We start from the raw sequence: 54,449 nt of genomic DNA, 5'->3' as shown, positions 1-54,449 counted from the left end.
GGCTCGAGGTCGACGACGTCTCGCCGTCGGTCTGGCTGGTCGTCGCCGACGGGCCCGTCGCGCGGGAGCGGATCGACCCGCTGGTCCGGGCGGTGGCACCCCACCTGGTCGTCAGCGGCGGGGCTGCGGGCCGCCGGATCGGGCCGTTCGTGGAGCCGGGACGCACCGCCTGCCTGCGTTGCGTCGACGCCCACGAGGCCGAGACCGATCCTCGCCGGCCGTTCCTGGTGGAGCAGGCGGCGCTGGAGGCGATGGCGGACAGGCTCTCCGAGCCGGTCGACCCGGTGCTCGACCGGCTCGCGCTGGCATGGGCGGTGCGCGACGTGTGCCGCTACGTCGAGGGCGACGAGCCGAGCACGTGGTCGGCCACCGTCGACCTCGGGCCCACCGACCCGCCGCACCTGGTGCGGTGGCTGCGCCACCCGCACTGCGGCTGCGCGTGGGACCTGCTGTTCGACCTGCCGTGACCGTGGCTACCACCACTCGCTGTCGAGCTTGCCCTCCATCGCGCGGAGGTGCTCACGGGAGCAGGAGTCGCAGTAGCGCTTCGTGCGGCCGCGTGGTTCCGGAGGAACGCCCGAGGGACGAGGGCGCTTCTCGAAGGGCTCGACCGCCATGGTCCAGGTCAGCGGCGGGTCGTCACTCGGCGCGACGTTGCCGCAGAAGTCGCAGGTCACGGCCACGCGACCAACGCTAGCCCAGGAAATGGCGAAGGGGCCGGAGACGACGGGTTGCGTCGTACTCCGGCCCCTTCTTCTTTCAACACCCGCGATCAGGTGCTCGGAGGAGGCCCTCCGAGGTCTGCCTCTCCGATCAGAGAGCGCGAGCAAGGGCGAGGCGAGCCTGCTGCGCTGCGCGCTCAGCCTTGCGGCTGACGCGACGGGCGCGGGCCAACTTGGCCTCGCGCAGCTGCTGCGCCTCTCCCAGGCGCGCGTCCATATGCGCGCGTGCCAGGTCTTCGTGCATGAGGTTCATTTCATTGCTCCAGTTCAAGGTTTGGGTCATTGCGTTGGTTGGATTTCCGGTTCGGAGGTCGGGCGTCACGCTGCGGTGGCGTCCTTGCGGGGCCGGCCGCGGGGCCGCTTGCGGGGGATCACCGCTCCCTGCAGGAAGAGCTCACCGCCCCAGACACCCCAGGGCTCACGCCGCTCGAGTGCACCGACGAGGCACATCTGCTGGACCGGGCAGTCCTGGCACAGGGCCTTGGCGAACTCCACGTCGCTGGGGGTCTCGGCGAACCACAGCTCCGGGTCGTTGACCCGGCACGGCAGCCGGTCGGCCTCCAGGTCGGCGACGAGCTCTGCCTCGTCGTGCAGCTTGCTCAGCGTCGGCTCGAGAACACTGGTCGTCATCTTTCACCTCCTCGTTTCTGACCTGATCGCGTTGGTCGTTTCATCGGGATCGGGGTCTGCGGCTTCGTGGCCCAGAAGTCTTCTGAGAAACACGAAGGCCGCGGATCCCGGTTTCGGGTTCCGCGGCCTGGAGGCTGCCGAGCTGAGTCTGGTGAGATCAGATCGGTGGGCTCCAGGTCCTAGAACCCGGGACGTAGGCGGCTGCAAAGCCGACGTGTCCCATGCCGGTGGTCGTCGCGGTCACGCGGACGCGCTTCGCCCAGATGCTCTGGACGGCGGCGCCCTGCGCGGTGCCGAAACGCACGTCGCTCCGGACGTCGGACGTCCGGAGATCGGTGGCCGGGGTGGCGCACGTGAGCGCGAGCGCGAGCTGCGCAGAAATCGGCATGTGCGGCGCTGCGGCGATTCGCATCGTGATGTTCTCCATCGTGGCCACCTCCTCAGGTGCGTTGGGCGCGGGCTTTGTCAGGGCCCCTGTGCGCAGGTCGGTCAGTACGTGGGAGACACGCTAGCCGGAGCTCGATGTAAGGAGCAAACCATTTTATGACTATTTCTGGATTTTCTTCGAGAGCGGCTGGAAATCGTCGCTGGGCGGCCGGATCTCGCCGGTGGAGAGGGCTCGTCAGGGGCTGGCGATGAGCGCCAGCACCTCGTCGGCGTAGCGCTCGATCTTGCTCGGACCCACGCCGTTGATCGCCCGCAGCGCGCCCTCGTCGCCCGGCTTGTGCTCGGCGATCAGCTCGAGCGTCGCGTCGGTGAAGATGACGTACGCCGGCACCTCGTCGTCGCGGGCGCGCTCGAGGCGCCACGCCTTCAGCCGGTCGAAGAGGCCCTCGTCGTAGTGCACCGGGTGGTCGGCGCACCTCCCCCGCTTCTTCTCCGCCGCCGTGCCGAGCGGCTGGCTGCACTCCCGGCAGCGGGCGACCTTGCTGCGGGCCCGACCGCCCTGCTTCGGCTGCGAGCCCTCGGGCAGCAGCGGCGTCAGGAACCGTGACGGCTGCCGGCGTGCGGCCTGGCCCGGGTTGCGCGCGGCCGCCCAGGTCACGGTGAGGTCGTGGCGGGCGCGGGTCATGCCGACGTAGAGCAGCCGCCGCTCCTCCTCGACCGTCTCGGCGCTGTCGGCGTAGGTGATCGGCATCGTGCCGTCCTGGACCCCGGCGCAGAACACGGCGTCCCACTCAAGGCCCTTCGCGGCGTGGAAGGTGGCGAGGGTGACCCCGTCTGCGGCCGGCGCGTGCTGCTCGGCGGCGCGACGGTCGAGGTCGGCGACGAACTCCGACAGGTCGGCGGTGGGGCGCTCGGCCTGGAACTCCTCGGCCTGGGTCACCAGCGCCTGCCACGACTCCCACCGGTCGCGCACCTGGCCGCGACCGGTGGGCGGCTCGGCGGTCCAGCCCATCCCGCCGAGCACGCCGCGCACGGCTTCGAGCCACGGCAGCTCGTCGGTCTCGCCCGAGCGGGCCGCCCCCCGCAGCCGGACGACGGCCTCGCGCACCTCGGCCCGCTCGAAGAAGCGGGCAGCGCCGCGCACGACGTAGGGAATGCCCCGGTCGCTCAGGGCGTCCTCGAAGTGCTCGGACTGGGCGTTGATCCGGAACAGCACGGCGATCTGCCCGGGCGTCGTGCCGCGGCGTAGCAGCGCGGCGATCTGGTCGGCCACGAACGCCGCCTCGGCGACCTCGTCGGGGTGGCCGACGAACCGCACCGCCGACCCGGCCTTCTGCTGCGAGCGCAGCTCGACCCCGGCGCCGCCGCTGCCGGTCGAGCCCGCGAGCAGGGTGTTGGCCGCGGCCACGACCTGCGGGGTCGACCGGTAGTTGCGGACCAGCTCGACCGAGGTCGTGCCGGGGTAGCGCTTCGGGAAGTCCAGGAGGTACGACGCGTCCGCGCCCGCGAAGGAGTAGATCGTCTGTGCGGGGTCGCCGACCACGCACAGCTCGTTGCGGCCGCCGAGCCACAGGTCGAGCAGCGCCGACTGGAGCGGCGAGACGTCCTGGAACTCGTCGACGACGAACCACTTGTACTGCCGCCGCACCTGCGCGGCGACCCGCTCGTCGGACGCGAGGACGCCCGCGGCGAACAGCAGCACGTCCTCCATGTCCATCCGGCCCTGCTCACGCTTGACGTCCTCGTAGGAGGCGAAGACCTTGCCCACGGTCTCGGGGGGCTGGTCGGAGACCGTGCGGGCGCGCTGCTGGGCGATGCGGGCGTAGTCGTCGAAGTGGACGTTGCTGACCTTGGCCCACTCGATCTCCGAGGCCAGGTCGCGCATCAGCGCCTTGTCGGCCCGCAGCCCGAGCCGGCGGGTCGCGACGGTCAGCATCCCGAGCTTCGACTCGGTGAGCGTCGGCAGCTCGGTGCCGTGGACGTGGGGCCAGAAGTAGCGCAGCTGTCGGAGCGCCGCGCTGTGGAAGGTGCGCGCCTGGACCCCCGGCGCGCCGAGCTGGCGGAGCCGCTGCCGCAGCTCACCCGCCGCTCGCGTGGTGAACGTGACCGCCAGCACCTCGCTCGGCGCGTAGACCCCGGTGTGCACGCCGTGGGCGATCCGGTGGGTGATCGCCCGGGTCTTGCCCGTGCCGGCACCGGCGAGCACCCGCACCGGTCCCCGCAGGGCCTCGGCCACCTGTCGCTGCTCGGGATCGAGCGCGTCCAGCAGTGCCTCGGCGTGTGACCCGTGGCTCGTCACGATCGGGAACAACTCCTTTCGACAGCGGTGTTGATGCGGGTCGAGAGCAGAACGTCTGGAAAGGTTCTTGACGTTCGAAGACCTTAGACCGCGGAGGCGACACTTCCCGATGACCTCGTTCACGATGTACACGACCCCCTGGTGCGGCTACTGCCGACGCCTCAAGGGCCAGCTCGACCGTGAGGGCATCGCCTACGAGGTCGTCGACATCGAGCAGCGGCCGGAGGCGGCCGCGATCGTCGAGTCCGCCAACAACGGCAACCAGACCGTGCCGACCCTGGTCTTCACCGACGGTACGGCGATCACCAACCCCTCGGTCGCCCAGGTCAAGGAGAAGCTGGCCAGCCTGGCCGCCTGACGCTCCTCACCACGAGCCGGGCAGCGGCCCGCCGTACCAGTGCTCGATGAGGGACCGGCTGATCGAGACCCCGCCGGGCAGCACGAGGGTGCCGGCCTCGGCCTCCTCGCGCATCTGGGCGCGGGTGAACCAGCGCGCCTCGTCGACGTCGTCGTCGTCGAGCCGGATCTCCTCGGTGACCGCACGGCCGAAGAACCCCAGCATCAGGCTGCTGGGCAGCGGCCACGGCTGGTTGCCGAAGTAGGTCACCTCCCCCACCACGACCCCGGTCTCCTCGGCGACCTCGCGCCGGACGGCGTCCTCGAGGGTCTCGCCCGGCTCGCAGAAGCCGGCCAGCGTCGAGAACCTGCCCTCCGGCCACTGCGACCCGCGCCCGAGCAGGCAGCGCTCGTCGTCGCTCCCCGGCTCCCCCGCCGCGATCAGCATGATCACGGCCGGGTCGGTGCGAGGGAACTGCGGCTTCCCGCACTGCTCGCAGACCAGCTCGTGGCCGGCCGCGCGCGGCATCAGGTGGCCACCGCACCGCGGGCAGTGGCGAGTGGCCCAGTGCCACTCCGCCAGGCCCAGCGCGTGGAAGACCAGCGGCGCCTTGTCGGCCTGGTCGCCGCTCAGGAACGGGAGCAGCCCGCGCAGCGGGAACCACGCCTCCGGCTCCTCCTTGGCGAGCGCGCCGTCGACGATGACCGCCCACCAGGTGGCGTCGCCGCGGTCGCCGAGCAGCACGCGTACGCCGTCCGGCGCCTCCGCCGTGGGCAGCCACTCGAGCGCGCCGTCGCGCGGGCGGACCCGGGTCCCGGAGACCACCAGCACCCGACTCCCGGGATCGGCCCACCGGCCGTCGATCCAGGCCTCGTCGGTGCGGTGCAGCCCGAGCCGGTCGTGCGGGTCGCGGGCGAGGGCGAGGTGCGCGAAGTCCACAGGCCGAGCCTAGGACGTGGCCGCCCGCGTCGGTCCGGGGCTCACCATCGCCTCGAGCTCGGCGCGGTCGGCCAGCCCCGCAGGCTCGACCAGGTCTCCCGACCGGACGTAGTAGAACGCGGCGCGCACCTGCTCGACCGGCACGCCGCGCAGCTCGGCCCAGGCGAGGCGGTAGAGCGCGAGCTGGAGCGGGTCGGCGGTCTGGCGGGCGTTGGTCTTCCAGTCGACGACGAGGTAGTGGTCGGGGCCGGCGTCGGTGTCGTCGTAGATCGCGTCGATCCGGCCGCGGACCACCTGGCCGGCGAGGACCAGCGCGAAGGGCGCCTCGACCTGGTGGGGCGGTCGCGTGGCGAACGGGCCCGCCTCGAAGGCCGCGATGACCTGCTTGAGGTCGTCGTCGTCCTCGATGCCGGCGTCGCCCCGGCCCGGCAGTTCGTCGGGGTCGAACAGCTCCTGCTGACCGAACCGAAGCTCGACCCACGCGTGGAACCGGGTGCCGAACCGGGCGGCCGCCGACGGCTGGCGCGGCATCGGCCGGGCGCGGTCGGCGGCGAATCCTTCCGGGTCGTCGCGCAGCCGCGCCAGCGCGGTGGCGGAGATGCTGGCCGGCATCGGGACCTGGGTCTCGGGAGAGCGGTCGCGCGCGGCCTCCTCGAGCAACCGGGCGATCTCCTCGTCCCACTGCTGGACCCGCTCGAACAGCAGCACGTCGTCGAGCATCGGGTCCTCGGCGGTCCGGACCAGCTCGGCAGCGGCCAGCCGGCGGTCGACCTCCGGGGTGTGGTGCGACATCGGCCAGGGCAGGTCGACCGAGCGGTCGGCGTACGGGTTGGGCTCGCCCTTCACGACGACGTCGGCCCACCGCTCGGGCGCCCCGCCCCACATCTCCATCGCGTCGCGGGTGTCGACGACGTACGGCGACGGGCCGAGGCCGTTCTTCAGGTGCGGCGCCCAGCGCCAGCAGGACACCGCGTGCTGGTGGCGGGCGCGGGTCCAGGCGACGTAGGCCAGCCGTAGCTCCTCGACCTGCTCGTGGCGCCTGCGCCGGTCGCGGAGGTCGGTGATCGCGTCGGCGTCGTGGCCCTCGAGCTGGGGCAGGTCACGCGCGTCACCGCGCAGGGCGGCCGGCATCACCTCCGGGCTCTTCAGCCACGACGAGCGGCCGCGGTTGGCGGGGAACTTGTCCTTGACCACGCCGACGAGGAAGACCGCGTCCCACTCCAGGCCCTTGGCGCGGTGCACAGTCAGCAGCTTGACGGAGTCGGCCTCGGACGGCGTCGCGACGTCGAGTCCCTGACCGAACTCGTCCTCGGCGTCGAGCCAGGCGAGCAGCGCCGGCAACGTCACCTGGCCGTCGATCGCCTGGAAGTCGGCGACCGCCTGGACGAACAGGTCGAGGTTCTCGCGTCGCGCGGCGGCGGCCGGCGACACCGACGACGCGAGCTCGATGTCGATGCCGTTGACGTCGATGATCCGGCGGACCAGGTCGAGGATCGGCTCGCCGACCGACCGGCGCAGCAGCCGCAGCTCGTCGGCCAGCAGCGCGAACCGCTCGCGCGCCTCGGGCGAGTAGTCGAGGTCGCCGGGGTCGTCGAGCGCGTCGCACAGCGACGGGATCTCCAGCGGGTCGGCACCCTCGACGGCCGCTGCGAGCTGCGCCTCGACGTCGGCGAAGCTCTGCTGGCCCCGCTGCCCGGCGAGCTCGTCGCTGCGCCGGCCCAGCAGGGCCAGGTCGCGCGGCCCGATCGCCCACCGCGGCCCGGCGAGCAGGGTGAGCAGCGCCGGGTTGGCGGTGACGTCCTGCACCAGCTCGAGGGTCGCCACCACCTCGGCGACCTCCGGCAGCCGGAGCAGGCCCTTGAGACCGACGATCTCGACCGGGATCTCGCGATCGGTCAGGGCGTCGAAGACGAGGGCCGCCGACGCGTTGTCGCGGGTGAGGACACCGATCTCCTTCCACGCCACGCGTTCGTGCGCGGCGATGACCTGGTCGGCGAGCCACGCCAGCTCGTCGTCGGAGGTCTCGTGGACGACGACCCGCACCTCGCCGTCGGCGGCGCCGTCCTCGGGCCGCAGCCGGTCGTGCTCGCGGCCGACGTAGAGGTCGCGGGCCAGGTGGTTGGCAGTCGCGAGGATCCGGGCGTCCGAGCGGCGGTTGACCGTCAGGGAGTACGACGGACGCCGGCCGTCGCCGGTCGGGAAGTCGCGGCCGAACTCGAGGATGTTCGACACCGATGCCCCGCGCCAGCCGTAGATCGCCTGGTTGGGGTCGCCGACCGCGGTGACCGGGTGGCCGCCGCCGAAGATCCGCGACAGCATCGTGGCCTGGGCGACCGAGGTGTCCTGGTACTCGTCGAGCAGCACCACCTTGAACTTGCCGCGCTCGATCTCGCCGACCTCCGGGCACTCCCGCGCCAACCGAGCGGTGAGCGCGATCTGGTCGGAGAAGTCCATCAGTCCGAGCTGGCTCTTGAGCCTGCGGTAGTCCTCGACCAGGCCGAGCAGCTCGACCCGCTTGTCGATCGCCGCGATCGCGTCGCCGACCAGGTCGGCCCTGCCCTTGACCCGCTTCCCCTCGGCGAGCTGGTCGAGCAGCGCCTGGTGCTCGACCACGAAGCGGGGTCGCTCGGCGGCGTCGTAGGCCCGGACCTGGTCGGGGGTCACGAGGTGCTCGGCCATCTCGGCGTCGAGCGCGAGGAGGTAGCGCACCGCGTGGGCGGGGCTGTCGGTCAGCAGGCTGACCGGCCCGCGGTGCCGCTGGATCGCGCGCGCCGCCAGCTGGTAGCGCGACGCGTCGGCGATCAGCCGGGTGTCGGGCTCGTGGCCGATCCGCAGGCCGTGCTCGGAGAGGAGGGCCGCGGCGTAGGCGTGGTAGGTCGCCACGGTCGGCTCCTCGACGTCGTCGTCGGCGTCGGGGTCGTCGGGGTCGATCCGCCGCGGGCCGCGCTCGGGGAGCAGCCCGGCGTGGAGGAGGCTGGCGCGGATCCGCGTCTGCAGCTCGGCCGTGGCCTTGGTGGTGAAGGTGAGGCCGAGCACCTCGCCCGGCGCGACCTGGCCGGTCGCGACCAGCCAGACCACCCGCGCCGCCATCACCGCGGTCTTGCCCGAGCCCGCGCCGGCGACCACGACGGCAGGCTCGAGGTCGGCGGTGATCGCCGCGAACTGCTCGTCGCTGTAGAGCCAGGCGTGGCCCATCAGCGCCGCGAGCTGCTGGGGGGTGTCGACGATCACGAGAGCACCGACCCGGACGCGCGGGTGGGACAGATCGGGTGGAACGTGCAGCGGTCGCAGTGGCCGCCCGGCCGCGCGACGAACGCCTCGTCGCGGACGGCCGCGACGGCTGCCTGCAGCTGTGCCTCGATCTGCGGCGGGGAGGGTGGCTGCTGCTGCACCTTCGGCAGCGAGTCGCCGTGGCGCAGCTGGACCAGCTCGGCGCCGCCCGCCGTGACCGGTCGGCCGACCAGCTCGTCGGCAGCGCCGTGGTCGACGGCGAGCTGGTAGAGCCCGAGCTGGGCGTTCTCCGGGAGCGACTTGTCGGAGGGCGGGTACTTGCCGGTCTTGAGGTCCACCACGACGACCTGCCCGTTCTCGTCGAGCTCGAGCCGGTCGGCGAAGCCGTGCAGCGCGACGGTCTGACCGTCGGGCAACGTGACCTCGGCGCGCAGCCGGGGCTCGAGCGCGACGACGGCGCGGGCGCCGGGTCGCTGGTGCCACGCGAGGAACCGCGCCAGGACGTCGCGGACCGCCTCCCGCTCACGGTCGCGCGACCAGGGGGTGCGGAACTCCATCCGCTCCCACACCTCGTCGACGTAGGGCATCAGGTCGTCGACCGTGGTGGCCGCGATCTCCTCCTTGGCGACCCGCTCGGCGAGGGCGTGGACGACCTTGCCGAATCCCTGGCTGGCGGTGGAGACGACACCGCCGCCGGCCTCCCGGGTCAGGAACCACTGCGCCGGACAGGTGAGCAGCCCCTCGAGGGCGCTCGCCGACAGGGTCACCGGGCGGTCGTCGGGGCGCACCGACCGCAGCGATCGCGACGGGCTGCGGAGACCCCACCAGGTCGCCGGATCGGCGTACGGCGCGAACGGGCGGCCGTGCACCTCGGTGGTCGCCAGCAGCCGGAGCCGGGCGGCGGCCGCCTCGCGGAGCGGCAGCGGCTGCGCCGGATCGGCGGTGGTACGGCGGAGCTCGGCCACCAGCCCCTGCACCGACAGCGGCCGCGGGGGCCGCCCGACGCGGTGCACCACCTCGTGACCGAGCTCGGTGAGGAACCGGGAGGGCTGCTCGCCGTCGTCGTCGGGCGAGCGCACGGCTGTCACGACCAGCCGCTGGCGGGGCCGGGTCACCGCGACGTAGAACAGCCGCCGCTCCTCGGCGAGCATCGCGGCCCGGGTCAGCGGCGGGAGCAGGCCGCCCTGCCCGGCCGGTCCGATCCGGTCGGCGCCGAGCAGCGAGTCACGGCGGCGCAGGTCGGGCCAGCTGCCCTCCTGGACGTGCGCCACCACCACCAGCCGCCACTCCAGTCCCTTGGCCCGGTGAGCCGTCAGCAGCCGCACGGCCTCGCCGCGGACGCCGCGCTCGGCGAGCGTGTCGGCGGGGATCTCCTGCGCGGACAGGGTCGCGAGGAACGTCGCCACGCTGGTGTGGTCGCGCTGCTCCTCCGACCGGGCCGCGGTCTCGAACAACGCGCACAGCGCGTCGAGGTCGCGGTGGGCCAGCCGGGCCGCCTGGCCGCCGCCCAGGCTGGCGGCGCGCAGCCGGTCGCCCCAGGACGTGCCGCTCCAGAGGGTCCAGAGCACCTGCTCGGCCGACGCGCCCTCGGCGAGGTCGGTGCGCGCCCGGTCGAGCAGCCGCGCCAGGGCGCGCGCGCGAGCGGCAGGCTGACCGTCGACGCCGTCGAGCAGCGTCGGGTCGAGCACCGCGCGGCGGACCAGCTCGCGGGGGCCGACCTCGGGGTGGACCGCGCGAAGCGCCCGCGTCAGCGCCCGCACCTCGGTCGCGTCGAGCCCGCCCAGCGGGGAGATGAGCAGCTCCTCGATCCGGTCGCGCGGCACGTCGTCGGCCACCAGCAGCTCGAGCGCGGACAGCAGCACGGCCACCGCCGGCTCGCGCACCAGCGGAGTCTCGTCGCCGGCCACCTCGACGGGCACGCCGGCGGCGGTCAGCGCCCGACGCAGCCCGGGGATCGACGTCCGCCCCGAGCGCACCAGCACGGCCATCTCGCTCCAGCCGACACCGTCCTCGAGGTGGGCCCGCCGCAACAGGTCGGCGACCCGCTCGACCTCGGCCCGCGCGGTGTCGAACGTGAACACCTCGATCGTGCCGGGGCCCAGCTCGGTGACCGCCGGCTCCGGGTGCCGGAAGGCGTCGAAGGCCGCGGCCGGGATGGCGCCCCGGATCGCGATCCCGGCCGCGATCGACCGCGACGCGCGCAGCAGCCGCGAACCGAACCGCCGGGTGGTGCCGAGCGAGAGGACCGGCGCCTGCTCCCCCGCCGCGGTCGGGAACTGGCGCGGGAACTCGAGGATGCCGCGCACGTCGGCGCCGCGGAAGCCGTAGATCGACTGGTCCGGATCACCTACCGCGACCAGGTCGCGACCGTCGCCGGCCAACGCCCGGAGCAGTGCGACCTGGCTGGGGTCGGTGTCCTGGTACTCGTCGACGAACACGCAGGAGTACGCCGCCCGCAGCTCGGTCTGGTGGACCCGCGCCTCGATCACACCGCGGGTGATGAGGTCGGGGTAGTCGATCGCGGACTGGTCTCCGAGCACGTCGAGGTACTGCTCCAGGAACAGGCCCGCCGCCTCGAACTCCGGCACCCGCTCGCTCCGGCCGAGCTCGACGAGCTGGCCCGGGTCGAGCCCGCGCTCGCGGGCGCGCGCGATGACGGCCTGCACCTCACGGGCGAAGCCGCGGGTGCCGACCGCGGCCCGCAGCGACTCGGGCCACCGGATCGACTCGGGCGCGTTGGTGAGCAGCTCCTGGAGCACGACGTCCTGCTCGGGGGCCGACAGCAGCCGCAGCGGCGCGGCGTACAGCTCGGCGGGCGCGTAGCGCCGGACGAGACCGTAGGCGAAGGAGTGGAAGGTCGAGGACAGGCCGCTCGACAGCGTGCGCCCGAGCCGCGCGGTCACCCGGTCGCGCAGCTGCTCGGCCGCCTTGCGCGAGAAGGTCAGCGCGAGCACCGAGTCGGGGTCGGCGCCGCGCCGCTCGATCCGGTCGACGATCGCCTCCACCATCGTCGTCGTCTTGCCGGTGCCGGGACCGGCGAGCACGAGCAGCGGCCCACCCTCGTGGTCGACGACCCGCCGCTGGTGCTCGTCGAGCTCGGGCGGCGGCGCGGGCGCGCGCCGCGGCGCGAGGCGGTAACGCGCAGTCGAGGGAGCTGTCGAGGGAGCAGGGGTCATGTCACGGCACAGCCAATCATCCCCGCCCGACAGATCGCCGACTCGTCACAAACTCGGGCTCAGGACCCGTCGAGCCGTCGTCAAGTTGGCGACGGCTCGCCGGGTTTGTCGGCGAGCTCGAAGTCGGCGAAGTCGAAGCCGGGCGAGACCAGGCAGCTGACGAGCGCGTCGGCGTCCGTGGGCACGGTCCGTTGCCAGATGCCGGCCGGCACCAGGGCCTGCGGCGTCGTGCTGTCGACCACGATCGTGGTCACGGCGTCGGCGGGCGCGGCCCCCGGGCCGCCGAGCTCGAGCGTGACCGATCCGGTGTGGGCGAGCCAGATCTCGTCCGACGCGACCCGGTGCCACGCCGACGAGTCGCCGGCCGGCAGCAGGAAGTAGATCAGCGTCGCGGTCGGGCGCACCCTCCCGTCGGGCAGCGTGACCGTCTCGGGCGAGACCCAGGTCTGGCGGTACCACCCGCCTTCGGGGTGCGGTGCGAGGTCGAGGGCGTCGGCGAGCGGCGGGCGCATGCGCCGATCCTGCCGCACCCGCGGTCAGTGGGACTTCTCGTCCGGCGGCTCGTCCGGATCGAACCGGGGGTCGGCCATGAGGTACTGCCCCAACAGCCCCGGGCGCTTCTTCTCCGCCCGGCTCGGCCACGAGAGCGGCCGGCCCTCGGCGTGGTCCCATGCCCGGTCGGTGCGTTTCGCGACCCCCCGCGCGACCGACCCGAGCACGCCGCTGTGCGGCAGGTACGGATGGGGTCGCGACGGCTCCCCCGGCTCGACCCCGTCCAGCCGCTCCGCGAGCGCGTCGATCTCGATGTCGTCGAGCAGGTCGGTGAGCCGCTCGGCGAGCTCCTCCTCACGCGCGCGCAGCACGGTGAGCGCCGTACCGACCTCGGACCACACCGCCGGCCAGGTGATCCGCTTCTCGTAGACCGAGCCGTACTCATGGGCCTTGACGTGGGCGAGCACGACCTCGAGGACCCTCATGGAGTCGTGGTAGTCGTGGGTGACCTGCTTGCCGTCGGGCAGCTCCTTGCGCGCCGGCGGCACCAGCACCTCGTTGACGGCGTGCAGGTGTCGGCTCGCGGTCGTCACGAACTCGTCGATGGGCTGGTAGCCGCGGTGCGGCCCCTCCAGCTCCTCGTGCTCGCCGGGCGGCCCGAACCGCGTGCGCAGCACCTCCAGCTCCTCGGCGAGCGCGTCGTGCGTGCGCTGGACGGACCGGCTCAGGACCTCCGTGCTTCCCATCGACCTCACCTCGCTGGCTCGATGTGCACTGCTCCATCCATCGTGCGCCGCCGCGGGGGCGTTCACAGAGGTGCAGCAGGGGTACGGCGACGGGTCAGTCGTCGAGGACCGGCCGGTCGTTGTAGACCCCGGCCGGGACCTGTCCGGTGAGCGCTCCGATGGCGTCCATGATCCGGTCGGTGAGGTCGCGGCGAGCCCGACCGACCGCGAGTCCGTCGTACTCGTCGGCGACGGTGATGGGCTCCCCGAACGCGACCGTCACCCGCGCCAGCCGGGGCAGTCGCGACCCGATCGGCTGCAGCTGCTCGGTGCCGGTGAGGCCCACCGGGACGACCGGTGCTCCCGAGGTGAGGGCGAGGTGGGCGACGCCGGTGCGGCCGCGGTAGAGCCGGCCGTCCCGCGAGCGGGTGCCCTCGGGATAGATGCCGAACGCCTCCCCCCGACCGAGCACGTCGAGCGCCGTCTGCAGCGAGCTCATCGCCGCCGCCGAGTCCTCCCTGTCGACCGGCAGCATGCCGAGCCCCTCGAACCACGCCTTCGACATCGCACCGCGGATGCCGGAGCCGGTGAAGTAGTCCGACTTCGCGAGGAAGACGACCTTCCGCGGCACCACGATCGGGATCACCATCGAGTCGGCGAAGCTGAGGTGGTTGCTGGCGAGGATCACCGGGCCGGTGGCCGGCACGTGGTGAATGCCGCGCACGACCGGCCGCCACACGGCCTTCGCGGCCGGCGGTACGACGGTGTGGAGCGCCTGGTAGAGCACGGTCAGGACGCTAGGGGTTACCCGCCGGTCCGCCGAATTGAGCGCCCGGAAACCGTCCGAGGCACGAGGACGGTTACCGGCCAGGCGCGAAGGTCGAGTAGCGCCGCGGGTGAGGAACGAACCCGCGACGCGCGTATCGAGACCCGGCGACGTACCCACCCACCGTAGGGACCGTCGACACGCCCTCGCGCCAGAACTCTCGGCCTACTCGACGAGCGAGGACGTCAGTGAGCCGCCGACGGCGCGCAACCCCGGAACTCATCGACTGCGACACGCTCGCGCAATCCAAAAATGGTGAAGAGCCCCTCGTGAGTATGAGTCGCAAGGGGCCCTTCGGGTGATCGGTACTGGTGACGCTCCCGATCGATCCGGCCGATCTGCCAGGTTCCCACGGACCTCGTCACCCGGTCCGTGCGGCGCGCGTTCCCGTGAGGGATCGTCTGCCGTTTGGATCCTCGCCTTCCGGCTGATCCCGCTCTCCCGGGGGAGAACGTGAGTGCAGTTCTATGCCTCGACCACCGCACCGCGCAAGGGGTTCGGGGAAGGAAGTTCGAGCAGTTTCGTGGTTCCGGCGTGTCGTCCACAAGCTCCCCAGCCGTGTCCACAGACGACCGCCACTTCATCCCCAGACTGTGGGTATGCCTGTGGACGACGAGGCGTCGCGCGGTGTCCGGTGAGTACCCGTACTCAGCCAGGTCGAGTAGGGCCGCCCTGCCCGGCTCGGCCAGCCGCTGGGAGATTGATGACATGCGTTACGCCGACCCGGACCTGTGTCCCGACTGCCGCTCCGCGCTGCCGCGAGGAGTGACCTCGTGCCCGACCTGCTCGCTCCCCGTCCGGCACGCCCTCGCGGTCGAGCTGTTCACGACCCTGAAGCGCGCCGACTCGCTGGTGGCGCAGCTGCGCTCGATCGCCGGCGCGACCGCGCCGCAGTACGCCGCGCCGGCGCCGCCCCCACTCCCCGCGCCGACCGCGCCGACCGGGACCCCTGCTCCCCCGACCGCGCCGACCGGGACCCCTGCTCCCCCGCCCCCTCCGACCGCGCCGCCCGCGACCCGCCCCAGCGGCAGCATCGGCACCGCCGCGATCCCGAAGATCCTGCTCGGCCTGGGCGCCCTGTGCCTCCTGGTGGCTGCGATCGTCTTCCTCGCGGTCTCCTGGTCGCTGCTCGGCGTCGGCGGCCGCACGGCAGTGCTGCTCACCCTGACCGCCGCCGCTGCCGGTTCTGCGCTCCTGCTCAACCGGTTCGGGCTGCGGATCGCCGGTGAGTCGATGAGCGTCGTCGCGCTCGGCATCCTCGGGCTCGACGTCCTCGGCGCCAACGCCGCCGGCTGGTTCGGCGACTCCTCCGACGGCTGGGCAGTGGCGGCGACCGGTGCGGCGATGGCGCTCGGCGGCACCGGCATGGCCCTCCCCCGGTTCGGTGACGGACCGCGCCTGGTCGCGCCGCAGGTCTTCGTCGGCGTCGGCTACGTGGTCGGGTGGGCGGGTCTCGCGGCCGCGACCGACCACGAGCTGGTCGTCGGCCACCTGGTGGTCGCGCTCGGCGTCGCCGTCACCTGGCTGTCGCGGCAGGCGCTGCCGGTGCGCGCGTGGAGCGTCGGGATCGGCACCGGCCTGGTCTGGGCGATCACGACCCTGCTCGGCCTGGGGGACGCCTTCGAGAACCCGACCCTGACGGCACTGTGGGCCCACGGCGCCGGCTGGTCCCTGCTCGCCTCGGCCGCGACGGCGCTGGCGCCCGGCCTCGTGCTCAAGAGGCGCGACCTCACCGTGGGCGGCGCCTCGGTCGGCGCGCTGCTGGTCACCATCGCGCTCGTCACCCCGGCCGTCGACGAGTCGGCGCGGATCGCCGGCCTGGTCACGCTCGTCGTCACCGCCGCCTGGGTCGCCGGCTACCGCCTCCTCCCGCGGTCCCTGCGCACGGTCGCCCTCGCTCCGTCGGCGATCGGCTCGCTGGCCCTCCTCGGCTTCGACGCGGTCGCGGGCATCACCGCGCTGGTGCGGATCGCCGACCTCGGCTCGGACCGGGCGTTCGCAGCGGTCCTCCAGCAGCCCGACCCGGTCACCGAGCCGCTGCTCACCGTCCCCTCGGTCCTGGTGCCGCTCGCCCTCCTCGCCTTCCTCCTGCAGGCGCCGGACAGCCGGCTGCGCACCGCGTGGTGGCACACCGGCGCCGTGGTCGCAGGCGTCGCGGCCGTGGTGACGTTGGCGTCGTACGACGTCGCGCTCGCCGCCGTGGTCGGGGCGCTCGGCCTGGTCGCGACCGGCAGCCTGGTGCTCGGACTGGCCGCGAACGGCGTACGGCAGACCACCTTCGGCGTGGTCGCGCTCGGGATCGGCGGCTTCGGGGTGGTGCTCGCCCTGCCGAGCACGCCGGTCGTCGCGACCGCCTCCGGCATCCTGCTGGGGATCGCGTTGATCGCCCACTTCCTCGGCGGCACCCCAGCGCTGCGCGGCGTCGCCGCGGTCACGCTCTCCCCCGCCCTCGCGGTGCTCGTCTGGACCACCGGAACCGCCAACGACGTCGACGCGGCGTGGCTCGGCATGCCGCTCCTCCTCCTGCTCGGAGTGCTCGCCATCGCCCGGCCGAGGCCCGAGGTCGAGGTCCCGGCGCTCACGGTCGCGCTGCTCGCCGTACCGCCGGCGATCGTCGCCGCCACCGACGCGGGCGGCTCGCTCGCCCTGCACCTGGCCGTCCTCGGCGCCCTGCTCTCCGCCTCGGCGCTGATCCGCGAGTCCCGGCGCGACCTGGTCTGGGCGGCGATCCCGGTCTTCACGATGGCGTCGTGGGTCTGGCTCGTCGACCGGGGCGTCTCCTCCCCGGAGCCCTACACGCTGCCCATCGCAGCCGCCCTGACCTTCCTCGGCCTGGTGCACCTGCGTCGCCACCCGGACGCCGGCACCGAGTTCGCGCTGCTTCCCGGGCTGCTGCTGGCGACCGTCCCGTCGCTGTTGTGGGTGCTCGGCGACCCGCTGTCGATCCGCGCCCTGCTCCTCGGCGCTGCCTGCCTGGTGCTGACGATCGCCGGCGCGGCGCTGCGGTGGAGTGCACCGCTGATGGTCGGCGGGGTCGTCGGGGCGATCGTGGTGGTGCGCGAGATCGGCCCGTACGCCGGCGACATCCCGCAGTGGGTGTGGATCGGCCTGGCCGGTGCGCTGCTGACCACGGTCGGCATCACCTGGGAGCGTCGGCTGCTCGAGATCCGGCAGGCGGTCGGCATGCTCGGCCGCCTGCGGTGAGCGTGGAGCGACCTGCTAGAAACGACGCATGGCTACCACCTCACTCGGCGGCACCCCCGTCTCCACCGTCGGCGAACTCCCCGCACCGGGCGACAAGGCTCCCGCCTTCGAGCTGGTCGGCAACGACTTCTCGCCGGTCACCCTCCCGGCGGGCACCCGCACCGTCCTCAACATCTTCCCGAGCATCGCGACCGGGGTCTGCTCGGGCAGCGTCCGGAAGTTCAACGAGCTCGCCAGCGGCCTCGACAACACCACTGTCATCTGCGTGTCCAACGACCTGCCGTTCGCGCTCGACGCGTTCTGCGGCGCCGAGGGCATCGACAAGGTCGTCACCGCGTCCGCCTTCCGCGCCCCGTTCGGTGACGACTACGGCGTCCGCATGACCGACGGCAAGTGGGCCGGGCTGCTGGCTCGCTCGATCGTGGTCGTCGACACCGACGGCACCGTGATCTACAACCAGCTGGTCGACGCGATCGGCAGCGAGCCCGACTACGACGCCGCCGTCGCCGCCCTCGGCTGACGCGCCGGAGACGCGCTCGGTCAATCGGGCACAGCCGGGTCCCAGAAGGCATCACGCATCTGGACCCGGCCCGTGCCGCTGGTCGGCGTGCCTTCCTCCAGGTAGCGCGCCCGCGCCTCCCCGTCGTGGCTCGGCGGCAGCGAGCCGTCGGCACGCACCACCCGCCACCACGGCACGGGCCCTCCGTGCCGCGACATCACCGCACCGACCTGGCGCGGGCCGCCGCCCACGACGGCCGCGATCGCGCCGTACGTCGTGACCCGGCCGGGTGGGACCTGCTCGACCCACGACAGCACCTGCTCGACGTACTCCTCCTTGGCCGGGTCCACCGGTCCATCCTGCCGTGCCCCGTCCGATCGACCAGGCGCAGAAACGCCGAGGGCCCCGTCGCGTGGCGACGGGACCCTCAGGTGCTCCCTCGGTGCGGAAAACGCTCCAAAGAACCAGGTGGCGGGTTCCCGGGGCTCGGGTTCCCACTACTACTTCGGTCAACGAGGACCGGCGGCGACGGTTACGCCGGCCCGATCAGTACGCCGGCTGGCTCGGGTCGATCTGGTTGACCCAGGCCACGACCCCGCCGCCCACGTGGACCGCGTCGCCGTAGCCAGCGCCCTTGACGATCGCCAGTGTCTCGGCCGACCGCACGCCGGTCTTGCAGTACATGACGACCTGCTTGTCAGCGGGCAGCTTCTCGAGGGCGGACCCGTTGAGGAAGTCGCCCTTCGGGATGAGGACCGAGCCCGGGACCTGGTTGATCTCGTACTCGACGGGCTCGCGGACGTCGACGAGGACGAAGTCGCGGCTGCCCTCCTCGCGCTCCTTGAGCATGTGCTCGAGCTGGACGACGGAGATGGTCGAGCCCGCGGCGGCGTCGGCCGCCTCGTCGGAGATCGCACCGCAGAAGACGTCGTAGTCGATGAGCTCGGTGACCGTGGCGTTCTCGCCGCAGAGGGCGCAGTTGGGGTCCTTGCGGACCTTCAGCTTGCGGTACTCCATCTCCAGGGCGTCGTAGATCATCAGCTTGCCGACCAGCGGCTCGCCGATGCCGGCCAGCAGCTTGATCGCCTCGTTGACCTGGATCGACCCGATCGACGCGCAGAGCACGCCGAGCACGCCGCCCTCGGCGCAGCTGGGGACCATGCCGGGCGGCGGGGGCTCGGGGTAGAGGCAGCGGTAGCAGGGAGCGTCGTCGGCCAGCGTCGGCGCGAAGACGGACGCCTGACCGTCGAAGCGGTAGATCGAGCCCCAGACGTAGGGGATCCCGAGGAAGTACGCCGCGTCGTTGACCATGTAGCGCGTGGCGAAGTTGTCGGTGCCGTCGACGATCAGGTCGTAGCCGCGGAAGACCTCGAAGACGTTGTCGTTGTCGAGGCGCTCCTCGTGGAGGACCACGTTGACGTAGGGGTTGATCTCGGCGATCGACTCCTTGGCCGAGAGACCCTTCGGCTTGTCGATGTCGCTGACGCCGTGGATGACCTGGCGCTGCAGGTTCGACTCGTCGACGGTGTCGAACTCCGCGATGCCGAGGGTGCCCACGCCCGCCGCGGCCAGGTAGAGCAGCGCCGGGCTGCCGAGTCCGCCGGCGCCGATGACCAGCACCTTGGCGTTCTTGAGCCGCTTCTGCCCGGCCATGCCCACGTCGGGGATGATCAGGTGGCGGCTGTAGCGACGGACCTCGTCGATGGTCAGCTCGGCGGCCGGCTCGACCAGCGGCGGAAAGCTCACGGTGGTGCTCCTCGTCAGGGGATGGTCTGGAGGTAACAGCGACCTGTTGGTTGGTGTTCCCAGGTCCGTCCATGGTCCCCGGCACGCCGGCGCCCGCTCGACACGTCCCGTCATCCGGACCCCGCCCCGCACCTGCGGCGGCGTACCCGGGAGTAGGCTCACGGCGTGGTCAGCAGGTCGTACGACGTCGAGGACCCGCGCCGTCCGCGCGGGATCAGGTTGCCGCGCCGTGAGCGCCGTGCCCAGCTACTCGCGTCCGCCCTCGAGGTCTTCGTCGCGCAGGGCTACCACGCTGCCGCGATGGACGACATCGCCGAGCGGGCCGGCGTCTCGAAGCCGGTGCTCTACCAGCACTTCCCCGGCAAGCTCGAGCTCTACCTCGCCCTCCTCGACGAGGCGTGCGACACGATCATCGCCAACTGCCGCGCCGCACTGGAGTCGACCACCGACAACAAGCAGCGCGTGGCGGCGACCATGGATGCCTTCTTCGGCTACGTCGCCCACGACGCCGGCGCGTTCCGGCTGGTCTTCGAGTCCGACTTCACCAGCGAGCCGGCCGTCCGCGACCACGTCGACCGGGTGACGACCGAGTGCGCCGACCTGATCACCGAGGTGATCAAGGAGGACACCGGTCTCCCGGCCGCTGCGTCCAAGCTGCTCGCGGTCTCCCTGGTCGGCATCGGCCAGGTGAGCGCCCGGTTCTGGCTCACCGACCCCGGCGGGCTCGACCGGGAGCAGGCGGTCGCCCTGGTGTCGGGTCTCGCCTGGCGCGGCATCCGGGGCTATCCCCTCACCGACTAGGCTCGACGAGAACCCACCGCACGAACATCGAAGGAGCCTCAGTGGAGGTCAAGATCGGCGTGCAGAACGCCGCCCGCGAGCTGACCCTGGAGACCGACGAGAGCTCCGACGCGATCGAGAAGCTCGTCACCGAGGCGATCGCCTCCGGTGGCGTCCTGATCCTCGCCGACTCCAAGGGCCAGCGCACCGTCGTCCCGGCCGACAAGCTCGCCTACGTCCACATCGGCCGCAGCGTCGTCGGTCAGGTCGGCTTTCGCTCGTAGCCCGCGAGCTTGCTCGCGCGCTACGAGCGAAAGAAGTCGGTGGTTGAGGTGCCGACACCGCGCGCCAGCGCGGGGTCGCCTCGAAACCCCTCGGGAACTCACGACCTCCTCCCAGGCGTTCCTCAGACAGCGCGGGCACCGTCGCCCGTGAAGGGGTGAGGGTCATGCTGCAGTTCCGCTTCGCCGCCGAGAGCGACACCGGTCGGTTTCGGGAGAACAACGAGGACGCCGGGTTCGCCGGCCCCTACCTGCTGTGCGTCGCCGACGGGGCGGGCGGCGCCGCCGCCGGCGAGGTGGCCTCGGCCACGACGTCGTACGTCGTCAGCGCGCGCGCCCTCGCCGCCCCCGGTCACGATCCCCTCCGCCTCCTGGCTGCCGCGACCGGGGAGGCGCACGACCAGCTCGTCCGCGGCGTCGACGCCGACCCGCGGCGGCTCGGGATGGCGACCACGCTCACGGCGGTCCTGACCAACGGCGTCCAGACCGCGCTCGCCCACGTCGGCGACTCGCGCGCCTACCTGCTGCGCGACGGCGGGTTCACCCAGCTCAGCCACGACCACACGATGGTGCAGGCGATGGTCGACGCCGGTCGGATCACGCCCGAGGAGGCGGCCGCATCGCCGCTGCGCAACGTGGTGCTGCATGCGGTCGACGCGCTCAGCTCGCCGACCCCCGACCTGATCTGGCTCGACCTGCGCCCCGGCGACCGGCTGCTGCTGTGCAGCGACGGGCTGAGCGACGTGGTCCACGAGGCAGCCCTCGCGATGATCCTCACCGTGCCCTCGCTGCGGCTGGCCGCGACCCACCTGGTGCAGGCAGCCCTCGACGCCGGCAGCCGCGACAACGTGACCGTGATCGTCGCCGACGTGGTCGACGCGCCGGCCATCGCGGGCAACGGCCTCGTGCTCGGCGCCGCGCTCGAACCCGCCCACCTGGTCGATCCGGGTGCGGTGCGGCCGCTGCGCTCCGCCTGACCCGTTCGGGTGGGTCGTCCCGACATTTCGGGTCGACCGCGAAGAAACGCTGGCGCTCCTGTCCACGGCCGGTCCTAGACTGGGGGCATGAGCACACCGTCGTACGAATACGCGCGCCTCTGGTTGCCGCTGTACGACGCCAACACGCTCTCGGTCGCCCGGCCGGTCTACCTCATCGAGGCCGCCGACGGGTTCGAGGGCATCGTCGCCGAGAAGAACACCACGCTCATCGGCGTGCTCAACGACTTCGGCCGCGAAGGCTGGCGCATCGACACCACGCCGATCCGGGTCGCCGCGCCATCGCCGGAGTTCCAGCTGCTCATCGACGCGACCTTCGACGAGGTCGACGGCGGGTTCCTGAGCGAGGCCGACTCCGGCGCGGTCAACGAGTTCGACGTCTACGGGATGCGCCGCCGGCTGCGCTGAGCCCCGTTGGTCGCAGATGCGTCCCGCTCGGCACGCCGCAGGCGTATTCGCATCCATCCACAGGGGGCCGTCGACCCGGTTTCGAGCGACCTCGTCGTCGGGCACACCTCTGCGCATGCCCGATCGATGGAGGCCGCGCTGTCCACCCGCGCGGGGCCTGGTGGTCCCGGTGCGAATCGACCCCGCAGGCCTCCGGGGACCGACCCGCCACCAAGCGCGGCGCGGACTCTGGCGGCAAACGACCCACGGCTACCACGTCCCGTCCTCGACCGACAGCTCCGTCGTCGAGCACGGATCCTCGAACAGTCCGTGCGTTGCGGGGACGACGGCGCCGTCACCGGCTGGGCCGCCTTGCGCCTCTATCGCGCAGGGTTCTTCGACGGTCTCGCGAACGACGGCCGCACCCGCCTGCCGGTGCCCTTGGTGACGCCCCGCAAGCTCAGCGACACCGCTGAGAGCATCACCTCACGAGTCAGCCTGGAGGGACACCGGATCTGGCTCGTGCAGGGGATTCGCTGCGTCGGAGTCGAACGCGCGGTCGTCGACGAGATCTGGCCGGAGACCGGTGTGGCAGGCGAGTACGACGGCGCGCTCCACCGTGACCGGTCCCGCCACCGCACCGACGTCGCGCGTTCGGAACTGATGCGTGGTCATGGCGTCGAGCCCTTCGTCATCGTTGCCGGAGACGGGCCGGAGGTGCAGATCGCGCGGATGGTCGCGGCTCGCGAACGCGCTGCTGCACGCAGCGTCCCTCGGTCGTGGACGCTCGAGCCGCCAGCGTGGGCACCGGAACCACCCGCGCTCTCCCTCGACGACGAGCTCGAGATCCGGCGGTGGGTGCCGGACTAGCTCGCCCGGGCGCGGTCAGTCAGGTTCGACAGCAGCGAAGAGGTCGCCGTACTCCTCGACGCGCCGGAGCACCTCGGCCATCCCGAACTGGTCGAGCGCCAGCTCGTCCTCGGCGCCGGCCTCGACCTCGTCCCACGTCACCGGGGTGGCGACGGTGGGGCGGTCCCGCCCGCGCAGGGAGTACGGCGCGATCGTGGTCTTCGAGCCGGCGTTCTGCGACCAGTCGATGAAGACCTTGCCGCGGCGCCGCGCCTTCGTCATGGTCGCGGTGATCGAGGAGGGGTGGGCGGTGGCGAGCTCCTCGGCGACCTCCTTGGCCACGCCGGTCACCTCCTCCGACGGCAGGTACGACGACAGGTCGGCGTAGAGGTGGAGGCCCTTGCTGCCGCTGGTCACCGGCCGCGCGTCCAGGCCGCGCGCGGCGAGCGCCTTCCGGGCGAGGAGCGCCACCTGGCAGCACTCGTGGAGCCCGGCCGGCTCGCCGGGATCGAGGTCGACCACCAGCCGGTCGGCACCCCGGGGCTCGCCCGACTCGTCGACCGTCCACTGGTGCACGTGCAGCTCGAGAGCCGCGAGGTTGACCATCCACATCAAGGTGGCGAGGTCCTCGACGATCGGGAACACCAGGGTGTCGCCGTTGCGGCTGGTGCCGCGCGACCCGGTCGTCGGGACCTCAGCGGTGCGCACCCACGACGGGGTGCCGGGGGGCACGTTCTTCTCGAAGAAGCTCATCGTCTGCACACCGTGCGGCCACCGGATCCTGGTGACCGGCCGACCGGCGAGGTGCGGGAGCAGCACCGGGGCGATCTTGGCGTAGTAGTCGAGCACCTCCCCCTTGGTGGTGCCGGTCGCGGGATAGAGCACCTTCTCCAGGTTGCTCAGCTTGAGGGTGCGCCCCTCGACGTCGACGTGGACCTCGCTCATCGGCCGCCTCCGAGATCGTCGGGTGTCAGGTCGCCCCGCAGGCCTTGGAACGACGGCTGCCGCAGCCGCTCGTAGCCGGCACCGTGGGTGTCGATGTCCACGACCAGGACCGGCTCCAGCCAGACCGTGCCCTGGGCGTCGACCCGGGGCACCTCGTCGGCGAACGGGCTCGTGCCCCGTCCGAGAGGCGCCACCACCTCGGTCAGCAGCTTCGACTGCTTCGGCCCGATCCCGCTGCCGACCCGGCCGCGGTAGAGCAGGCCGTCGGCGGTCGGCTCGCCGACGAGGAGCGCGGCGAGGTGGGTGCCCCCGACCTGCGGGCGCCAGCCGCCCACGACGTACGACGCCCGGTGCCGGTGCGCGAACTTCAGCCAGTGGGGCGTGCGCTCGCCCGGCCGGTAGCGCGAGTCGAGCCGCTTGCTGACGATGCCCTCGAGCCCCTGCGCGCGGGTCGCGTCGAAGAGCATGGCGCCGTCGTCGTACGTGGTCGGCACCTGCCAGCCGGAGTCGCCGAGGTCGAGAGCCTCGAGCCGGGCACGCCGCTCGGTGAGCGGCAACGGGGTGAGGTCGACGCCGTCGTGGCGGAGCAGGTCGAAGACCATGTACGTCGCGGGGACCCGCTCGGCGAGCCGCGCCACCGTCGCCGCCTTGCGCACGTGGATCCGCTCCGCGAGCACCCGGAAGTCCGGCAGGCCGCGCTCGTTCAGCGCGATGATCTCGCCGTCCACCACGACGTCGCGGGCGGCTGGAGGCGAGGCCAGCTCCGGCCACGCGCCGGTGATGTCGTTGCCGTTGCGGCTGGTGAGCCGCACGCCGGACCCCGTCGCGGGGTCGACGTGCGCGAGCGCCCGGACGCCGTCCCACTTCACCTCGTGCCGCCAGTCGTCGCCGACAGGCACGTGGGTGCCCGCGGTCGCGAGCATCGGCAGCAGCGCAGGCACGGACCCCATCATGCCGCTCAGCCGCCTTGGATCAGGTCCACGACGTGCTCGGCGATCGCGAGGCTGGACGTCGCCGCCGGCGAAGGGGCGTTGCGCACGCTCGTGACCCCGTTGCTGCTGACGATCGCGAAGTCGTCGAGCAGCGAGCCGTCGCGTGCGACCGCCTGGGCCCGGACGCCCGCGCCGGCCCGCACCACGTCAGCGGGACCGATGTCCGGCACGTAGCGCCGGGCAGCGCTCAGGTAGGCCCGCTTCGACAGCGACCCGCGCACCTCCCGGACACCGGTACGCCAGTGGGTGCGGGCCATCCGCCAGAAGCCGGGATGGGCGAGGGTTCCGGCTGCGTCCGCGAGACGGAGGCCGGGGCGTACGCCGTACCCCTCGCGATCGAGCGCCAGCACCGCGTTCGGGCCGATCTCCAGACTGCCGTCGACGCGTCGGGTGAAGTGGACGCCGAGGAACGGGTAGCGCGGGTCGGGGACCGGATAGACCATGCCGCGCACCAGGTCGCGCTTCGGGCCGGTCACGGCGAGGTACTCGCCGCGGAACGGCACGATCCGCGGTTCCCGCTGCCCGTCGATGCGACGGCCGAGCCGGCCGGCGTCGAGACCGGCGCACAGCACCAGGTGGTCGACGTGGTGCACCGCCCCGGCCGCGACGACCTGCAGCCGGCTGCCCCGTCCGGCGCGGAAGACGTCGGTGACCGCCGTGGACAGGAGTACGACGCCGCCGGCCGCCTCGACGTCCCCCGCCAACTGCCGCGCGACCGCCACGTAGTCGGTGATCGCCGTGCGGGGCGAGTGGAGCGCGGCCAGCCCGGTCGCGTGCGGCTCGATCTCGGTGATCTCGCCTGCTCCGATGCGGCGCAGGCCGGGAACGCCGTTCTCCGTTGCCGTGCGCTCGAGCGCGTCGAGCCGGCTCATCTCGGCAGGGTCGACGGCGACGACGAGCTTGCCGCACTCGACGTACGGCAGGTCGTGCTCGAGGCAGTAGTCGCGGAGCAGGCCGCGACCGCGCGCGCACAGCTCGGCCTTGAGGCTGCCGGGGCGGTAGTAGATCCCGGCGTGCACCACGCCCGAGTTGTGGCCCGTCTGGTGGGCGGCGAGCCGGTCCTCCTTCTCGAAGACGACCACCTGGGTGCCCGGACGGCGGCGGGTGAGCTCGCGCGCGACGGCCAGTCCGAGGATTCCTCCCCCTACGACGGCCACGGTATGTCCGTGCATGGTCGTACCCTGTCATCATGCGTGCGATCTGGAAGGGTGCCGTCTCGTTCGGCCTCGTGAGCGTGCCGGTGAAGCTCTACTCCGCGACCGAGAGCCACGACGTGTCGTTCCGTCAGGTGCACGCCAAGGACGGCGGCCGGATCAAGTACCAACGGATCTGCTCGATCGACGGCGAGGAGGTCCCCTACGCCGACATCGCCAAGGGCTACGAGACCGAGGACGGCGAGATGGTCATCCTCACCGACGACGACCTGGCCGAGCTGCCCTCCACGTCGTCGCGTGAGATCGCGGTCGAGAAGTTCGTCCCCACCGACCAAATCGACCCGATGCTCTTCGAGAAGTCCTACTACCTCGAGCCGGAGTCGACCGGCGCCAAGCCCTACGCCCTGCTGCGGCAGGCGCTGCTCGAGGCCGACCGGATGGCCGTCGTGACGGTCGCCCTGCGGCAGCGGACCACTACCGCGGTGCTGCGCGTGCGCGGCGACGTGATCGTCATGCAGACGATGATGTGGCCCGACGAGATCCGCACGCCCGACTTCAACGTCGAGACCGGCGAGGTCAAGGACGCCGAGGTCAAGATGGCGCGGATGCTGGTCGAGACCCTTGCCGGCGACTTCGAGCCCGAGGAGTTCGAGGACGACTACGCAGCGGCCGTCGAGGCTGTCGTCAAGGCGAAGGTCGAGGGGGGCGAGGTCCGCCGTACCCCCACGTCGACGAAGACCGGCGGCGAGGTCGTCGACCTCCTCGCCGCCCTGCAGCGCTCCGTCGAGGCCGCCAAGACCGCCCGGGGCGAGGAGCCGGCCGAGGAGAAGAAGCCGGCCGCCAAGAAGCCCGCGAAGAAGGCTGCGAAGAAGGCACCTGCGAAGAAGACCGCCGCGAAGAAGAAGGCTGCTGCCAAGAAGGCCAGCTGACCCGCCGGTCGATGAGTCGCCGCCCGTCGGTGGTCGAGGAGGTCGCGGCTACGTTGGTCGAGGAGGTCGCGCAGCGACCGCCACGAGACCCCTGCGGGCGGGAGGTCGAGGAGGGCGCGACTCCGGTGGTCGAGGAGGTCGCGCAGCGACCGTCACGAGACCCCTCGCCTCGGTGGTCGAGGAGGTCGTGCAGCGACCGTCACGAGACCCCTCACGCCGCTGGTCGAGGAGGCCGCCGCCACGCCGGTGGTCGAGGAGGTCGCGCAGCGACCGTCACGAGACCCGAGGCGGTTCTCCACAGCCAGGCTCCCGACGTGCGGGTTGTGTCGGTGCCCTCGTGTTGAATGTTCTTTATGAAACAGACGCGGAGTGGTTGGGCGACCGGATCGGATGGCCGGTCCACCGCTGAGCTGCTGCGCGACCTCGCCGACGGCGTCCAGGCCCGGCAGCGGGTCGAGGTCGAGGAGTTCCGCAACGTGATCGCGTGGGCTGATGCGAACGTGGTCGAGGACCTCGAGGGCGCCGCGACGATCCGCGATTCGTATGTCGATACGGGGATCCCGATCGCGGGCCCCGGCGCACCCCTGGTCTCGGAGTTCGGGTTGAGCGAGCTGGTCGCGACCCTGGGCCGGTCCCTCGACGGTGGCCGGGACCATGTCGGGAAGGTCATCGAGTGCGGCTGGCGGCTCCCGCGGGTCCGCGACGCCGTGTACGCCGGGAAGGTCCCGGTGTGGAAAGCACTGCGGGTCGCCGACCTCACCCGCACCCTGACGGCGGAGGCAGCGGCGTTCGTGGACCGCAACCTGGCCTTCGCGCTCCCGACCTGCACCTGGGTCCAGGTCGAACGCCTCGTGGCTGAGGCGATCGCCAGGTTCGACCCCCAGGCCGCGGAGGAACGACGCAAGGAGAGCGCCGACCACCGGCACTTCACCATCCACCCCACCGAGACCGGCAAGGGGGTCACCCACATCTCCGGGGTGCTGGATGCCGCCGACGCGATGGACCTCGACCAGGCCCTCTCGCGCCGCGCCACCGTCTTGGGCCAGCTGGGCTGCGAGGAGTCCCTCGACGTACGCCGCTCGATCGCCGCCGGCGAGCTGGCGCGACACGACCTGTCACTGGACCTGCCCCTCGCCGACCCCGACACCGGCGAGCTCAGCCGCACCGTGCCCGGTCGGAAGGTCGAGCTGTTCGTCCACCTCACCGACACCGCCCTCACCGGGATCAGCACTGGTGTCAGGACAGGCTGCAGCACTGTGGGTCGGTGGGGGAACACCCAGACCCCGGTGAGCGTGGAGCAGATCCGTCGGTGGTGCGCACAACCCGGCACCAGCGTGATCGTCCGGCCGGTGGTCGACCTGGCCGAGCACGTCCCGGTGGACTCCTACGAGATCCCCGACCGGCTCCGGCGCCGCGTCGAGCTGCGCGACCACACCTGTCGTGCCCCGCACTGCAACCGTCGTGCCGAACGTTGCGACCTCGACCACGCCCACCCGCACGCCGCCGGCGGCTCTACCTGCCCCTGCAACCTCGTGCCCCTGTGTCGGCGACATCATCGGGCCAAGACCTTCGGCTACTGGCGCTACGTCATCGTCCAGCCCGGGACCTATCTGTGGTCCTCACCGCACGGGCAGCATTGGCTGGTCGACCACACCGGCACCCGAGTGCTCGACCCACCCCGACCAGTCGACCCCGAACCCGACCCTGATCCTCCCGACTGGGCCGACCCCGACTGGACCGAACCCGCTCCCTGACCACCACACCCCCCTGGACCCCGCCCCGGCGGGGCCACAGGCATGCCCGGGGTCTCGTGACGGTCGCTGCGCGACCTCCTCGACCACCAGCCAGCGCGCGCGCCCGCCGCTGGTTGAGGTGCGAGCGCAGCGAGCCTCGAAACCAAGGCACCCGCACGCCCCTCAGCCCCCGGACCTCGCCACCGGCGGGGCCACAGGCACGTCCGGGGGGTCTCGTGACGGTCGCTGCGCGACCTCCTCGACCACCGAAGGTGACGAGCTACGCGACGTCCTCGACCACCGGGCCCGGGGTCTCGTGACGGTCGCTGCGCGACCTCCTCGACCACCGGACGCCGCTGGTTGAGGTGCGAGCGCAGCGAGCCTCGAAACCAAGGCACCCGCACGTCCCCTGGAACCTGCCCCCGGCGGGCCATAGGCATGCCCGGGGGTCTCGTGACGGTCGCTGCGCGACCTCCTCGACCACCGACGCGGTCGCCGCAGCGGCGTCGATCGGCGTGCGGAGATGGGTTCCGGACTAGCATCGGGCGCTCGGGGCCTGACCACTCCGCTGGCGTCTACCCACGGAACGAAGGGTGCTCACGATGACCACACCGACGGCGATCGAGGCGCCGAACCCGTTGGCGCCGGGTGCCTGGTCGGCAGGGGCACGACGGTTCGGGTGGGCGCTGTTCGCGGGCTGGATCGTCCTGCTCGGGGCCGTGGTGTTCGTCGGTGAGCGCTCCTCGTCGCTGGCCGACCTCGAGGACGCAGTCGCCTCGGGCGAGGTGACGTCCGTCGAGGTCTACGGCGGGATGCCCGAAGGAGCGCGGGGATATGCGCGGGTGGATCTGCACTGGCGCGATGGCCCGTTCGCCTACTACGTGGAGCTCGGAGAGGCCAAGCCGCGCCGGAGCGGGCCACGGGGCGACGAGAGGCTCCCGCTCGTCAGACCAGGGGTTGTCGACCGACTGGTGGCGTCCAACGAGGACCTGGACGTCGAGCGCAGGTCCGACCCCGGTCCGCCCTTCAGCGCCAGCTTCCTCGCCTGGCAGCTGCCGTGGCCGCTGGCGCTGGGCGGCCCGCTGTTGGTGCTGGCGACCCTCGGGCTGCTGATCGTGGGCCCGCAGCCCTGGCGCGCGACCCGCTGGGCGTGGTTCTGGATCCAGGGCATCGCCGCCCCGCTCGGAATGCTCGCCTACCTTGTGCTGGGCGGGCCGACCGGGCTGTCGCGGCCACCACAGCCCGGGACACGTCGGCTGACCGGCGGTTGGGCCTTCCTGCTGACGTTCGTCGTCTCGAGCGCCCTGGCTTCGATCGCCGTGGGCTGGTAGCTAGGAATAGCGGTGGCTCTTGGCCGCGTGCCCCTGCTCGCGGGTGCAGGTGCGCCCGTTCATCGAACGGTGCCCACACAGCGCGTCGGATGCTGAGGCCGGGGCAGCCGCGGTCGCCGGAGCAGGGGCCGGCGCGTCGGGCTTGGCCGGTCGAGCGACCGGCGTCGCCGGCTTCGCGGGAGTCGGCGTACGCGCCGACCGTGCGTTGAACCGCGCCTCGCGCATCGCCCGCAGGGCCGCTTCCTTGCTCATCGTGTCTTCACCTGACGAACCCTAGGCCCGCGCGCCGACAGTCTCAGCCAGGCGCGTCGCCGGCACCGGCAGCGTTCAGCCCCTCACCAGCACCCGTTTCGCCGGCTGCATCCGGGAGGCGGGAGCGGTGAGGGTGCGCAGGTGGATGTTCTGGAGCAGCCCGATGGCGAGCATGCCGGCGAACATCGAGGAGCCGCCGTACGACACGAACGGGAGCGGTACGCCGGTGACCGGCATGATCCCGACGCACATCCCGATGTTCTGGAACGCCTGGAAGCCGAACCAGCAGGCGATCCCGGCGGCTGCGATCCGGCCGAAGACGTCGTCGGTGCGGGCGGCGATCAGGAGCGCACGCCACAGCACGACACCCAGCAGCAGGATCAGGAAGCCGGCGCCGACCAGCCCCAGCTCCTCGCCGGCGACGGTGAAGACGAAGTCGGTGTGCTGCTCGGGGACGAACCCGGACCCGGTCTGGGAGCCGTCGAAGAGGCCCTGGCCGAACAGGCCGCCGTTGCCGACCGCGATCCGCGCCTGCTCGACGTTGTAGCCCGCCCCACGGGGATCGCGGCCCGGGTCGGTGAAGGCGAGGAACCGATCGACCTGGTACTGCTCGAGGAAGCCGCTGGACACCGCGAGGACGGCGACGAGGACCCCGGACCCGGCGAGGACGACGAGCCAGCGCCGGTGCGCCCCGGACGCGGCGATCACGCCGAAGATGGTCGCGCTCAGCACCAGCATGGTGCCGAGGTCGGGTTGGGCCAGGATCAGTGCGGCCGGCAGCGCGGCGACCGCCAGCATGAGAAGTACGTCGACCGTGCCGACCCGGTCGCGCCACCGACCCTCGCTCCGCTCGGCCACGACCAGCGCCATCCCCACGACCACGGCCAGCTTGGCCAGCTCCGAGGGCTGCAGCGAGAGCCCGCCGAGCATCAGCCAGGACCGCGAGCCGTTGATCGTGGTGCCCATGACGAGCACCAGCACCAGTCCGACCACGGCCAGGCCGTAGCCGACGGGCGCGAGGATCCGGACCCACCGGTGGTCGGTGGCGGCCACGACGACCATCAGGCCGACGCCGATGCCGAGGTTGACGATCTGCTTGGCGAGGAACGCCTTCGGGTCGCCACCGGTCAGGTCGTCGCGGTGCACGGTCGCGGACCAGACGAGCAGGCAGCCGAGCACGCCCAGCAGCACGACCGCGGCGAGGAGCAGCAGGTCGAGGTCACGCCACCGCAGCCAGCCGGTGCCGGTCGTCGAGGCGACCCGGCGTGACCGCGCGGAGGTCCGGCTTCCGACCGCACCAGTCATCTCAGTCCTCCTCACGAGCGGGCTCACGAGCGGGCGGCAGGATCGAGCCGTCACGGCTGAAGACCGGCAGCTCCTCGGGAGGCACGGTGCCGGGGATCGCGGCCTTCGCGGGAACGACGGACTCGCCGTCCACGCCGTACAGCGCCTCCCAGATCTTGCGCACGCCGTCGCCGGTCGAGCCGGAGCCGGTGCCGCCCTGGCTGATCATCATCACCACGACGTAGTCGTCGGTGTACGACGCCACCCAGCCCGTCGACTGCTTGCCGTAGACCTCGGCGGAGCCGGTCTTCGCCCGGATCTGCACGTCGTCTAGCGGGAAGCCGCCCAGCTTCCACGCCATGGTGCCGGTCCGGGAGACCTCCTTGAGCGCCTCGTCGATGTAGCTCAGGACGGAGGCGGGCACGTCGACCTGGCCGCCCTTCTCGGGTGCGATCCGGCGGACCACCTCGCCGTCCGGGGAGACGATCGCCTTCCCGACCCGCGGCTCCCAGAGCGTCCCGCCGTTCGCGATGGCGGCGTACGCGCGGGCGAGCTGGAGCGGGGTGACGATGGTGTCGCCCTGACCGATCGCGAAGTTCACCGCGTCCCCGGCCCGGTAGGCGTAGCCCTCCACGCAGAACTCGTAGGCGAACTTGTAGACGAAGTCGCTGGTCCCCTCGTTGTCCGGGTGGTCTTGCGGCTTGTCGGCGATGCCGCAGTAGTAGTCCTTCATCGAGCGGTAGTAGTCCCGCTTCCACTTGCGGTCGGCGATCCGGCCGGACGCCTCGCCGGGGATGTCGATCCCGGTCGCGCCGCCGAAGCCGAAGTCCAGGGCCTGCTCGACCAGCGGGTCCTTGGCGTCGACGTCGGCGACGTCGGAGCCGAACCGCTGCCAGTAGTCGTAGCCGATCCGGTAGAAGAAGGTGTTGCACGAGACTCGCAGCGCGTCGGCGAAGGAGATGTAGCCGTAGGCACCGGACTCGTAGTTCTTGAAGTCCCGGTTGCCGACCCGGAAGGCCGAGGAGCAGTTGAGCCGGGTGTCGGCGCTGTAGCCGTGGGTGAGGGCGGCAGCGGTCATGAACGGCTTCCACGTCGAGCCCGGCGCGAACTGGCCCTGCATCGCGCGCCCGAGCAGCGGAGTGCCGGCCGCCTCGGAGTACAGGTGCTTGAGCTGCTTCTGGGTGATCCCGTCGGCCCAGACCTCCGGGTCGTACGTCGGCTGGCTGGCCATCGCGACGATCCGGCCGGTGTCCACCTCCATCACCACGGCGGCGCCCGAGTCGGCCTCGAAGCGGCGCCCGGTGACCGGGTCTACGGTGGCGCGGGCGATCGTGATCATCTCGTGGAGCTGCCGCTCCACGATGCCCTGGACCTTCGCGTCGATGGAGGTCACCAGGGTGTCGCCCGGCTGCGCCTGGATGTCGCTGTCCTCGCCGATCACCTCACCGTTGGCGTTGACCTTCACCCGCTGGTAGCCGGGCTGCCCGCGCAACCAGGCGTCGTACTCCTTCTCGACGCCGGCGCGCCCCACCACCGAGGCTCCGTTGACGGAGGTGTCGCCGGCCAGCTCGGCGGCCTCGAACTCCTCCTTGGTGATCGGGCTGAGGTAGCCCAGCAGGTGGGCGGCGTTGATCCCGAACGGCTCCGGGTAGTCGCGCACGCTCTGCTGCACGACCACGACCCCGGGGAAGTCCTCCGGCTGCTCGTTGATCCGCAACGCGGTGGCGTCCTCGAGGTCCTGGGCCACGGGGACCGGCTGGTACGGCGAGCCGTTCCAGCACACGCCCTCCTTGGCACCCTCGGTGCCGCAGAGCACGAGCTTGCGGGCGATCTGGCGCGGCTCCATGCCGATGACCCGGCCGACCCGGTGCAGCAGCGCGCGGCGCAGCCGCGGCTCCATCCGGCCCACCAGCGTGCGGTCGATCGACGCCACCCAGGTCAGCCTGTTGGTGACCAGCGGCCGTCCCATCGCATCGACGATCAGCCCCCGCTCCGGCTGCACGACGATGTCCCGCACGGACTGGGAGGCGGCCTTGCCCTGGTACTCCTCCCCCGTCACCACCTGCAGGTAGTACAGGCGTCCGGCGAGGGTCGCGAGCAGCGAGAACGCGAGGGCCTGGATCACGATCAGCCGCAGTCGGCTGCGGTGCGAGGAGCTGCTGGTCGACGCGGGCATCAGACAGGCGTCCGCCGTGGGGTGCGGGGGGTGACCTGCGCCGGGCGGGCGCCCGGTTCACGCGTGAAGACCCACACGGCCGCGGGCAGCACGACCAGCGCCGCCAGCACGTCGTACGCAACCGCGGCGAGCACCACCTCGAGCAGCTCGCCCACGTCGACGGCCGGGTCGCGCAGCAACAAGCCGGACAGGGCGAAGACCGAGGTGCCGACGAAGGCGCCTCCCGCGCCGGCGGCCAGCATGAGCGGGTACGCCGGGCGCGCGCTGCCGGCCTGTGCGGACGAGTGGTCGTGGGCGAGGCGGCCCACGACGTACCCGACGACCATCAGGGCCAGGGCCCAGCGACCGGCGGTGTGGTCGGCCGGCGGCGCCAGGTCGAGCAGCAGGCCGGCGCCGAAGCCGAGCAGGGTGGCGAAGCGGGGGTCGGTGACCAGCGCGGCGCCGACGACGGCGAGCAGGACCAGGTCGGGCACGACCCCGTTCCAGGCGAGGTGCGGGAAGACGGTGACCTGCAGCAGCAGGGCCGCGACCACGGTGACCAGGGCGGCGACCAGCCGCTGCGTCCCGCTCACTGGAAGGCTCCCGGCTCGATCACGCCGTCGCCACCGGACGGCACGACGACGCCGACCAGGTCGAGGCTGGTGAAGTCGACGAACGGCTCGAGGACCGCGCGGTAGGTGCCGAGCCGGAGGTCCTCGAAGACCTTGTCGACCTCGCCGATCGGCACGCCGGAGACGTACGGCGCACCGCCCTCGCTGCCCCAGGTCACGACCGTCTGTCCCTTCTCGGGCAGGACGGTGTCGTCGAGAAGCCGCAGCTCCAGCGGCTCGTCGGCGGCGAACCCGCCCTGGCCCTCCACCATGCCGTTCTCCATGTTGTCGCCAACCCGGCCGCCCACGGTGGAGCTGGCGTCGACGACGAGCAGGACGGTGGCGGTGTGGCTGGTGACCTCGAGGATCCGGCCGACCAGGCCGTCGCCGTTGAGGACGGTCATGTCGGGGCGCAGGCCGGAGTCGGAGCCGGCGTCGATGGTGACGGTGTTGGAGAAGGACTGGGCGGCGCCGTACGAGATCACCCGCGCCGGGGCCAGCGCGTAGCCCGTCCCGGTGGACATCTGCCCGAGGCCGGCCCACTCCTGCATCCGGTTGTCGTCGTAGCCCGCCTTGCGCGCCTCCTGCTCGAGGGCGTCGACCCGTGCCTGGAGGTCGGCGTTCTCCTCGCGGAGGGCGTCGTTGGTGCGCAGGTTGCCCGGGAGCGCGACCACCGGTCCGAGGACCGCGCTCACGCCGGCCTGCGCCGGCCCGAGCACCTCGCCCACCACCCGGCGCACCGGCGCGACCGGCGACTCGTCGCCGCTGGTGCGGTCGACGACCATCAGCGCGATGCACGCCAGGACCAGCGCGAGCAGCAGCGAGCGGGACGGCATGCCGCGCTCCGCCTGGCGCTCGCGGGGGGTCGCGACCTGGCGCACCGGGTGCTGGCGCGGGGGCCGGGTGTCGAGACTCATCAGAAGCGCCTCGGGTTGGTGATCAGCACCTGCTGGAGCGCCTCGAACTCCTCGACGCAGCGACCGGCCCCGAGCGCGACCGACACCAAGGGGTTGTCGGCGACGTGAACGGGCATGCCGGTCTCGTGGCGGATCCGCTCGTCGAGGCCGTGCAGCAGGGCACCGCCCCCGGTCAGCACGATGCCGCGATCCATGATGTCGCCGGCGAGCTCGGGCGGCGTCTGGTCGAGGGTGACCCGTACGGCGTCGACGATCTGGTGCAGCGGCTCCTCGAGCGCCTTGCGGATGTCGGCCGTGGTCACGATGACGGTGCGGGGCAGGCCGGTGACCAGGTCGCGGCCGCGGACCTCGCCCTCGGGCTCGCCGGGCGAGGGGAACGCCGAGCCCAGGGTGATCTTGACCTCCTCGGCGGTGCGCTCGCCGAGCATGAGGCCGTGCTCCTTCTTCATCCACGCCACGATCGCCGCGTCGAGCTGGTCGCCGGCGGTGCGGATGCTCAGGCTGGTGACGATGCCGCCGAGCGAGATCACGGCGACCTCGGTGGTGCCGCCGCCGACGTCGACCACCATGTTGCCGGTCGGCTCGTGGACGGGGAGCCCGGCGCCGATCGCGGCGGCCATGGGCTCCTCGACGACGTACACCCGGCGGGCGCCGGCCTGGTAGCCGGCCTCCTTGACCGCGCGCTGCTCGACCGGGGTGATCGCGCTCGGCACGCAGATCACCATCCGCGGCTTCGCGAAGTAGCGGCGCTTGTGCACCCGAGCGATGAAGTGGCGCAGCATCTGCTCGGTCGCCTCGAAGTCGGCGATGACGCCGTCGCGCAGCGGTCGCAGCGCGGTGATGTTGTCGGGCGTGCGGCCCATCATCGCCTTGGCCTCGTGGCCGACCGCGATCACGTCGCCCGTCGAGTCGTTGAGCGCGACCACGCTGGGCTCGTCGAGCAGCACCCCGCGGCGCCGGACGTAGACGAGCGTGTTGGCAGTACCGAGGTCGACGGCCAGATCGCGACCGATGATGCTGTTCGCCCTCAACGCGTGCCCTCGCAGACGTCCCTCGGGACCGACCGTCGACCGACCGGGCCCAGCCGTGCGCGACCGGGGAAGCCGGAGACCCTCGGGGAGGCTCTCCGGGGCGGGTCCCGAGCGCACGATCCGGGATCCCCCGCTTGTGAGGGTAGGTAAGGGTCAGCCCGTCACCACGGAGGCACGCCGAGGCGCGTGGTGCAGATGTGACTCGTGAGATCTACAGGGCGGGGAACCAGAGGGCGATCTCGCGGGCGGCCGACTCGGGCGAGTCCGACCCGTGCACGAGGTTCTCGCGGTTGGACAGCGAGAGGTCGCCCCGGATCGTGCCCGGGGCAGCCTTGCGCCCGTCGGTCGCCCCGTTGATCGCGCGCACCACCTCGATCGCCTCGTCGCCCTCGAGCACGAGCGCGACCAGCGGACCGCTCGTGACGAAGTCGCGCAGCGGCGGGTAGAAGTCCTTCTCGACGTGCTCGTGGTAGTGCGCGTCGGCCTGGGATGCATCGATCAGGCGCTGCTCCAGCGCCACGACGGTGAGTCCCTTGGCCTCGAACCGCGAGAGCACCTCACCCACGAGGCCGCGGCGGACCGCGTCAGGCTTGATCAGGACGAGAGTGCGTTGAGTCACGCGGCGACCCTACCCAACTGCTCCGGCGAGCTCGGCGGCGAGATCACCTCGCGGCGCGACCACCACGTCGTCCAGCCCGAGCCAGTCCGCGAGCTGCCGCAGCTCGGCGGCCAGCGCCGCGGCGGTCGCCGGCGGCGCACCCGCCTCGGCGTACGTCCCCTGCACCAGCAGCAACCGCGCCGCCCGGTCGGCCTTCAGGTCGACCCGCGCGACGATCCGGTCACCGAGGAGGAACGGCAGCACGTAGTAGCCGTGCACCCGCTTCTCGGGGGGCGTGTAGATCTCGATGCGGTAGTAGAAGTCGAAGAGCGCGTGGCTGCGGTCGCGCTCCCAGACCACCGGGTCGAACGGGCTCAGCAACGCCCGGGCGTCGATCCGGCGCGGCAACCGCGCGTCGCGGTGGAGGTACGCCGGGCGCCGCCACCCCTCGACGCTCACCCGCTCCAGCTCGCCGGCGGCCACCAGCTCCTCGGCCGCGGCGCGGGCTTCGGCGACCTTGATCCGGTAGTAGTCGGCCAGGCAGTTGGCGCTGGCGACGCCGTGGGACCGCGCGGCCCGGCGTACCAGCTCGAGCACCGCGTCGGCCTCGCTCAGCGGAGGGGTCGCGACGACCTCGGGCGGGAGCACCCGCTCGGGAAGGTCGTAGCGCACCTCGAACTGGCTGGTGCGGCCGGCGATCGCCACCTCGCCGGTCATGTAGAGGATGTCGAGCGCCTTGCGCGCCTCCGACCAGTTCCACCCCCAGTGCGTCTTCTCCCGCGGGGCGCCGTCGACGCCCTCGAGCTCCCGGGCCGTCACCGGGCCCCGCGCCGCCACTTCCTTGAGCACCCGCTCCTTGAGCGTCGCGTCGATGCCCTGCCACCACTTGAACTCGCGCGCGGCGTAGTGGTCCATCCGGAACCGCATCACCGGCCAGAGGTCGACGGGCATGAACGCCTGCACGTGGGCCCAGTACTCCACCACCCGCCGCGGCCTGCTCTCAGCAGCACGCCGCAGCAGGTCGACGTCGTAGGGACCCATCCGGGAGTAGAGCGGCATGAAGTGTGCCCGCTGCAGCACGTTGACCGAGTCGACCTGCAGCACCCCCGTGCGCGCGAGGGTGCGCTGGAAGGTGCGCATCGTCGGCGTCTCGTGCCGCTTGTCGGCGAACCCCTGCGCGGCGAGCGCGATCCGGCGGGCCTGCGCGAGGGAGAGCGTCTGCACGACGGTCACCCTAGGAGCCGGCGCCGACAGCCGGTCTCATTCCAGCTCGACGAGCTTCTCGCGGACGGCGTACATGACGGCCTCCATCCGCGAGTGCAGCTGCAGCTTCTCCAGCATGTTGCGCACGTGGTTCTTGACGGTGTTCTCGCTGATGGCGAGCCGGTGGGCGACGTCGCGGTTGCTGAGGCCCTTCGCGACCAGGCGGAGCACGTCGAGCTCGCGCTCGGTGAGCTTGAGCGCCGGGCCGGTGGAGCGGTCGGGCCGCGACATTGTCTTGAACTCGTCGATCAGCTTGGCCGCCATCGACGGGCTGATCAGCGACTGGCCCTCGGCCACGACCCGGATGCCCTGGGCGACCTCCTCGATCGAGGAGTCCTTGAGCAGGTAGCCCGAGGCGCCGTTCTTGACGGCCTCGTAGAGGTCCGCCTCCTCGTCGGAGACCGTCAGCATGACGATCTTCGTCGACGGGGCGGCCGCCTTGATCGCCACACAGGCCTCGATGCCGGACTGCTTCGGCATCCGTACGTCGAGCAGCACCACGTCGGGCGCGGTGGTCAGCGCCAGGTCGGTGCCCTCGGCTCCGTCGCTGGCCTCACCGACGACCTCGATGCCCGGCTCGACGCCGAGCAGCATGGTCAGGCCGCGACGGAACAGCTCATGGTCATCAACTACGAGCACGCGTACGGGCTCGTTCCCAGTCGTCACCACCCGAGCATCATGACATGCGCTCCTGCCGGCAGGCGCGGCCTAGGCGCCCAGGTCGAGCGAGATCACGCCGTAGTCGTACCCCTTGCGGCGGTAGACGACCGCCGGCCGCTCGCTCTCCTTGTCGACGTACAGGTAGAAGTCATGCCCCACCAGCTCCATCTCGTAGAGCGCCTGGTCGAGGGTCATCGGGCTCGCCGGGTGGGTCTTCTCCCGCACCACGAGCGGGCCGTCACCGGTCACCGTGATCGGACCGACCTGCCGCTCCTCGACCGTGTCGATCGACTCGACCGTGCTCTCCGGCGCGCCCACCCCCTCGACCGGGACCCCGGCGAGCGCCTGACCCACCGAGACGGGCGACCTGCGCCCCCGGTGCACCCGACGGCGGTCGGCCGCGCGCCGCATCTGCGCGGCCATCTTGTCGAGGGCGAGGTCGAGCGCCGCCATCTTGTCGTCGGCCGAGGCCTCGGCCCGGATGACCGGCCCCTTGGAGAACGCCGTGAGCTCGACGTGGACGGCTTGGTCGTGCTGACGCGGATTGGGTTCGCAGTCGACCTCGACGTGTACCCGGATGATCCGATGATCGTGCTTCTCCAGCTTCGTCAGCTTCTCGGCTGCGTGCCCGCGAAAGCGATCCGAGATCTCGCAGTGCCGTCCGGTGACCACGACGTCCATCAGGTACCTCCAATAGTTGGCGATGGGTCTTTGTATTCAGCTGTGCGCGCCTGTCAGGGCACGACGGGGGAAACTAGTGGGGCCGGGGGCCCTGCCGCCTGCGTCTTGGCGCCAGACAACCGCAAGGAGAGCAGACCTCGACTGCGCGCGCGGCAGCGTGTCGCGCAGCGGGCGAAGCCCGCACGGTGCGCAGCCCGCGGGCCGAGCGAAGCGAGCGCCCGTGCGGCGAGCACCGTTCGCGACACGCTCGCGCCATCCAAAGGAGTCCGCCTGGCCGACCTGGTCTTCGTCCCCACACCCGCCTGCTGGGGCTTCGCGGCTTGGTGCCACTGCGGCCCTCTCCCACGGTCGGCCACATCTGGTGGCCGGCGCGGGGCAGGTCTTACGCCTAAGCCGCACCGTGATCGTCGGCGCGAGCGTCGACTTACGTGGGCCGTTTCGCCTGCGACTGGCATCGGCTTGTCGTGGGGCGCCCGGGGTGACCCGCGGCGTCCCGACGACGCAACCACGGACCCAGGCGGACTCCATATAGAGACGTTAGTGCGTCATCCCAAGCCTTGAAAGGGTTAGCCCACTATTCCGGACCTTGGTCCTGCGACGGGCGCCGTCGAACGGTGGCGGCGACCGCGGCGAGGGCGAGCACGGGGATTCCGGAGGCTTCCAGGGCCCGCTGGGCCTCCCGGGCGGTGGCCCCGGTGGTGATCACGTCGTCGCAGACGACGACGTGGGCGCGGCGGCCGGCGTGCCGTCGTACGGCGCGGGCCGGGCAGGCCAGGGAGCCGGCGAGGTTGGCCTGCCGCTGGTCGGCGTCGAGGCCCGCCTGGTCGGCGACGCCCGGGCGGGTGCGGAGCAGCCGGGCGACCGTGACCGACCGGCCGGGGGTCCGCAGCACGGCGGCGGCCCGGCGGGTCATGGCGAGGGTCGGGTCGTGCCCGCGGGCGCGGACGGCGGCGGGTCGGGACGGCACGGGGACGAGGAGGAGCGGTCCGGCCGGCTCGACATCTGCGGCCAGGCCGGCCGCGCGAACGGAGGCTGCGAGCAGGTCGCCGAGCGGGCGGGTCAGCCCGAGCAGCCGGCGCTCCTTGTGTCCGAGGACCATCGCGCGCAGGGTCGCGTCGTACGCACCGGTGACGTACGGCGGCGCAAGGCCGGCTGGGGTCGGGGTCGGCCACGCGACCGTCGCGGTCGGGGGGAGGTCGCGCCGGCACGTCGGACAGAGCACCCGGCCGGGCTCGGCGCAGCCGACGCAGGCCGCGCCGAGCAGCAGGTCGGCGCCGGCGTCGAGCAGCGCGGTCAGGAGCGGCATCCGCCGATGCGACCACGGCACCGGCCCGGCGACAAGGCCGGCGGCGCGGCCTGTGGAGGGGCTCAGCCGGCGTAGTCGAGGTCGCGCACGCGGACGGCGGCCAGCCGCTCGCCCGTGCGGATGTCGACCAGCGAGTCGCGGGCGACGGCGTAGATCGGCGTCTGGGCGTAGGGCTCGCCGGCCAGCCCCAGGATCCGGCCGGACACCATCGTCGACAGGGTGTCGACGCCGACGGTGGCGCCGTCGGCCGCGACCGTCTCGACCTCGAACAGCTCGCCCGGCCGGGCAGGCGTGAGGACCGCGATCTCGGCTGCGCCGGTCCAGGCGATGTCGATCGCGGCCGCGCCGGTCACCGACCAGATGACCGTCGCCCCGATGACCCGGTCGACCCGGCCGAGGCCGTCGATCACGATCCGGGCGGCGACCAGCTGGTCGCCCTTCGGCCCGGAGACCAGCGCGACCAGTCGGGTCCCGTCGCGAGACACCAGGATCCGACGGGCCTCGGTGCCGGAGATCCCCGGGACGTCGACCTCACGCACCCGCTCGTCGCCGTCGGACACGAGCAGCCGTGCGCCCTGGCTGGTGCGGTCCAGGAGCCACAGCCGGCCCGAGGCGTCCCAGGACGGCCGGCTGAGGTCGGTGCCGTCCGGGACCAGCACGGCGATGCCGGAGCCGTCCTCGGGCGCCCGCAGGGCACCGACCAGCACCTGGCGACGGTCCAGGGTGACCGCGGCGACCCGGTTGCCCCCCGGAGCCACGGCCACCGAGGCAAGCTGGTTGGGATCGCGGCCGAACGGACCGCCGACGGACTGGAGCTCGCCGAAGCCGCCGACGACCAGCCGGCCGCGGCGCAGGCCGTAGAGGACACCGGCCGACCCGGTGTCGGCCGGGTCGAACGCGTCGGCCGAGCGCACGTCGTACAGCGTCGCGGCGCCGGGCAGGTCGACCTCCTCGCCGCCGATCGTCACCCGGAGCGCGGTGATGGACGGCTCCTGTCGGAGCGTCGCCGCGAGCTGCGCCAGCATCAGACCGGACTGGGCGGCCGAGGTCCTCGGCGCGTCACCGTGCAGGTCGAGCGTGGCGACGCCGTCGACGACCGGCACCCCGAGGACGACGCTGAGCCGTTCGGGCACGAAGGTCCGGACGACCTCGCGCAGCCGGTCGGGCGGGCCGGTGAGCAGCGCCGTGACCAGGTCGGTCGCGAACGTCTCGCCGACGGGCACGAAGACCGGCTCGGGCACCAGCACCTGCGCCGTGGGGTCGAAGTAGTAGAGGGACGCCTGGCGGTAGCGCTGCTGGAACCACGACGACCGCACGACGAGCGCGTCGATCGGGTCGAGGATCCGGAACTCGCCGTCCTCGACGGTCAGCCGGAACTCGAGCACGCTCTGCTCCGGGGGGAGCGTGTCGCGCCACCCGCCCGACTCGTCGAGGGCGGCGGCGTCGCGCATCCGGAAGCTGACCGTGCTGCCGTCCTCGCGGGGCGTCCCGAGGTCGGTGTAGATCACCGTGCTGTCGGGGTCCCACTCCTCGGCCGCGTCGTCGGTGAGGAACTGCTTGGCGACGCTGGTCGAGATCGGCCAGGCCATCATCGCCTCGAGGAAGCCGTTGACCACCTCCAGCCGGGAGTCGCCGGGCTGCGGTGGGCGCGCGTCGATCGACGACGCCTGCTCGGAGTCGTGCTCGCCGGTGACGTTCGCGTCGACCACCGGGCCCTCGTCCGGGAGGTCGATGCAACCGCTGAGCACGGTGACGAGCGCGACCGCCAGCACCCCGCGCGCTGTCCGGGTCATGACGACACCCCCCGGCTCGGCTCGCGGCCGGAGTCGGGCAGCGGCGCCTCGTCGTCCGGGACGGTCAGCTCCGGGTCCTCCTCGTCGAGCGGCGCCAGCGGCAGCGGGCTGCGGCGCAGCGGGGTGCCCGCGCGACGGGGCAGGGTGAGCCGGAACTGCGCGCCCTCCCCGGGCCGGCCCCACGCCTGCAGCCAACCGCCGTGCAGGTGGGCGTCCTCGAGCGAGATCGCGAGGCCGAGGCCGGTGCCGCCGCTGCTGCGGGCGCGGGCGGGGTCGGAGCGCCAGAACCGGTTGAAGACCATCGCGGACTCCCCCGGCGCCAGGCCGACGCCGCGGTCGCGGACCGTCACGGCTGCCGCCTGGTCGTCGGCCGCCATCCGGACCACGATCGGCCGGTCCAGGTCGTCGGGGTAGGCGTGGTCGATCGCGTTGGTGACCAGGTTGCGCAGGATCCGCTCGACGCGTCGCGGGTCGACCTGGGCGCGTACGGGCTGGTCCGGCTGCTCGACGACCACCAGCACACCGCGCTGGTCGGCGAGGGGGCGGGCCGCGTCGACGACCCGGTGGGCGACGTCGAGCAGGTTGATGTCCTCGATGTCGAGCGCTGCGGCGCCCGCGTCGAACCGGCTGATCTCGAGCAGGTCGACGAGCAGCGTCTCGAACCGGTCCAGCTCGGCCTGGAGCAGCTCGGCCGCCCGTGCGGTGGCCGGGTCGAAGTCGCGCCGCGCGTCGTGGAGCACGTCGCCGGCCATCCGGACCGTGGTCAGCGGCGTGCGGAGCTCGTGCGACACGTCCGACACGAACCGGCGCTGCACCCAGCTCAGCTCCTCGAGCTGACGGATCTGCCGCTGCAGGTTCGACGCCATCTGGTTGAACGACGTCGCGAGCCGAGCCAGGTCGTCCTCCCCCGTGACCCGCAGCCGCTCCTGGAGGTGCCCGGAGGCGAGCCGCTCGGCGACCCGGCGCGCCATCCGCACCGGGGTGACGACCTGCCGGGTGACCAGCCAGGTGATCCCGGCGACCAGCACGAGCAGGAGGCCGGCGGCGGTGAGCAGCGCCCGGGTGACCAGGCTGAGGGTCTCCTCCTCCTCGGTGAGGGGGAAGAGGAAGTAGATCGTGTAGTGCTGGCCGTCGGCGGGGAGCTGGACCTGCGAGCCGACGACGATCCCCGGCTTCGTCTCGGTCGTCCCGTCCGGGAGGGTGCGCACGATCTCGGTGTAGGTCCACGCCGTGGAGCGGTTGACGCCGTCGAAGTGGCGCTCGAGGCGTGCCGGCACGCTCGAGAGCTCCAGGCCGCTGGTCCGGTGGGCGCCGCCGTCGGCCAGCCCGGTGTCGTTGCCCTCGGGTCCGCCGAGGACGACGCCGTAGCCGCGGCTGTCGCCGGCCTCGATGATCGGGTCGATCAGGTCGGCGCGCTGCTGGCTGGCGTTGACCTCGGTGCCCGAGGCTGTCGAGAGCCGGTCGCGGGTGGCAGCCACCTCGGCCTCGACCTCCCCGACGACCACGTCGACCCGGTGCCGGAGCAGACCGTCGCGGGTCTGCTGGAGCAGGAACCAGCCGACGGCGCTGATGACGATCGCCGAGAGCAGCAGGGTGCTCACGACCACCCGTGCCTGGATCGACCGGCGCCAGAAGGTGAGGGCCCGCCGGAGGCCGGTGGGCAGTGCGATCCGACCGACCCGGATGACCACCTAGACCACTAGCTTCCGGCCTTGTAGCCCACGCCGCGGACGGTCAGGACGATCTCGGGGTGCTCCGGGTCGTGCTCGACCTTGGACCGCAGTCGCTGCACGTGCACGTTGACCAGCCGGGTGTCGGCGGCGTGGTGGTAGCCCCACACCTCCTCGAGCAGGACCTGACGGGTGAAGACCTGCCAGGGCCGGCGGGCCAGGCACAGCAGCAGGTCGAACTCGAGCGGCGTCAGCGAGATCTCGGTGCCGTCGCGGGTGACGCTGTGCCCGGCGACGTCGATGGTGAGGTCCTTGAGCGTGAGCGTCTCGGACGCCACCGAGTCGGTACGGCGTACCCGCGCCCGGATCCGCGCGATCAGCTCCTTGGGCTTGAACGGCTTCACGACGTAGTCGTCGGCACCCGACTCGAGGCCGACCACGACGTCGACCGTGTCTCCGCGGGCCGTCAGCATCACGATGGGTACGCCGGACTCGGCCCGGATCTGGCGGCAGACGTCGATGCCGTCGCGGCCGGGCAGCATCACGTCGAGCAGCACCACGTCGGGGCGGTAGTCGCGGAACGCGCTCAGCGCCGCGTCTCCCCGCCCGCAGACCTGGCTGTCGAAACCCTCCTGCCGGAGCACGATGCCGAGCATCTCGGCGAGCGGCGCATCGTCGTCGACGACGAGCACGCGCCCCTTCGTCGCGTACGACGACGCACCGGCAACTGTATTCACAACAGCAATGGTAGGCGTGACCAACCACGAAGCCCCGCACCCGGGGAAGGGTGCGGGGCTGCACGACCACTCGCAAGCCGCCAAGCAGCCTTGAGTGGCACCTACGTCAACTGCGTGCGCGGCAGCGCAGTTCAGCTCAGTAGCGGTAGTGCTCGGCCTTGTAGGGGCCCTCCACGGGCACGCCGAGGTAGTCGGCCTGCTCCTGGGTGAGCTCGGTGAGCTCGACGCCGAGGGCGTCGAGGTGGAGGCGCGCCACCTCCTCGTCGAGGTGCTTCGGCAGGATGTGGACGCCCACCTCGTAGTCGTTCGCCTTCGAGTAGAGCTCGATCTGGGCGAGGACCTGGTTGGTGAAGGAGTTCGACATCACGAACGACGGGTGGCCGGTCGCGTTGCCGAGGTTCAGCAGGCGGCCCTCGGAGAGCACGATGATCTTCTTGCCCTGCCCACCATCCGGCGCGGGGAAGATCCACTGGTGGACCTGTGGCTTGATCTCGTCCTTGACGATGCCCGGGATCTTCGCCAGGCCGGCCATGTCGATCTCGTTGTCGAAGTGACCGATGTTGCCGACGATCGCCTGGTGCTTCATCTTCTCGAAGTGCTCGACCTTGATGATGTCGAAGTTGCCCGTCGTGGTGATGAAGATGTCGGCGTACTCGACGACCGACTCGAGGCGCTTGACCTCGTAGCCGTCCATCGCCGCCTGCAGCGCGCAGATCGGGTCGATCTCGGTGACGATGACGCGCGCGCCCTGGCCGCGGAGCGACTCCGCCGAGCCCTTGCCCACGTCGCCGTAGCCGCAGACGACCGCGACCTTGCCGCCGATCAGCACGTCGGTGCCGCGGTTGATGCCGTCGATCAGCGAGTGGCGGCAGCCGTACTTGTTGTCGAACTTCGACTTGGTGACCGAGTCGTTGACGTTGATCGCCGGGAAGAGGAGCGAGCCCTCCTTGAAGCGGTCGTAGAGCCGGAGCACGCCGGTGGTGGTCTCCTCGGAGACGCCCTTGATCTCGTTGGCGATGTTGGTCCAGCGCGTCGGGTTGTTCTCGAGCGAGCGGGCCAGGACGCGCAGCACCTCCTTGTACTCCTCGTTGTCGGTGGAGTCCTGACCGGGCACGGCGCCGGCCTTCTCGAACTCGACGCCCTTGTGGACGAGCATCGTGATGTCGCCGCCGTCGTCGAGGAGCATGTTCGGGCCCTGGCCGTCGAAGTCGAAGACCTGCTCGGCGAGGTCCCAGTACTCCGCCAGGGTCTCGCCCTTCCAGGCGAAGACGGGGGTGCCGGACGGGCTGTCGACGGTGCCGTTGGGCCCGACGACGACCGCGGCGGCCGCGTGGTCCTGGGTGGAGAAGATGTTGCAGGAGGCCCAGCGCACCTCGGCGCCGAGCGCGACCAGGGTCTCGATGAGCACACCGGTCTGGATGGTCATGTGCAGGGAGCCCGCGATGCGCGCGCCGGCGAGCGGCTTGGAGTCGCCGTAGCGCTCCCGCATCGCCATCAGGCCGGGCATCTCGTTCTCGGCGAGAGTGAGCTCCTTGCGGCCGTACTCGGCAAGGCTCAGGTCAGCAATCTGGTAGTCCATGAAAGTTCTTCCTCGATGACTTCCGGAGGCTGTCTCTGCGGCGCATCTGCGCTACGTCGGGATCTCCCGCACAGGACTGCGCCCACCTTACAAGCGGGGTGGGACCCCCGAGGAATCCCGGTGGAACTAGTGGCCGGCGCCGCGCCGCGGCAGCAGGTGCATGACCACGACCACCACCGCGCCGACGACCAGACCGATCACGGCCGAGATCGCCGTGTTCGTGGTCCAGGCGAGCGCACTGCCGAGGGCGCCGGTGGCCTCCTCGACCTTGTGCTCGAGGTCGTGGACGAGCTCGTACGGCGCGTCCCACCAGCCGACCTCGTGCACGTTGACCAGCAGGATGTGGCCGCCGACCCAGAGCATGGCGACGGTGCCGACGAGCGAGATCACCGCGAGCAGCCTGGGCATCGCGGAGACCAGCCCGTGACCGAAGCGCTGGGCGAACGACGACTGTCGCTGGGTGAGCAGCAGACCGGCGTCGTCCATCTTCACGATGAGCGCGACCACGCCGTAGACGGCGATCGTGATGACGAACGCCACCACGACGAGGATCGCGAGCCGGGCCCAGAACCCCTCGTCGATCACCTCGTCGAGCGCGATCACCATGATCTCGGCCGACAGGATCAGGTCGGTGCGGACCGCGCCCGCGATCATCTTCTTCTCCGCTTCCGGCCCCACCTCGACGCTGGGCGACGGGAGGTCGCCGACGTGGTCGTCGTGGTGCGAGAACCGCTCCCACACCTTCTCGGCTCCCTCGAACGCGAGGTAGGTGCCACCGATCATCAGGATGATCGGGAGGGCGTCGGGGAGGAACTGGCTGAGCAGCAGTGCGACCGGGATGATGAAGACCAGCTTGTTGCGGATCGAGCCGAACGCGATCCGCTTGACGATCGGCAGCTCGCGGTCGGCGGCGAGACCGTGGACGTACTGGGGTGTCACCGCCGTGTCGTCGACGACGACCCCTGCTGCCTTCGTGGTCGCCCGCCCGGCCGCCGCGCCGACGTCGTCGACGGAGGCCGCAGCCAGCTTCGCGATCGCTGCAACGTCGTCGAGAAGCCCGAAGAGACCCGCGCTCACCGCACGACCATCTGTGTCCGCATGGGCGGAAGGTTACCGGGGTCTTGCGCCACCGCGTTCAGCTCCACCGCCTGCTTCACCTCCTGCTCGGCGTGGCCGAGCGGGTCGACCAGCGGGGCGAGCCGGCGGGAGATCGGCGGGGCGGCCAGGGCGAGGGCGAGGAGCGCGGCCCCGATCAGCGTGACCGGCGGGGCGAGGACGGGGTGGGCGACCGCCCAGTCGGTGTAGCCGGCGTACTCCATGCCGCGGACGACGAAGCCGTGGAACAGGTAGACGATCAGGGTGGCCGCGCCCATCCGGGCGAACCAACCGCCCACCCGCGGGACCAGGGCGAGGAAGGCGAAGGTGCCGGCGACGCCGACCACGAGCAGGGCGAGGCGGGTGACGGCACCCCGGACGTCCGAGGCACCGAGGTCGGCGTACGGCGTCGCGTAGTAGAGCCAGTGGGTGCCGGCCAGCTCGTCGGTGCGCGCGGCGAGGAACCAGATCCCGACGAGGGTGCCGGCCGCCGCCCAGCGGGCACCGGGCCGGCGCAGCAGCTCCAGCCGGTCAGGGGTGGTGTGCACGCCGAGCACGAAGAAGGGGATCAGGCCGAGCATCCGGGTCAGGTCGAGGATGTCGGCCGTGTCGCCGTCGACCATGCCCGAGGCCACGCAGAGCAGGACCGCGGCCACCGCCGCGACACCGACCGGCAGCGCGCGGAAGAGCGGGGTCGACAGCCGCCAGCAGATGAGGGCGGTCAGGAACCACAGCGGCCAGTGCGGGTCGGTGAACAGGTCCTGGAGCCGCTCGCCGCCGAAGTGGAGGCGGAAGAAGGCCATCAGGCACTCGAAGATGACGTAGGGGACCGCAACCGTGCGCAGCAGGTTCCACAGCCGCTCCCGCGTGTACTCGAAGGTGCGGGACAGGTAGCCGGTCACGAACACGAAGGCCGGCATGTGCCACGCGTACAGGAAGTCGTAGACGTGGCCGACCAGCCCGTCAGCCGGCAGCAGCGCCCAGGCGTGGCCGATGACGACCAGCGTCACGAGCGCCATCTTGGCGTTGTCGAGCCACGGGTCCCGAGCGATCCGTTGTGAGGACATCGCCTCCTTGGTACCCGTTCCGCGCAGACCCAGCCAATTTGTCTGTCAATCCTCGACGAGGCCGAGGCGGAGGTACTCCGCCGTGTAGGTCCCGTTGAGCAGCAGCGAGGCGTACCTCGCCACCTCGCCGTCGGCCTCGGTCGTCACCGTCTCGACCCGCACCCCGCGGGCGTCGGCTGCATCTTCGAGGCGACCACGCTGCTCGCGGATCGCGGGGTCCTCGGCACCGTCATCCAGCACGATCAGCACCGGGCGGCGCTGGCCGCTGTCCTCGGCGTACGGGTCGGCGAAGACGTTGCGCGGCCGGGCGGCCTCGATCACGGGCAGCAGGTGCTCCGCGTCACCGGCGACCGCGGTCCGCCCCGAGGTACGCCGGATCGACTCGGCCACCCGACGAGCGGCCCGCGCCGCGAGCACCGATCCGCCCCACACCACGGGTGAGGCGTCCGCGAGCGCGATCGCCAGCATCTTGGCGGGGTTGATCGAGATGTCGCGCTGCGGCGAGCAGGCGATGGCCACGTCGTCGAGCGCCTCGGCGACGGCGTCCGGGTCGGACGGCGGGCCGACGTCGACCTGGTGCAGGAACGACAGCATCACGACCGCGGTCGCGAGCTGGTCACCTGTGCTGGTCGGCAGGATCGTGGTCCACCGGCCGGCGGCGTGCTGGGCGACGCTCGACTCCTCGGGGCACGCCACCACCACCTGGCAGCCGCGGCGAGCGGCCTCGGCGACGGCGGACGCGGTGCCGGAGTCGGAGCCGTCGGGGGCGAGCACCACCACCAGGTCGAGACTCCCGGTCCAGCCGGGGAGACCTGCCGACGGCCAGGCCACGAACGGCACCGGGCACCACGGCTCGAGCACCGCCCGGAGCAGCCGCGAGTCGGGGCCGGCGGCGATGACCGCCCGAGGCCGGGCGTCCGACGCCCGGGCCACGGCCTCCGCGATCGCGGCCGACGCAGCCCCCGCCTCGCGGCGCACCCGCGCACCCGACTCGGCGAGCGTCCGCAGCCGCAGGTCGGCGCTGCCGAGCGCGATCTCGTCGTCGAGGCGGGACTCGTCGAACCAGGTCATCGGAAACGCCCTCTTGTCAGCTCGGTCTGGCTCGTCGTCAGCGGGTGGAGCGGGCCTCGTCCACGAGGAGCACCGGGATGCCGTCGCGCACGGGGTAGGCGAGGCCGCACCCCTGGCACACCAGCTCGGGCTGCGCTGCGGACTCTCCGGCCTCGACGAACGCGAGCTCGCCGTGGCAGGCCGGGCAGACGATGATCGCGAGCAGCTCGGGCGCCAGTCCGGCGCTGCCGTCGCCGGCGGTCATCGCCCGCTCCTGATGATCGAGAGCACCTCGTCGCGGATCCCAGCCATGGTCGTGGAGTCCTTCCCTTCGGCATTGAGCCTGAGCAGCGGCTCGGTGTTGGAGGCGCGCACGTTGAACGCCCAGTCATCGGCGGTCACGCTGAGACCGTCGAGGTGGTCGACCTCGACGTCGTCGCGCCCGGCGTACGTCGCCTCCAGCTCGGCGAGCACGGCCTGCTGGTCGGCGACCTCGGAGTTGATCTCGCCGCTCATCGGGTAGCGCTCGTACTCCTCGAGCAGCACCGACAGCGGCTTGTCGGTCTCGGCCAGCGACGCCAGTGTGTGCAGCGCGGCCAGCATCCCGGAGTCGGCGCGCCAGAAGTCGCGGAAGTAGAAGTGGCCGCTGTGCTCGCCGCCGAAGATCGCGTCGGTCTCGGCCATGGTCGCCTTGATGAACGAGTGGCCGACCCGGGTGCGGATCGGCTTGCCGCCGAGCTCGGCGACGATCTCGGGGACGGCGCGGCTGGTGATCAGGTTGTAGATGATGGTCGCGCCCGGCTCCTTGGCCAGCTCGCGCGCCGCGATCAGCGCGGTCAGCGTGGACGGCGGCACGGCCCGGCCGCGCTCGTCGACCAGGAAGCACCGGTCGGCGTCACCGTCGAAGGCCAGGCCGATGTCGGCCCGCTCGGCCAGCACCCGCTGCTGCAGGTCGACCAGGTTGGCCTCGTCGATCGGGTTCGCCTCGTGGTTGGGGAAGGTGCCGTCGAGCTCGAAGTACATCGGGACCAGCTCGACCTGCTCGGCCAGCCGGTCGAAGACCGCCGGTGCGGTGTGACCGGCCATGCCGTTGCCCGCGTCGACGACGACCTTCAGCTTGCGGCCGGCGACCGGCGCCAGGGAGAGGAGGTGCGCGGCGTACGCGTGGAGCACGTCGTGGCTGGAGATCGAGCCGGTGCGCGCCGTCGCCGGCGGCGAGCCCTTCGCGACCAGGTCGCGGATGTCGGCGAGGCCGGTGTCGAGCCCGACCGGCTGCGCGTGGGCGCGGCACATCTTGATCCCGTTGTACTGCGCCGGGTTGTGGCTCGCCGTGAACATCGCGCCCGGAAGGCCGAGGTGCCCCGAGGCGAAGTAGAGCTGGTCGGTGGATGCGAGACCGATCATCGTGACGTCGGCGCCGGCGCTGGTGGCGCCGTCGGCGAACGCGCCGGCGAGGCCGGGCGAGCTGGGGCGCATGTCGTAGCCGATCACCATCGACGTCACGCCGAGCACCTCGACGTACGCCTGTCCGGTCGCCCGGGCGAAGTCCTCGTCGAGCTGGTCGGGGACGGTCCCGCGGACGTCGTAGGCCTTGAAGACCGCGTTGACGTTGTCGGGCGAGGTCGTCGACATAAGCGCGACCCTAGTGCACGCCTCCCGGCGCGACGGGGGTCGCCCTCAATCGTTGGTGAGCATCCGCAGGTGGCCGCGGCGCGCCACCTCGCGACCGGTCTCGCGGGCCGGGCTCTGGGCGGGGTTCTGGGCCGGCGAGACCGGACGCCCGGCCTCGCGAACCGCGTCGGCCAGCGCGAGCAGGTCGTCCTCGGTCGGGCCCGGGAGGGTCTGGTCGAGGGCGAGCCGCAGCACCTCCCACCCGCGGGGCGCCGAGAGCCGTTCGCTGTGGAAGGAGCAGAGGTCGTAGGCGTGCGGCTCGGCGAAGGTGGCCAGCGGTCCGAGCACCGCGGTCTTGTCCGCGTAGACATAGGTGAGCGTTGCGACCGCCGGGCGGGCGCAGGCGGTGCGCGAACAGCGCCGGGCGAGACTCACGCGGCAGACGGTACCCCCTGCGAGGCGGCACGCCGGATAGGCTCGCGGCTCGTGGAGGACACCGGACCGGTACGACGCTCGGGGCGCGACCGCCGCGGTCGCGGCCTCCGCGGCCCCGCCGCCCTGGGCCACGTCTCGGCAGGGCGGCCGCCCCGGCCCTGGACCCGGCGCGAGGCGTTCGACCGGCTGGTGCTCGACATCGTGACCGCCGTCGACGAACGGTGGTCGGACCGGCTCGGCCTGGTCGAGTACGCCGTCGAGGACACCCCTCAGCTGCCCGACGACTGGGAGTCGGGGACGGTGCCGCTCTCCTCCCTGGTGCGCGGATCCGGCGCCACGCCCACCCGGCTGGTCCTCTTCCGCCGACCCCTCGAGCACCGGGCCACGGATCGCGCCGACCTCGAGGCGATCGTCCTCACCGTCGTCGTCGAGCAGGTCGCCGAGCTGCTGGGCCTCTCCCCCTCCGAGGTCGACCCCCGCTACCCGGAGGACTGACCAACCCGTCGAGCCGTCCGCGAACTCAGTCCCCCAACCCGCCGAGCCGTCGCGAACTTGGAGCCGGGTCGGCACGATTGCGGGCGGAGTTCGAGCCGGGTCGGCTAGTAGGGCCGGACGACGGGGACCTCGGCGTCGACCTCGGCGGCGCGCAGCCGCAGCACGCCGATCCGGTCGCCGGTGAGCATCACCGTGCCGGCGATCGGCGTGTTGGTCGCCTCGACCGTCACCAGCACCGCCGCGTCGGGCAGCGGGACGCGGTGGCCGCGATCGGCCCCGACCTCGACCCGCTTCTCGTCGAGCAGCACCCGGCCGCGGGCGTCGATCGCGGTCACCCGCACCACGCCCGCGCCGTCCGCACCGGCCAGCACCAGCGCCTTCGGACCCGCCGGCACGACCGAGGTGGTCGGACGGTCCTGGTCGATCGCCGTCGCGGGGGCGACCAGGCCGAGGTCGTCGCCGAGCAGGCGCACCGAGGCGACCAGCGGCTCGGCCGACACCACCTGGAGCCCGAGGGCGCCGTCGCCGGCCGCCCTGGTCAGCACGTCGCTCAGCGGCACCTGGCGCACGGTGCCGCCGGGGACCACCACGTCGTCGAGGCCGGCGGGGGTGAAGGTCGCCTTGTCGGAGACCACCCGCACGGTCGCCCGGACCTCGTCCTCACCCGGGTTGAACAGGTGCACCGTCCCGTCGCCGTCCTCGGGCACCCCGAGCAGGAGGTTCTCGGCGGCCGGCTCGGCCTGGGCCGGCAGGAAGTCGATCCGCGGGGTGCCCCGGCCGAGCGGGTCGTAGGTGTGCCGCACGGTCGTGATCACGCGACCGCGCACCACGCTCACGTGGGCGGCGAGGGTGCCCCGCCGCGGGGTGACCTGCGACAGGTCGAGCCGCATCACCTGGCGACCGGGGACCCGGATGCCGTGCAGCTCCTTCTCCTCGATCAGGCCGGGGTGGCCGTAGAGGGCGATCTCGACGATCGCCGGGCCCGCGTCGGGGTTGACCAGCTCGATCGTCGACGACTGCCTCGCCGCCGCGCCGATCCCGACGTACCACTCGTCGAAGGCCGGCGAACGACACTCGGCCGCCGCGCGCGCCTCACCCGTCCGACCGGCCACCAGGCCGGGCGCGGCGGTGTCCTCGCCGGTGACGACGACGTCGCCCTCGGTGCGGACCGACGCGAGCTCACCCGACCGGACGTCGACCTGGTCCGGGTCGCCGAGCCGCACGGCGCTGCCGTCGGCGATCCGTACGTCGACCGGCCCGCCCTTCATGCCCGGGACCCGCGAGACCACCACGTCGCCCGCCGTACTGCTGGCCGCCGCGGCGCACGCCACGGAGGCGTCGGTGAGCCGTGCGGCCGACGGCGGCGCGTCGGCCCAGGGCTGCGCGTCGTCGCCGTCGGTCAACGCGAGCGCGGTGACGACCACGGTCGGCAGCACCATCCCGAGCACGACGAGGACGTCGACCTTGCGGCGCCGCACGATCCCGCGCCGGCCGGGCGCGGTCGCCCCGGCCCGGTCGGCCCGTCGGCCGGTGGCTTGCTGGTCGCTCATTCCTCGCTCCTCGCCCTGCGCAACGTCGGGAGTGCGAGCACGGCCACCACGGGGATCGCGATCGCCTGGACCGCCAGGAGCACGACCCGCAGCCACGACCGCGGTCCCTCGACCGCGTCGGCTCCCGGCTCGCGGATCACCAGCCAGGCGCGGGTCGCGCGGTCCTCGGCACTCGCGCGCACCAGGCCGGCGGTCGCGTCGAGGCGGGTCGCGACCGCACCGTCGGACGGCGCGGGCTGCACGACGTAACGGATCCCCCGCTCGGTGAGGGCGTCGACGGCCTCCGGCGACGGCGCCGTGGTCAGGTCCTCGACCAGCGCGGTCGCGGCGGGGTCCTCGGCGGTGAGGGCCGCGATCTCGTCCTCGCCGAGGGTCAGTCCCTCGCCCCGCTCCACCTCGTAGGTCAGGCCGCGCGCGACGGTGCCGCGGATGACGAGAATGCCGTGCTCCGGCGCCTGCTGCGCCTCCTGCGACATGTAGACCGGAATCCCGCTGGCCGGCTCGGACCGGAGCTCGTCGCCACCCCACACCGCGAACCACACCAGCCCGGCGACCGGCACCACAGCCGCCGCCAGCGCGAGTCCGGCGGCGCCCCCTTGGGCGACCCGCTGGAGCCTGCGCGGGGAGCCCGAGCGCTCCATGATCGCCAGGCCGCCGAGCACGGCAGCGGTCACCCAGGCGCCGTGGAGGACGAGCAGGACCGGGCCGAGACCGGCCTGCTGGGTCGCGGCGCCCGCGAGGTCGATCGTGGTCAGGCCGAGCGGCACCGCGACGACGGCGGCCACCGCGGCCACGATCCAGCACAGCACCACGCCGATCCGGGTGGACCGCGGGATGAGCGCGGCCACGGCGAGCACGGGCAGCGCGAGGCCGAGCCACCAAGGCGCGCCGAGGTCCCCGAACCGGCCGACCAGGACGTCGAGGCCGTCGGTGGCCGGGGTCGGCCAGCGGCCGACGTCGAGGAACAGGGCGCCGCCGGCGCCCTCGGTCACGGCGGGCAGCCACCAGGGAGCGAGCAGC

Annotated in this window: 52 protein-coding genes; 13 read left to right on the top strand and 39 right to left on the bottom strand. The window is 72.3% G+C overall.

Features of this window, described 5'->3' with window-relative positions:
• Positions 1 to 467, top strand: a 467-nt coding sequence (locus H0488_RS04160; RefSeq protein WP_220794172.1) for a hypothetical protein, incomplete at its 5' end; no start/stop codon positions are given.
• A gap of 6 nt (positions 468 to 473) precedes the next feature.
• Here H0488_RS04160 and H0488_RS04155 read toward each other — a convergent pair.
• From H0488_RS04155 to H0488_RS04135, 5 genes are all read right to left on the bottom strand, one after another.
• A complete protein-coding gene (locus H0488_RS04155) occupies positions 474 to 683 on the bottom strand; it encodes a hypothetical protein (RefSeq protein ID WP_183098015.1) in 210 nt (69 codons plus the stop codon).
• A 130-nt stretch (positions 684 to 813) separates the two neighbouring features.
• Entirely contained in the window at positions 814 to 1,044 is a 231-nt protein-coding gene (locus tag H0488_RS04150) for a putative WhiB-interacting protein (RefSeq protein WP_246371446.1), read from the bottom strand.
• Positions 1,041 to 1,352, bottom strand: a complete 312-nt coding sequence (locus tag H0488_RS04145) for a WhiB family transcriptional regulator (RefSeq protein WP_183098014.1) — start codon at positions 1,350 to 1,352, stop codon at positions 1,041 to 1,043. The genes H0488_RS04150 and H0488_RS04145 overlap by 4 nt, the downstream gene beginning before the upstream one ends.
• Positions 1,353 to 1,509: 157 nt before the next feature.
• Positions 1,510 to 1,779 (bottom strand): hypothetical protein, encoded by a 270-nt coding sequence (locus H0488_RS04140; protein ID WP_183098013.1) that lies wholly within the window; start codon positions 1,777 to 1,779, stop codon positions 1,510 to 1,512.
• A 195-nt stretch (positions 1,780 to 1,974) separates the two neighbouring features.
• A complete protein-coding gene (locus H0488_RS04135) occupies positions 1,975 to 4,038 on the bottom strand; it encodes an ATP-dependent helicase (RefSeq protein ID WP_183098012.1) in 2,064 nt (687 codons plus the stop codon).
• Between the two features lie 109 nt (positions 4,039 to 4,147).
• Between H0488_RS04135 and H0488_RS04130 the strand changes: the two genes are divergently transcribed.
• Positions 4,148 to 4,396 carry a mycoredoxin gene (locus H0488_RS04130; RefSeq protein WP_183098011.1) on the top strand — a complete coding sequence of 83 codons (249 nt, stop codon included), beginning with the start codon at positions 4,148 to 4,150 and terminating at the stop codon, positions 4,394 to 4,396.
• Between the two features lie 6 nt (positions 4,397 to 4,402).
• On the opposite strand, the gene nudC is transcribed toward H0488_RS04130, so the two are convergent.
• The 6 genes from nudC to H0488_RS04100 all read right to left on the bottom strand — a co-directional run bounded on the left by nudC (position 4,403) and on the right by H0488_RS04100 (position 13,725).
• Complete coding sequence (nudC, locus tag H0488_RS04125) at positions 4,403 to 5,314, bottom strand: NAD(+) diphosphatase (protein ID WP_183098010.1); 912 nt, start codon at positions 5,312 to 5,314, stop codon at positions 4,403 to 4,405.
• A 9-nt stretch (positions 5,315 to 5,323) separates the two neighbouring features.
• Entirely contained in the window at positions 5,324 to 8,545 is a 3,222-nt protein-coding gene (locus H0488_RS04120; RefSeq protein WP_312856210.1) for an ATP-dependent helicase, read from the bottom strand.
• Positions 8,542 to 11,721: an ATP-dependent helicase gene (locus H0488_RS04115; RefSeq protein WP_183098009.1), complete on the bottom strand. Its 3,180-nt coding sequence runs from the start codon at positions 11,719 to 11,721 to the stop codon at positions 8,542 to 8,544. Before H0488_RS04115 ends, H0488_RS04120 begins: the two co-directional genes overlap by 4 nt.
• 80 nt (positions 11,722 to 11,801) lie before the next feature.
• Complete coding sequence (locus H0488_RS04110; RefSeq protein WP_183098008.1) at positions 11,802 to 12,233, bottom strand: cupin domain-containing protein; 432 nt, start codon at positions 12,231 to 12,233, stop codon at positions 11,802 to 11,804.
• A 24-nt stretch (positions 12,234 to 12,257) separates the two neighbouring features.
• Entirely contained in the window at positions 12,258 to 12,959 is a 702-nt protein-coding gene (locus H0488_RS04105) for a hypothetical protein (RefSeq protein ID WP_183098007.1), read from the bottom strand.
• A gap of 94 nt (positions 12,960 to 13,053) precedes the next feature.
• Entirely contained in the window at positions 13,054 to 13,725 is a 672-nt protein-coding gene (locus tag H0488_RS04100; protein WP_183098006.1) for a lysophospholipid acyltransferase family protein, read from the bottom strand.
• Between the two features lie 747 nt (positions 13,726 to 14,472).
• On the opposite strand from H0488_RS04100, the gene H0488_RS04095 reads away from it, so the two are divergent.
• Together H0488_RS04095 and tpx are read left to right on the top strand one after the other, a co-directional pair.
• Positions 14,473 to 16,968 (top strand): SCO7613 C-terminal domain-containing membrane protein, encoded by a 2,496-nt coding sequence (locus H0488_RS04095; RefSeq protein WP_183098005.1) that lies wholly within the window; start codon positions 14,473 to 14,475, stop codon positions 16,966 to 16,968.
• A 28-nt stretch (positions 16,969 to 16,996) separates the two neighbouring features.
• Entirely contained in the window at positions 16,997 to 17,488 is a 492-nt protein-coding gene (gene tpx / locus H0488_RS04090; RefSeq protein WP_183098004.1) for a thiol peroxidase, read from the top strand.
• A 20-nt stretch (positions 17,489 to 17,508) separates the two neighbouring features.
• Here the strand turns inward: tpx and H0488_RS04085 are convergent, their stop codons facing one another.
• Together H0488_RS04085 and moeZ are read right to left on the bottom strand one after the other, a co-directional pair.
• The gene (locus tag H0488_RS04085) at positions 17,509 to 17,817 is read right to left on the bottom strand and encodes an MGMT family protein (protein WP_183098003.1); all 309 of its coding nucleotides are present in this window, start codon (positions 17,815 to 17,817) and stop codon (positions 17,509 to 17,511) included.
• A gap of 196 nt (positions 17,818 to 18,013) precedes the next feature.
• A complete protein-coding gene (moeZ, locus tag H0488_RS04080; RefSeq protein ID WP_312856209.1) occupies positions 18,014 to 19,213 on the bottom strand; it encodes an adenylyltransferase/sulfurtransferase MoeZ in 1,200 nt (399 codons plus the stop codon).
• A 165-nt stretch (positions 19,214 to 19,378) separates the two neighbouring features.
• Between moeZ and H0488_RS04075 the strand changes: the two genes are divergently transcribed.
• From H0488_RS04075 to H0488_RS04055, 5 genes are all read left to right on the top strand, one after another.
• Positions 19,379 to 20,014, top strand: a complete 636-nt coding sequence (locus tag H0488_RS04075) for a TetR/AcrR family transcriptional regulator (protein ID WP_312856208.1) — start codon at positions 19,379 to 19,381, stop codon at positions 20,012 to 20,014.
• 41 nt (positions 20,015 to 20,055) lie between these two features.
• Positions 20,056 to 20,277, top strand: coding sequence for a DUF3107 domain-containing protein (locus H0488_RS24580; protein ID WP_183098001.1), 222 nt, complete (start codon positions 20,056 to 20,058; stop codon positions 20,275 to 20,277).
• Between the two features lie 164 nt (positions 20,278 to 20,441).
• Positions 20,442 to 21,251, top strand: a complete 810-nt coding sequence (locus tag H0488_RS04065) for a PP2C family protein-serine/threonine phosphatase (protein WP_183098000.1) — start codon at positions 20,442 to 20,444, stop codon at positions 21,249 to 21,251.
• An 87-nt stretch (positions 21,252 to 21,338) separates the two neighbouring features.
• Positions 21,339 to 21,677, top strand: coding sequence for a hypothetical protein (locus H0488_RS04060; protein ID WP_183097999.1), 339 nt, complete (start codon positions 21,339 to 21,341; stop codon positions 21,675 to 21,677).
• A 309-nt stretch (positions 21,678 to 21,986) separates the two neighbouring features.
• Positions 21,987 to 22,526, top strand: coding sequence for a hypothetical protein (locus H0488_RS04055; RefSeq protein WP_183097998.1), 540 nt, complete (start codon positions 21,987 to 21,989; stop codon positions 22,524 to 22,526).
• Between the two features lie 15 nt (positions 22,527 to 22,541).
• Here H0488_RS04055 and ligD (H0488_RS04050) read toward each other — a convergent pair whose 3' ends face one another.
• The 3 genes from ligD (H0488_RS04050) to lhgD are packed head-to-tail and all read right to left on the bottom strand — an operon-like array spanning position 22,542 to position 25,614.
• A complete protein-coding gene (gene ligD / locus H0488_RS04050; protein ID WP_183097997.1) occupies positions 22,542 to 23,450 on the bottom strand; it encodes a non-homologous end-joining DNA ligase in 909 nt (302 codons plus the stop codon).
• Positions 23,447 to 24,391: a non-homologous end-joining DNA ligase gene (ligD, locus tag H0488_RS04045; RefSeq protein WP_376768449.1), complete on the bottom strand. Its 945-nt coding sequence runs from the start codon at positions 24,389 to 24,391 to the stop codon at positions 23,447 to 23,449. The genes ligD (H0488_RS04050) and ligD (H0488_RS04045) overlap by 4 nt, the downstream gene beginning before the upstream one ends.
• A gap of 17 nt (positions 24,392 to 24,408) precedes the next feature.
• On the bottom strand, positions 24,409 to 25,614 hold the full coding sequence (gene lhgD, locus H0488_RS04040) for an L-2-hydroxyglutarate dehydrogenase (RefSeq protein WP_183097996.1): 1,206 nt from the start codon (positions 25,612 to 25,614) through the stop codon (positions 24,409 to 24,411).
• A gap of 17 nt (positions 25,615 to 25,631) precedes the next feature.
• On the opposite strand from lhgD, the gene ku reads away from it, so the two are divergent.
• The 3 genes from ku to H0488_RS04025 all read left to right on the top strand — a co-directional run bounded on the left by ku (position 25,632) and on the right by H0488_RS04025 (position 29,589).
• Positions 25,632 to 26,525 (top strand): non-homologous end joining protein Ku, encoded by an 894-nt coding sequence (gene ku / locus H0488_RS04035; protein WP_183097995.1) that lies wholly within the window; start codon positions 25,632 to 25,634, stop codon positions 26,523 to 26,525.
• A 353-nt stretch (positions 26,526 to 26,878) separates the two neighbouring features.
• A complete protein-coding gene (locus H0488_RS04030) occupies positions 26,879 to 28,279 on the top strand; it encodes an HNH endonuclease signature motif containing protein (protein ID WP_183097994.1) in 1,401 nt (466 codons plus the stop codon).
• Between the two features lie 581 nt (positions 28,280 to 28,860).
• A complete protein-coding gene (locus tag H0488_RS04025) occupies positions 28,861 to 29,589 on the top strand; it encodes a hypothetical protein (protein ID WP_183097993.1) in 729 nt (242 codons plus the stop codon).
• Here H0488_RS04025 and H0488_RS04020 read toward each other — a convergent pair whose 3' ends face one another.
• The 21 genes from H0488_RS04020 to H0488_RS03920 form a co-directional block, all read right to left on the bottom strand.
• Entirely contained in the window at positions 29,590 to 29,841 is a 252-nt protein-coding gene (locus tag H0488_RS04020; protein WP_183097992.1) for a hypothetical protein, read from the bottom strand.
• 75 nt (positions 29,842 to 29,916) lie between these two features.
• Entirely contained in the window at positions 29,917 to 31,146 is a 1,230-nt protein-coding gene (gene rodA / locus H0488_RS04015; RefSeq protein ID WP_183097991.1) for a rod shape-determining protein RodA, read from the bottom strand.
• 1 nt (position 31,147) lies between these two features.
• Positions 31,148 to 33,301 carry a penicillin-binding protein 2 gene (mrdA, locus tag H0488_RS04010; protein ID WP_183097990.1) on the bottom strand — a complete coding sequence of 718 codons (2,154 nt, stop codon included), beginning with the start codon at positions 33,299 to 33,301 and terminating at the stop codon, positions 31,148 to 31,150.
• Entirely contained in the window at positions 33,301 to 33,873 is a 573-nt protein-coding gene (gene mreD, locus H0488_RS04005) for a rod shape-determining protein MreD (RefSeq protein WP_312856207.1), read from the bottom strand. Before mreD ends, mrdA begins: the two co-directional genes overlap by 1 nt.
• On the bottom strand, positions 33,870 to 34,808 hold the full coding sequence (gene mreC / locus H0488_RS24575) for a rod shape-determining protein MreC (RefSeq protein WP_281369509.1): 939 nt from the start codon (positions 34,806 to 34,808) through the stop codon (positions 33,870 to 33,872). Before mreC ends, mreD begins: the two co-directional genes overlap by 4 nt.
• On the bottom strand, positions 34,808 to 35,839 hold the full coding sequence (locus H0488_RS03995; RefSeq protein ID WP_220794170.1) for a rod shape-determining protein: 1,032 nt from the start codon (positions 35,837 to 35,839) through the stop codon (positions 34,808 to 34,810). The genes mreC and H0488_RS03995 overlap by 1 nt, the downstream gene beginning before the upstream one ends.
• A 211-nt stretch (positions 35,840 to 36,050) precedes the next feature.
• Entirely contained in the window at positions 36,051 to 36,458 is a 408-nt protein-coding gene (gene ndk / locus H0488_RS03990; RefSeq protein WP_183097989.1) for a nucleoside-diphosphate kinase, read from the bottom strand.
• A gap of 9 nt (positions 36,459 to 36,467) precedes the next feature.
• A complete protein-coding gene (locus H0488_RS03985; protein WP_312856206.1) occupies positions 36,468 to 37,661 on the bottom strand; it encodes a winged helix-turn-helix domain-containing protein in 1,194 nt (397 codons plus the stop codon).
• A gap of 36 nt (positions 37,662 to 37,697) precedes the next feature.
• Positions 37,698 to 38,339 (bottom strand): response regulator, encoded by a 642-nt coding sequence (locus tag H0488_RS24925; RefSeq protein WP_183097988.1) that lies wholly within the window; start codon positions 38,337 to 38,339, stop codon positions 37,698 to 37,700.
• A gap of 69 nt (positions 38,340 to 38,408) precedes the next feature.
• Positions 38,409 to 39,041, bottom strand: a complete 633-nt coding sequence (hpf, locus tag H0488_RS03975) for a ribosome hibernation-promoting factor, HPF/YfiA family (RefSeq protein WP_183097987.1) — start codon at positions 39,039 to 39,041, stop codon at positions 38,409 to 38,411.
• A gap of 574 nt (positions 39,042 to 39,615) precedes the next feature.
• Positions 39,616 to 40,347 (bottom strand): ComF family protein, encoded by a 732-nt coding sequence (locus tag H0488_RS03970; protein ID WP_183097986.1) that lies wholly within the window; start codon positions 40,345 to 40,347, stop codon positions 39,616 to 39,618.
• 62 nt (positions 40,348 to 40,409) lie between these two features.
• On the bottom strand, positions 40,410 to 42,140 hold the full coding sequence (locus H0488_RS03965) for an LpqB family beta-propeller domain-containing protein (RefSeq protein WP_183097985.1): 1,731 nt from the start codon (positions 42,138 to 42,140) through the stop codon (positions 40,410 to 40,412).
• On the bottom strand, positions 42,137 to 43,831 hold the full coding sequence (gene mtrB, locus H0488_RS03960) for an MtrAB system histidine kinase MtrB (RefSeq protein WP_312856205.1): 1,695 nt from the start codon (positions 43,829 to 43,831) through the stop codon (positions 42,137 to 42,139). Before mtrB ends, H0488_RS03965 begins: the two co-directional genes overlap by 4 nt.
• A gap of 8 nt (positions 43,832 to 43,839) precedes the next feature.
• Positions 43,840 to 44,547, bottom strand: a complete 708-nt coding sequence (gene mtrA, locus H0488_RS03955) for an MtrAB system response regulator MtrA (RefSeq protein WP_312856204.1) — start codon at positions 44,545 to 44,547, stop codon at positions 43,840 to 43,842.
• A 136-nt stretch (positions 44,548 to 44,683) separates the two neighbouring features.
• Positions 44,684 to 46,126, bottom strand: coding sequence for an adenosylhomocysteinase (gene ahcY / locus H0488_RS03950; RefSeq protein WP_183097984.1), 1,443 nt, complete (start codon positions 46,124 to 46,126; stop codon positions 44,684 to 44,686).
• Between the two features lie 126 nt (positions 46,127 to 46,252).
• Complete coding sequence (locus H0488_RS03945; RefSeq protein ID WP_183097983.1) at positions 46,253 to 47,203, bottom strand: DUF808 domain-containing protein; 951 nt, start codon at positions 47,201 to 47,203, stop codon at positions 46,253 to 46,255.
• The gene (locus H0488_RS03940) at positions 47,200 to 48,288 is read right to left on the bottom strand and encodes an acyltransferase family protein (RefSeq protein WP_183097982.1); all 1,089 of its coding nucleotides are present in this window, start codon (positions 48,286 to 48,288) and stop codon (positions 47,200 to 47,202) included. Before H0488_RS03940 ends, H0488_RS03945 begins: the two co-directional genes overlap by 4 nt.
• A 45-nt stretch (positions 48,289 to 48,333) precedes the next feature.
• Positions 48,334 to 49,359: an SIS domain-containing protein gene (locus tag H0488_RS03935; protein WP_183097981.1), complete on the bottom strand. Its 1,026-nt coding sequence runs from the start codon at positions 49,357 to 49,359 to the stop codon at positions 48,334 to 48,336.
• A gap of 37 nt (positions 49,360 to 49,396) precedes the next feature.
• Positions 49,397 to 49,603 carry a Trm112 family protein gene (locus H0488_RS03930; RefSeq protein ID WP_183097980.1) on the bottom strand — a complete coding sequence of 69 codons (207 nt, stop codon included), beginning with the start codon at positions 49,601 to 49,603 and terminating at the stop codon, positions 49,397 to 49,399.
• On the bottom strand, positions 49,600 to 50,970 hold the full coding sequence (locus H0488_RS03925) for a phosphomannomutase/phosphoglucomutase (RefSeq protein ID WP_183097979.1): 1,371 nt from the start codon (positions 50,968 to 50,970) through the stop codon (positions 49,600 to 49,602). The genes H0488_RS03930 and H0488_RS03925 overlap by 4 nt, the downstream gene beginning before the upstream one ends.
• A 45-nt stretch (positions 50,971 to 51,015) precedes the next feature.
• Positions 51,016 to 51,384, bottom strand: a complete 369-nt coding sequence (locus tag H0488_RS03920; protein WP_183097978.1) for a DUF3499 domain-containing protein — start codon at positions 51,382 to 51,384, stop codon at positions 51,016 to 51,018.
• Between the two features lie 51 nt (positions 51,385 to 51,435).
• Between H0488_RS03920 and H0488_RS03915 the strand changes: the two genes are divergently transcribed.
• Positions 51,436 to 51,879: a metallopeptidase family protein gene (locus tag H0488_RS03915; protein WP_183097977.1), complete on the top strand. Its 444-nt coding sequence runs from the start codon at positions 51,436 to 51,438 to the stop codon at positions 51,877 to 51,879.
• A 104-nt stretch (positions 51,880 to 51,983) separates the two neighbouring features.
• Here the strand turns inward: H0488_RS03915 and H0488_RS03910 are convergent, their stop codons facing one another.
• Positions 51,984 to 53,429, bottom strand: coding sequence for a DUF5719 family protein (locus H0488_RS03910; protein WP_183097976.1), 1,446 nt, complete (start codon positions 53,427 to 53,429; stop codon positions 51,984 to 51,986).
• Positions 53,426 to 54,449, bottom strand: a 1,024-nt coding sequence (locus tag H0488_RS03905; protein WP_183097975.1) for a hypothetical protein, incomplete at its 5' end; no start/stop codon positions are given. The genes H0488_RS03910 and H0488_RS03905, both read right to left, overlap by 4 nt.

This window comes from Nocardioides pelophilus, assembly GCF_014180685.1.
Classification (GTDB): Bacteria; Actinomycetota; Actinomycetes; order Propionibacteriales; family Nocardioidaceae; genus Nocardioides; species Nocardioides pelophilus.
The sequence above is the reverse complement of the archived record's forward strand: the minus strand, read 5'-3'. Positions and strand labels throughout refer to the sequence as shown.

Excerpts from the sequence above, each read along its gene's own strand:
- H0488_RS03940 (WP_183097982.1), bottom strand. The coding sequence starts at position 48,288 with ATGTCCTCACAACGGATCGCTCGGGACCCGTGGCTCGACAACGCCAAG.
- H0488_RS04115 (WP_183098009.1), bottom strand. The coding sequence starts at position 11,721 with ATGACCCCTGCTCCCTCGACAGCTCCCTCGACTGCGCGTTACCGCCTC.
- ligD (WP_183097997.1), bottom strand. The coding sequence starts at position 23,450 with ATGAGCGAGGTCCACGTCGACGTCGAGGGGCGCACCCTCAAGCTGAGC.
- H0488_RS04025 (WP_183097993.1), top strand. The coding sequence starts at position 28,861 with ATGACCACACCGACGGCGATCGAGGCGCCGAACCCGTTGGCGCCGGGT.
- rodA (WP_183097991.1), bottom strand. The coding sequence starts at position 31,146 with ATGACTGGTGCGGTCGGAAGCCGGACCTCCGCGCGGTCACGCCGGGTC.
- H0488_RS04145 (WP_183098014.1), bottom strand. The coding sequence starts at position 1,352 with ATGACGACCAGTGTTCTCGAGCCGACGCTGAGCAAGCTGCACGACGAG.
- H0488_RS03930 (WP_183097980.1), bottom strand. The coding sequence starts at position 49,603 with ATGACCGCCGGCGACGGCAGCGCCGGACTGGCGCCCGAGCTGCTCGCG.
- H0488_RS04140 (WP_183098013.1), bottom strand. The coding sequence starts at position 1,779 with ATGGAGAACATCACGATGCGAATCGCCGCAGCGCCGCACATGCCGATT.
- ahcY (WP_183097984.1), bottom strand. The coding sequence starts at position 46,126 with ATGGACTACCAGATTGCTGACCTGAGCCTTGCCGAGTACGGCCGCAAG.
- H0488_RS04030 (WP_183097994.1), top strand. The coding sequence starts at position 26,879 with ATGAAACAGACGCGGAGTGGTTGGGCGACCGGATCGGATGGCCGGTCC.
- H0488_RS03970 (WP_183097986.1), bottom strand. The coding sequence starts at position 40,347 with ATGCCGCTCCTGACCGCGCTGCTCGACGCCGGCGCCGACCTGCTGCTC.
- H0488_RS04095 (WP_183098005.1), top strand. The coding sequence starts at position 14,473 with ATGCGTTACGCCGACCCGGACCTGTGTCCCGACTGCCGCTCCGCGCTG.
- hpf (WP_183097987.1), bottom strand. The coding sequence starts at position 39,041 with ATGGACGTCGTGGTCACCGGACGGCACTGCGAGATCTCGGATCGCTTT.
- H0488_RS04105 (WP_183098007.1), bottom strand. The coding sequence starts at position 12,959 with ATGGGAAGCACGGAGGTCCTGAGCCGGTCCGTCCAGCGCACGCACGAC.
- mreC (WP_281369509.1), bottom strand. The coding sequence starts at position 34,808 with ATGAGTCTCGACACCCGGCCCCCGCGCCAGCACCCGGTGCGCCAGGTC.
- ku (WP_183097995.1), top strand. The coding sequence starts at position 25,632 with ATGCGTGCGATCTGGAAGGGTGCCGTCTCGTTCGGCCTCGTGAGCGTG.
- H0488_RS04110 (WP_183098008.1), bottom strand. The coding sequence starts at position 12,233 with ATGCGCCCGCCGCTCGCCGACGCCCTCGACCTCGCACCGCACCCCGAA.
- lhgD (WP_183097996.1), bottom strand. The coding sequence starts at position 25,614 with ATGCACGGACATACCGTGGCCGTCGTAGGGGGAGGAATCCTCGGACTG.
- H0488_RS04060 (WP_183097999.1), top strand. The coding sequence starts at position 21,339 with ATGAGCACACCGTCGTACGAATACGCGCGCCTCTGGTTGCCGCTGTAC.
- H0488_RS03925 (WP_183097979.1), bottom strand. The coding sequence starts at position 50,970 with ATGTCGACGACCTCGCCCGACAACGTCAACGCGGTCTTCAAGGCCTAC.
- H0488_RS03965 (WP_183097985.1), bottom strand. The coding sequence starts at position 42,140 with ATGACCCGGACAGCGCGCGGGGTGCTGGCGGTCGCGCTCGTCACCGTG.
- H0488_RS03910 (WP_183097976.1), bottom strand. The coding sequence starts at position 53,429 with ATGAGCGACCAGCAAGCCACCGGCCGACGGGCCGACCGGGCCGGGGCG.
- tpx (WP_183098004.1), top strand. The coding sequence starts at position 16,997 with ATGGCTACCACCTCACTCGGCGGCACCCCCGTCTCCACCGTCGGCGAA.
- H0488_RS04020 (WP_183097992.1), bottom strand. The coding sequence starts at position 29,841 with ATGAGCAAGGAAGCGGCCCTGCGGGCGATGCGCGAGGCGCGGTTCAAC.
- H0488_RS03935 (WP_183097981.1), bottom strand. The coding sequence starts at position 49,359 with ATGACCTGGTTCGACGAGTCCCGCCTCGACGACGAGATCGCGCTCGGC.
- H0488_RS04065 (WP_183098000.1), top strand. The coding sequence starts at position 20,442 with ATGCTGCAGTTCCGCTTCGCCGCCGAGAGCGACACCGGTCGGTTTCGG.
- H0488_RS04130 (WP_183098011.1), top strand. The coding sequence starts at position 4,148 with ATGACCTCGTTCACGATGTACACGACCCCCTGGTGCGGCTACTGCCGA.
- mrdA (WP_183097990.1), bottom strand. The coding sequence starts at position 33,301 with ATGCCCGCGTCGACCAGCAGCTCCTCGCACCGCAGCCGACTGCGGCTG.